Annotated in this window: 52 protein-coding genes; 26 read left to right on the top strand and 26 right to left on the bottom strand. The window is 69.0% G+C overall.

All coding sequences use genetic code 11. The features are described from left to right. Nucleotides 1-168 precede the first annotated feature (168 nt). Nucleotides 169-1596: a CCA tRNA nucleotidyltransferase gene (locus tag HCX50_RS17475; protein ID WP_167635207.1), complete on the top strand. Its 1428-nt coding sequence runs from the start codon at nt 169-171 to the stop codon at nt 1594-1596. Between the two features lie 93 nt (nt 1597-1689). Here the strand turns inward: HCX50_RS17475 and treZ are convergent, their stop codons facing one another. The 5 genes from treZ to HCX50_RS17450 form a co-directional block, all read right to left on the bottom strand. Next, nucleotides 1690-3444 (bottom strand): malto-oligosyltrehalose trehalohydrolase, encoded by a 1755-nt coding sequence (treZ, locus tag HCX50_RS17470; RefSeq protein WP_167635206.1) that lies wholly within the window; start codon nt 3442-3444, stop codon nt 1690-1692. Between the two features lie 13 nt (nt 3445-3457). Next, complete coding sequence (gene treY, locus HCX50_RS17465; protein ID WP_167635205.1) at nt 3458-5806, bottom strand: malto-oligosyltrehalose synthase; 2349 nt, start codon at nt 5804-5806, stop codon at nt 3458-3460. Further along, entirely contained in the window at nt 5803-7980 is a 2178-nt protein-coding gene (glgX, locus tag HCX50_RS17460; RefSeq protein WP_167635204.1) for a glycogen debranching protein GlgX, read from the bottom strand. Before glgX ends, treY begins: the two co-directional genes overlap by 4 nt. Next, nucleotides 7977-8264, bottom strand: coding sequence for a hypothetical protein (locus HCX50_RS17455; RefSeq protein WP_091027910.1), 288 nt, complete (start codon nt 8262-8264; stop codon nt 7977-7979). The genes glgX and HCX50_RS17455 overlap by 4 nt, the downstream gene beginning before the upstream one ends. A 128-nt stretch (nt 8265-8392) precedes the next feature. Continuing rightward, nucleotides 8393-8962 (bottom strand): dihydrofolate reductase family protein, encoded by a 570-nt coding sequence (locus tag HCX50_RS17450; protein ID WP_167635203.1) that lies wholly within the window; start codon nt 8960-8962, stop codon nt 8393-8395. Nucleotides 8963-9031: 69 nt separating this feature from the next. On the opposite strand from HCX50_RS17450, the gene HCX50_RS17445 reads away from it, so the two are divergent. The 4 genes from HCX50_RS17445 to HCX50_RS17430 all read left to right on the top strand — a co-directional run bounded on the left by HCX50_RS17445 (nt 9032) and on the right by HCX50_RS17430 (nt 13124). Further along, a complete protein-coding gene (locus HCX50_RS17445; RefSeq protein ID WP_167635202.1) occupies nt 9032-9598 on the top strand; it encodes a TetR/AcrR family transcriptional regulator in 567 nt (188 codons plus the stop codon). A gap of 76 nt (nt 9599-9674) precedes the next feature. Continuing rightward, complete coding sequence (locus HCX50_RS17440; protein WP_091027899.1) at nt 9675-11006, top strand: GAF domain-containing protein; 1332 nt, start codon at nt 9675-9677, stop codon at nt 11004-11006. A gap of 104 nt (nt 11007-11110) precedes the next feature. Next, a complete protein-coding gene (gene exaC, locus HCX50_RS17435; protein WP_167635201.1) occupies nt 11111-12661 on the top strand; it encodes an acetaldehyde dehydrogenase ExaC in 1551 nt (516 codons plus the stop codon). A gap of 61 nt (nt 12662-12722) precedes the next feature. Beyond that, a complete protein-coding gene (locus HCX50_RS17430; RefSeq protein ID WP_167635200.1) occupies nt 12723-13124 on the top strand; it encodes a DUF779 domain-containing protein in 402 nt (133 codons plus the stop codon). Between the two features lie 14 nt (nt 13125-13138). Here HCX50_RS17430 and HCX50_RS17425 read toward each other — a convergent pair whose 3' ends face one another. The 6 genes from HCX50_RS17425 to HCX50_RS17400 are packed head-to-tail and all read right to left on the bottom strand — an operon-like array spanning nt 13139 to nt 18772. Continuing rightward, entirely contained in the window at nt 13139-13894 is a 756-nt protein-coding gene (locus tag HCX50_RS17425) for an ABC transporter ATP-binding protein (RefSeq protein ID WP_167635199.1), read from the bottom strand. Next, on the bottom strand, nt 13891-14688 hold the full coding sequence (locus HCX50_RS17420; protein WP_167635198.1) for an ABC transporter ATP-binding protein: 798 nt from the start codon (nt 14686-14688) through the stop codon (nt 13891-13893). Before HCX50_RS17420 ends, HCX50_RS17425 begins: the two co-directional genes overlap by 4 nt. After that, entirely contained in the window at nt 14685-15545 is an 861-nt protein-coding gene (locus tag HCX50_RS17415; RefSeq protein WP_205829347.1) for an ABC transporter permease, read from the bottom strand. Before HCX50_RS17415 ends, HCX50_RS17420 begins: the two co-directional genes overlap by 4 nt. Further along, on the bottom strand, nt 15542-16504 hold the full coding sequence (locus HCX50_RS17410; protein WP_167635197.1) for an ABC transporter permease: 963 nt from the start codon (nt 16502-16504) through the stop codon (nt 15542-15544). The genes HCX50_RS17415 and HCX50_RS17410 overlap by 4 nt, the downstream gene beginning before the upstream one ends. Before the next feature lie 50 nt (nt 16505-16554). After that, nucleotides 16555-18048, bottom strand: coding sequence for an ABC transporter substrate-binding protein (locus HCX50_RS17405; RefSeq protein WP_167635196.1), 1494 nt, complete (start codon nt 18046-18048; stop codon nt 16555-16557). Between the two features lie 28 nt (nt 18049-18076). Then, on the bottom strand, nt 18077-18772 hold the full coding sequence (locus HCX50_RS17400; protein ID WP_167635195.1) for a DUF1684 domain-containing protein: 696 nt from the start codon (nt 18770-18772) through the stop codon (nt 18077-18079). Nucleotides 18773-19363: 591 nt separating this feature from the next. Here HCX50_RS17400 and HCX50_RS17395 point away from each other — a divergent pair. Continuing rightward, nucleotides 19364-19591 (top strand): hypothetical protein, encoded by a 228-nt coding sequence (locus HCX50_RS17395; RefSeq protein WP_140403278.1) that lies wholly within the window; start codon nt 19364-19366, stop codon nt 19589-19591. A gap of 221 nt (nt 19592-19812) precedes the next feature. Then, nucleotides 19813-20145: a hypothetical protein gene (locus tag HCX50_RS17390; RefSeq protein WP_091027859.1), complete on the top strand. Its 333-nt coding sequence runs from the start codon at nt 19813-19815 to the stop codon at nt 20143-20145. A 44-nt stretch (nt 20146-20189) separates the two neighbouring features. On the opposite strand, the gene HCX50_RS17385 is transcribed toward HCX50_RS17390, so the two are convergent. Next, nucleotides 20190-20846 (bottom strand): TetR/AcrR family transcriptional regulator, encoded by a 657-nt coding sequence (locus HCX50_RS17385; protein WP_167635194.1) that lies wholly within the window; start codon nt 20844-20846, stop codon nt 20190-20192. 64 nt (nt 20847-20910) lie between these two features. Between HCX50_RS17385 and HCX50_RS17380 the strand changes: the two genes are divergently transcribed. Further along, nucleotides 20911-22224, top strand: coding sequence for a glycosyltransferase (locus HCX50_RS17380; RefSeq protein WP_167635193.1), 1314 nt, complete (start codon nt 20911-20913; stop codon nt 22222-22224). A gap of 224 nt (nt 22225-22448) precedes the next feature. Here HCX50_RS17380 and HCX50_RS17375 read toward each other — a convergent pair whose 3' ends face one another. After that, nucleotides 22449-23552, bottom strand: a complete 1104-nt coding sequence (locus HCX50_RS17375) for a hypothetical protein (RefSeq protein WP_091027848.1) — start codon at nt 23550-23552, stop codon at nt 22449-22451. After that, nucleotides 23549-24517, bottom strand: coding sequence for a hypothetical protein (locus tag HCX50_RS17370; RefSeq protein WP_167635192.1), 969 nt, complete (start codon nt 24515-24517; stop codon nt 23549-23551). The genes HCX50_RS17375 and HCX50_RS17370 overlap by 4 nt, the downstream gene beginning before the upstream one ends. 33 nt (nt 24518-24550) lie before the next feature. On the opposite strand from HCX50_RS17370, the gene HCX50_RS17365 reads away from it, so the two are divergent. Further along, nucleotides 24551-25150, top strand: coding sequence for a GNAT family N-acetyltransferase (locus HCX50_RS17365; RefSeq protein ID WP_337750074.1), 600 nt, complete (start codon nt 24551-24553; stop codon nt 25148-25150). 49 nt (nt 25151-25199) lie between these two features. Here the strand turns inward: HCX50_RS17365 and HCX50_RS17360 are convergent, their stop codons facing one another. Beyond that, nucleotides 25200-27551, bottom strand: coding sequence for an arylsulfatase (locus HCX50_RS17360; RefSeq protein ID WP_167635190.1), 2352 nt, complete (start codon nt 27549-27551; stop codon nt 25200-25202). A 137-nt stretch (nt 27552-27688) separates the two neighbouring features. Between HCX50_RS17360 and HCX50_RS17355 the strand changes: the two genes are divergently transcribed. Further along, nucleotides 27689-28045: a hypothetical protein gene (locus tag HCX50_RS17355; RefSeq protein WP_231481877.1), complete on the top strand. Its 357-nt coding sequence runs from the start codon at nt 27689-27691 to the stop codon at nt 28043-28045. Between the two features lie 145 nt (nt 28046-28190). Here the strand turns inward: HCX50_RS17355 and HCX50_RS17350 are convergent, their stop codons facing one another. Further along, nucleotides 28191-28778, bottom strand: coding sequence for an Lrp/AsnC family transcriptional regulator (locus tag HCX50_RS17350; RefSeq protein WP_237682566.1), 588 nt, complete (start codon nt 28776-28778; stop codon nt 28191-28193). Nucleotides 28779-28928: 150 nt separating this feature from the next. Here HCX50_RS17350 and HCX50_RS17345 point away from each other — a divergent pair, with 150 nt between their 5' ends. Genes HCX50_RS17345 through HCX50_RS17325 form a run of 5 tightly spaced genes read left to right on the top strand, consistent with a single transcriptional unit; the run spans nt 28929 to nt 34143 of the window. Beyond that, the gene (locus HCX50_RS17345; protein ID WP_167635189.1) at nt 28929-30512 is read left to right on the top strand and encodes an ABC transporter substrate-binding protein; all 1584 of its coding nucleotides are present in this window, start codon (nt 28929-28931) and stop codon (nt 30510-30512) included. Nucleotides 30513-30523: 11 nt separating this feature from the next. Next, nucleotides 30524-31585, top strand: a complete 1062-nt coding sequence (locus HCX50_RS17340; RefSeq protein WP_091027833.1) for an ABC transporter permease — start codon at nt 30524-30526, stop codon at nt 31583-31585. Next, on the top strand, nt 31582-32493 hold the full coding sequence (locus tag HCX50_RS17335) for an ABC transporter permease (RefSeq protein WP_091027829.1): 912 nt from the start codon (nt 31582-31584) through the stop codon (nt 32491-32493). The genes HCX50_RS17340 and HCX50_RS17335 overlap by 4 nt, the downstream gene beginning before the upstream one ends. Next, entirely contained in the window at nt 32490-33311 is an 822-nt protein-coding gene (locus HCX50_RS17330) for an ABC transporter ATP-binding protein (protein ID WP_167635188.1), read from the top strand. Before HCX50_RS17335 ends, HCX50_RS17330 begins: the two co-directional genes overlap by 4 nt. After that, complete coding sequence (locus tag HCX50_RS17325) at nt 33304-34143, top strand: ABC transporter ATP-binding protein (RefSeq protein ID WP_167635187.1); 840 nt, start codon at nt 33304-33306, stop codon at nt 34141-34143. The genes HCX50_RS17330 and HCX50_RS17325 overlap by 8 nt, the downstream gene beginning before the upstream one ends. 180 nt (nt 34144-34323) lie before the next feature. Here HCX50_RS17325 and HCX50_RS17320 read toward each other — a convergent pair whose 3' ends face one another. Then, a complete protein-coding gene (locus HCX50_RS17320) occupies nt 34324-35028 on the bottom strand; it encodes a hypothetical protein (RefSeq protein ID WP_237682565.1) in 705 nt (234 codons plus the stop codon). 227 nt (nt 35029-35255) lie between these two features. On the opposite strand from HCX50_RS17320, the gene rpsF reads away from it, so the two are divergent. The 5 genes from rpsF (at nt 35256) to HCX50_RS17295 (ending at nt 37825) form a co-directional block, all read left to right on the top strand. Beyond that, nucleotides 35256-35624 (top strand): 30S ribosomal protein S6, encoded by a 369-nt coding sequence (gene rpsF, locus HCX50_RS17315; protein ID WP_029264265.1) that lies wholly within the window; start codon nt 35256-35258, stop codon nt 35622-35624. Between the two features lie 5 nt (nt 35625-35629). Next, nucleotides 35630-36151: a single-stranded DNA-binding protein gene (locus HCX50_RS17310; protein WP_091027809.1), complete on the top strand. Its 522-nt coding sequence runs from the start codon at nt 35630-35632 to the stop codon at nt 36149-36151. A 68-nt stretch (nt 36152-36219) separates the two neighbouring features. Further along, complete coding sequence (gene rpsR, locus HCX50_RS17305; protein WP_017829850.1) at nt 36220-36474, top strand: 30S ribosomal protein S18; 255 nt, start codon at nt 36220-36222, stop codon at nt 36472-36474. A gap of 11 nt (nt 36475-36485) precedes the next feature. Next, nucleotides 36486-36938, top strand: coding sequence for a 50S ribosomal protein L9 (gene rplI, locus HCX50_RS17300; RefSeq protein WP_029264267.1), 453 nt, complete (start codon nt 36486-36488; stop codon nt 36936-36938). Nucleotides 36939-37093: 155 nt separating this feature from the next. Then, nucleotides 37094-37825 (top strand): GntR family transcriptional regulator, encoded by a 732-nt coding sequence (locus HCX50_RS17295; RefSeq protein ID WP_167635185.1) that lies wholly within the window; start codon nt 37094-37096, stop codon nt 37823-37825. A 73-nt stretch (nt 37826-37898) separates the two neighbouring features. Here the strand turns inward: HCX50_RS17295 and kynU are convergent, their stop codons facing one another. From kynU to HCX50_RS17250, 9 genes are read right to left on the bottom strand one after another with little or no spacing between them, the layout of a single operon-like run. Continuing rightward, a complete protein-coding gene (kynU, locus tag HCX50_RS17290; RefSeq protein ID WP_167635184.1) occupies nt 37899-39173 on the bottom strand; it encodes a kynureninase in 1275 nt (424 codons plus the stop codon). Between the two features lie 22 nt (nt 39174-39195). Then, entirely contained in the window at nt 39196-40188 is a 993-nt protein-coding gene (locus HCX50_RS17285; RefSeq protein ID WP_167635183.1) for an amidohydrolase family protein, read from the bottom strand. A 6-nt stretch (nt 40189-40194) separates the two neighbouring features. After that, nucleotides 40195-40719, bottom strand: coding sequence for a 3-hydroxyanthranilate 3,4-dioxygenase (locus HCX50_RS17280; RefSeq protein WP_167635182.1), 525 nt, complete (start codon nt 40717-40719; stop codon nt 40195-40197). After that, on the bottom strand, nt 40716-41201 hold the full coding sequence (locus tag HCX50_RS17275) for a RidA family protein (RefSeq protein ID WP_167635181.1): 486 nt from the start codon (nt 41199-41201) through the stop codon (nt 40716-40718). The genes HCX50_RS17280 and HCX50_RS17275 overlap by 4 nt, the downstream gene beginning before the upstream one ends. After that, nucleotides 41198-42004: a fumarylacetoacetate hydrolase family protein gene (locus HCX50_RS17270; protein WP_167635180.1), complete on the bottom strand. Its 807-nt coding sequence runs from the start codon at nt 42002-42004 to the stop codon at nt 41198-41200. The genes HCX50_RS17275 and HCX50_RS17270 overlap by 4 nt, the downstream gene beginning before the upstream one ends. After that, nucleotides 42001-43035, bottom strand: coding sequence for a 4-hydroxy-2-oxovalerate aldolase (gene dmpG, locus HCX50_RS17265; RefSeq protein ID WP_167635179.1), 1035 nt, complete (start codon nt 43033-43035; stop codon nt 42001-42003). The genes HCX50_RS17270 and dmpG overlap by 4 nt, the downstream gene beginning before the upstream one ends. After that, a complete protein-coding gene (locus HCX50_RS17260) occupies nt 43032-43970 on the bottom strand; it encodes an acetaldehyde dehydrogenase (acetylating) (RefSeq protein ID WP_167635178.1) in 939 nt (312 codons plus the stop codon). The genes dmpG and HCX50_RS17260 overlap by 4 nt, the downstream gene beginning before the upstream one ends. Continuing rightward, on the bottom strand, nt 43967-44809 hold the full coding sequence (locus HCX50_RS17255; protein WP_337750057.1) for a 2-keto-4-pentenoate hydratase: 843 nt from the start codon (nt 44807-44809) through the stop codon (nt 43967-43969). The genes HCX50_RS17260 and HCX50_RS17255 overlap by 4 nt, the downstream gene beginning before the upstream one ends. Further along, nucleotides 44806-46314: a 2-hydroxymuconic semialdehyde dehydrogenase gene (locus HCX50_RS17250; RefSeq protein ID WP_215069042.1), complete on the bottom strand. Its 1509-nt coding sequence runs from the start codon at nt 46312-46314 to the stop codon at nt 44806-44808. Before HCX50_RS17250 ends, HCX50_RS17255 begins: the two co-directional genes overlap by 4 nt. Nucleotides 46315-46397: 83 nt before the next feature. Between HCX50_RS17250 and HCX50_RS17245 the strand changes: the two genes are divergently transcribed. The 6 genes from HCX50_RS17245 to HCX50_RS17220 all read left to right on the top strand — a co-directional run. Next, nucleotides 46398-47366, top strand: coding sequence for a LysR substrate-binding domain-containing protein (locus HCX50_RS17245; protein ID WP_167635177.1), 969 nt, complete (start codon nt 46398-46400; stop codon nt 47364-47366). 123 nt (nt 47367-47489) lie between these two features. Further along, nucleotides 47490-49103 (top strand): LVIVD repeat-containing protein, encoded by a 1614-nt coding sequence (locus HCX50_RS17240; RefSeq protein ID WP_167635176.1) that lies wholly within the window; start codon nt 47490-47492, stop codon nt 49101-49103. Nucleotides 49104-49209: 106 nt separating this feature from the next. Beyond that, nucleotides 49210-50700, top strand: coding sequence for a DHA2 family efflux MFS transporter permease subunit (locus HCX50_RS17235; protein WP_167635175.1), 1491 nt, complete (start codon nt 49210-49212; stop codon nt 50698-50700). Between the two features lie 56 nt (nt 50701-50756). Beyond that, complete coding sequence (locus tag HCX50_RS17230; RefSeq protein ID WP_167635174.1) at nt 50757-51881, top strand: ABC transporter ATP-binding protein; 1125 nt, start codon at nt 50757-50759, stop codon at nt 51879-51881. A gap of 57 nt (nt 51882-51938) precedes the next feature. Then, a complete protein-coding gene (locus HCX50_RS17225) occupies nt 51939-53099 on the top strand; it encodes an ABC transporter substrate-binding protein (protein WP_136042488.1) in 1161 nt (386 codons plus the stop codon). Nucleotides 53100-53101: 2 nt separating this feature from the next. Further along, a partial coding sequence (locus HCX50_RS17220; protein WP_167635173.1) for an ABC transporter permease occupies nt 53102-54968 on the top strand: 1867 nt, incomplete at its 3' end.

The following is a 54968-nucleotide window of genomic DNA, read 5'->3' as shown; positions in this document are numbered from 1 at the left end:
GGTCATGTCAGTCCTTCATGGGGGTGGGGTTCCGTGCTCAGCCGCACGGGGCTCCTCCACCCCATCGGTGTCGGGTGACGGGAGGCTGGCCTTCGGGCGACGGGGAGGTGAACGGTGCGTCCGGTACCTGCCGAAGCCCCACCGGCCCGCCCCGGTACGCTGGAAACCATGCTCAACATGGCTGACGGCCTCGCCCGTCTCGGTGCGCTCGCCGAGAACCCGGTCGTCCGCACCCTCGCGACGGCGTTCGCGAATGCCGGTTTCGACCTGGCCGTGGTCGGTGGACCGGTGCGCGATGCGCTGCTGGGTCGGGCGACGCACGACCTCGACTTCACGACGAACGCCGCGCCTGACGACATCCTGGCCATCGTCACGCCGATCTCGACCGCGCAGTGGGACATCGGTCGCGCATTCGGCACGATCGGTGCGCGCGTGCAGGGCGAGCAGGTCGAGATCACGACCTATCGCGCCGACAGCTATGACGGCGTGACCCGCAAGCCCACGGTCGAGTTCGGCGACACGATCGACGGCGACCTCGTGCGCCGCGACTTCACCGTCAACTCCATGGCGCTGCAGGTGCCCGCCGTGAAGCTGGTCGATCCGACCGGTGGCGTGGAAGACCTCATCGCCGGCATCCTGCGCACCCCGGCCGACCCGCGGATCTCGTTCGGCGACGACCCGCTGCGGATGCTGCGTGCTGCCCGCTTCAGCGCCCAGCTCGGGTTCCGCGTCGAGGAGGCCACGGCCGAGGCGATCGCCGAACTGCGCGAGACCCTCAAGATCGTGAGCCCGGAGCGCATCCAGTCCGAGGTCGTGCGCCTCATGCAGACCGACGATCCGGTGCGCGGCATCCGCGTGCTGGTCGACACCGGTCTGATCGATGAGTTCCTCCCCGAGGTCACCGAACTGCGCCTCGAGGTCGACGAGCACCACCACCACAAAGACGTCTACGAGCACTCCCTCACCGTGCTCAGCCAGGCGATCGAGCTCGAGCACTCCCGGCATCCGGGCGCCGCCCCCGATGTGCCGCTACGCCTCGCCGCGCTGCTGCACGACATCGGCAAGCCGCGCACGCGCAAGCTCGAGCCCGGTGGCGTGGTGACGTTCCACCACCACGACGTCGTCGGCTCGCGCATGGCTCGCAAGCGCCTGCAGTCCCTGCGGTTCGATACCGACACGACCGATGCCGTCTCCACGCTGATCGAGCTGCATCTGCGCTTCTTCGGTTACGCCGAGGGCACCTGGACGGATGCCGCAGTGCGGCGGTACGTGCGCGACGCGGGTGACCTGCTGGAGCGCCTGCACATCCTCACCCGCGCCGATGTCACCACGCGCAACAAGCGCAAGGCCGGACGCCTGGCGAGCGCGTACGACGACATCGAGTCGCGCATCGCGGCGCTGCGCGAGCAGGAGGAGCTCGACTCCATCCGTCCGGAGATCGACGGCAACCGCATCCAGCAGGTGCTCGGCATCGCGCCGGGCCGCGAGGTGGGCGAGGCGTACCGGTTCCTGCTCGATCTGCGGTTGGACGAGGGCGTGCTGGGTCCCGAGGTCGTGGAGCAGCGGCTGCGCGAGTGGTGGGCCGCGCGTAGCTGAACCCCGGGGTCAGCGCAGTTCGGGGACGATGATCTCGACCTCGTCGGACACGAGCTCGAAGTCCTTCGGGTTCGGCGACCTGTCGTGCCGGGGCTAATCGGAGGCGCGGGCGATCACCGCGGCGGTGTTCGGCGAAAGGGCGACCGTCCCACTCTCGTGCACGGAGTCGCCCGTCGACAACAGCACCTCGTACCCCGGCGCGACCTCGAACGTCGCCGGCTCGGCCGAGAGGTTCACCAGCACCGAGAGCCCGCCCCGATCGATGCGGTACACCCGGTGCTCGGGGCGCCCGTCCGTGTCGCGAACCTCGACCCGCGTCCTCCTCGCATCCGGATCGGTGAGCTCGCCGCGCTCACGCCGCAGTCGGGCGAGGTCGCGGTACAGCCTGAGAAGACGGTCGTGCACCGGGTCGTCGAGCTCGCTCCAGTCGAGGTGCGACCGCCGGAAGGTGTCGGGGTCCTGCGGGTCGGGCACGGCATCCGGGTCCCACCCCATCCGCGCGAATTCCGCGGTGCGTCCCTCGGCAACGGCCCGACCGAGCTCGGCCTCGGGGTGCGAGGTGAAGAACTGCCACGGGGTGGACGCGCCCCACTCCTCTCCCATGAACAGCATCGGCGTTCCCGGCGAGGTCAGCGTCAGTACGGCGGCCACCGCGAGCCGGTCGGGCGAGAGCGTGGCCGAGAGCCTGTCGCCCGCCGCACGGTTCCCGATCTGGTCGTGGTCCTGCGCGAACGTCACCAGGCGCCAGTCGGGCACCTCCGGCGGGATCGGCGATCCGTGCGGGCGCCCGCGGAACGACGAGTACGTGCCGTCGTGGAAGAACCCGTGTTCCGTCACCTTGGCGAGAGCGTCGTGCGCGGCGAAGTCGGCGTAGTAGCCGGTCGTCTCGCCGGTGAGGGCGACGTGCACGGCATGGTGCCAGTCGTCGGACCACTGCGCGGTGAGCCCGTGGCCACCGGCCTCACGCGGAAGGATCATCACGGGATCGTTGAGGTCGGACTCCGCGATGAGGCTGAGCGGCCGGTTCAGCTGTGCGGAGAGGGCATCGACCCGCGTCGCCAACTCCCGGAGGATGTGGACCGGCTGCCGGTCCCGCAGGGCGTGCACGGCATCGAGCCGCAGCCCGTCGACATGGAAGTCGCGCAACCACATCAGCGCGTTGTCGATGATGTATTCCCGCACGGGCGGCTCGTCGAGGTTCACCGAGTCGCCCCAGGCGGTGCCGTCGCCCTCGCGCAGGTAGGGCCCGAACTTCGGCAGGTGGTTCCCGCTGGGCCCGAGGTGGTTGTACACGACGTCCTGGATCACGGCGAGGCCGCGCCCGTGGGCGGCGTCGACGAACCGCTGATACGCGGCCGGGCCGCCGTAGGCCTCGTGCACCGTGTACCAGAGCACCCCGTCGTACCCCCAGTTCCAGTGCCCGTTGAAGGCGTTCACCGGCAGGAGCTCGACGTGCGTCACGCCGAGGTCGACGAGATGATCCAGTCGCTCCGTGAGCGCGTCGAGCGTGCCCTCGGGGGTGAACGTGCCGATGTGGAGCTCGTAGATCAGGCCGCCTGCGAGCTGTCGGCCCGTCCAGGAGACGTCGTTCCACGCGTGGGCCACGGTGTCGAAGACCGCCGACGGGCCGTGCACGCCCTCCGGCTGCCGCCGCGAGCGGGGGTCGGGCCGCAGCTCCTCCTCGTCGTCGATCACGAAGCCGTACCGCCCGCCGTCGCCGAGGGTGACGTCGCGGCGCCACCACCCCTCGGCCGCCGGGCGGAGGTCACTTTCGTCGACCGTCGTGCCGTCGCTGTCGATCCGCCGCAGCCGCATCCGATTCGCGCGCGGCGCCCACACCTCGATCACCGGGGCTCCGTCTTCACCGTGCGAGCTCGATCAGCGCGACCGGGTAGGTGTCGAGCAGCTCGGCGAGTCGCACCGGGCCCGGCGCGATCCGGCGTCCGGTCAGCACATCTGTGCCGGGGATGTCGGGCCGCATCATCACGGTGTCGCCCCACCCACCGCGGGCCGCCAGGCCGACCGGAAGACGGGTCGCCACGGCGGTGATGCCGCCGCGATGGACGGCGACGGCGTGCTCCGCCGCGGGTCCCTCGACCACCGCCGGACGGTAGACGGTGAAGAGCTCGGGGTTGTCGCGCCGCAGTCGCAGCGCACGCGAGACGACGAGCAGCTTGGCCCGGCCCGAGTCGTCGATGGGCGGAAGGATGCCGCGGGCGACGTCGGCGTCGAGCTCCTCGAGCATCCGCGCGCGCAGGGCGAAGTCCACGGGACGACGATTGTCGGGATCCACGAGCGACAGATCCCACAGCTCGCTGCCCTGGTACACGTCGGGAACGCCCGGCCCGGTGAGCTGCAGCAGCGTGGCTGACAGCGAGTTCGAGCGCCCCGCATCGACGATCTCGCTGACGAAGCGGTCGAGGACTGCCGCGGCATCGCCCTCGACGGCGCGGGCGATCCGGCCCAGTCCCTCTTCGAATGCCGCATCCGGCTGCTGCCAGGTCGTCGCCTCCGCGGCTTCCCGCGCGGCCTTCGTGGCATAGGCGAGAAGGCGATCGGTCGAGATCGGCCATGCACCCACGGTCGCCTGCCAGATCAGCGCATCGAGAGGACCGTGACCGGTCGTCGCGATCGCCCGCAGCTCGTCCAGCACCGCCGCCCAGCGCTCGGGCATCTCGGACAGCACGCTCAGCCGCGCGCGCACATCCGCGGAGCGCTTCGTGTCATGCGTCGACAGCGTGGTCATCGACGCCGGCCACGCGGCGAGCCGCGCCCGCTGCGCCTCGTGGAACTCTCCCACCGTGAGAGCGGGGATCGACGGGTCGCCGCCCACCTCGGTCAGGGTGCCCAGGCGGGTGCAGCGGTAGAAGGCGGTGTCCTCCACGCCCTTGGCCATGACCGCTCCACTCACCTGCGGGAAGCGCTGGGCCACCTCGAGGCGAGGGTCGGCGAGAAGCGGCTCCAGCTCGGCGAACGTGGCGGCGAGGTCGGGCCGTCGGCGTCGTGCCTCGGTGAAGGCATGCTCCAGATGCTCGCGTCCCTCCGGCAGGTAGGAGCGGTACACGGGGAAGCAGGCCAGCAGCTCGACCAGTCCGTCCTCCGCCCGCACGATCCCGTGGGGAAGGGTGCGCACCAGTCGCCGCACCTCCGATCCGAGGAGCTCTTCCGCCACCAGGCGCTTGGTGTCGTGGATCAGGTCGGTCCATGACTGCGCCGGCGGCAGACCCGTCTCGGCGCGCAGGCGCTCGTCGAGACGGTCGAGCTGGTCGACGCCATCCCGGTCCACCAGCACGCGGTCGAACTCGACGAGCGCGTCGTACCCGGTCGTGCCGTCGGTGCGCCACCAGGCGGGCAGCACCTCGCCCGGCTCGAGGATCTTCTCGACGACGGTGTATGCCCTTCCCGTCGCATCCGCCAGCTGCTCCAGGTAGCCACCGGGATCGGCGAGGCCGTCCGGGTGGTCGACGCGCAGCCCGTCGGCGAGACCCTCCCGGATCCAGCGGACGATCTCGCGATGCGACTCGGCGAAGACGTCAGGCAGCTCGACGCGGATGCCGGCGAGCTCGGACACCGCGAAGAAGCGGCGGTAGGTGAGGTCGGTGTTCTGGTCGCGCCAGAACCGCAGCTCGTAGTGCTGCGCGTCGAGCAGTGCGGGCAGGTCATCGGCCAGCGTCGAGGTGCCGGGAGCGAGCGGGAGCACGTGCTCGAAGTAGGTGAGCACGCCGTCCGGCGCATCGGGGGCGAAGGTCGCATCGACGACGAGCTCGCCGTCTGCGATCGCCTGCTCGGGGGAGGAGCCGAGCACCGGCAGGATCACGCGTCCGCCGCCGGCGGCCCAGTCGATGTCGAAGGCAGCGGCCCGGCGCGTTCCCTTCCCGAGCCGCAGCACCTCCCACCACCACGGGTTCTGCCGCGGCACCGCGACACCGACGTGGTTGGGCACGATATCGACGAGGATGCCGAGGTCGGCTGCGCGCGCGGCGGCGGCGAACCGGACGAGGCCCTCCTCGCCGCCTCGGTCGGAGTCGACGCGCGAGTGGTCGACGACGTCGTACCCGTGGTTCGATCCGCGCACGGCGGCGAGCAGCGGCGAGAGGTACGCCCACGAGACGCCGAGGTCGGCGAGATAGCCGGTCACCGCCGCGGCTTCCCCGAGAGGAAAGTGCTCGCTGATCTGCAGCCGGTACGTCGACAGCGGTCTTCTCGTCACGATGTGGCCTGCTCGTTCTGGATCCGGAGGGAGGCATCGACCGAATCGTCGATCTGCGGCGGTGCCGCGTCGGCCTCCTGCAGCACGAGCATCGCCTTGCCTTCCAGAAGTACCGTATCGCCGGGCCGAACGGCAGTCGCCTCGTGGAGCGCGCCGGCCGTATCGACCACGGCGTCCCACTGGTCTCCGTAGCCCTCATCGGGCACCGCGACATCGACCGGATCGTCGCCGCTGTTGAAGTACAGGACGAAGTTCACGTCGGTGACAGGCCGTCCACGGCTGTCGTTCTCACGGATCCCTCGACCGTTCAGGAACACGCCGACGCAGCGTCCGAATCCCGAGTCCCAGTCCTCCGGCGCCATCGGACCGCCGTCGGGTCGCAGCCACACGACGTCGGGGATGCGCTCGGCATCCTCGGCGCGCACCGGACGCCCGTCGAAGAAGCGGCTCCGACGGAAGGTCGGATGCTCGCGCCGCAGCCGTGAGATCGCCGCCGTGAACTCGACGAGCGGCAGGTCGGCGTTCTTCCAATCGACCCAGGCGATCTCGTTGTCCTGCGCATAGACGTTGTTGTTGCCGCCCTGGGTGCGCCCCAGCTCGTCGCCGTGGGCGAGCATGGGAACGCCCTGCGAGAGCAGCACCGTCGCGAGGAGGTTGCGCTGCTGGCGCGCTCGCCGCCGGTTGATCTCGAGGTCGTCGGTCGGTCCCTCCGCGCCCATGTTGTCGGAGCGGTTGTGGGATTCGCCGTCGGCATTGTCCTCGCCGTTGGCCTCGTTGTGCTTCTCGGCATAGGAGACGAGGTCGCGCAGCGTGAAGCCGTCGTGCGCGGTGACGAAGTTGATGGAGGCCACCGGCCGCCGCCCCGAGTGCTCGTACAGGTCGGCCGAGCCGGTGATCCGCGAGGCGAACTCGCCGAGGGCCTGCGGCTCCCCGCGCCAGAAGTCGCGCACGGTGTCGCGGTACCGGCCGTTCCACTCCGACCACTGCGGCGGGAAGTTCCCCACCTGATAGCCGCCGGGGCCCACGTCCCACGGCTCGGCGATGAGCTTCACCTGCGACACCACCGGGTCCTGCTGCACGAGCTCGAAGAAGGCGGCGAGCCGGTCGACGTCGTAGAACTCCCGGGCCAGGGCGGAGGCGAGGTCGAAGCGGAATCCGTCGACGTGCATCTCGGTCACCCAGTACCGCAGCGAGTCCATCAGGAGCTGCAGCGCGTGCGGGTTGCCGGCGTTGAGGCTGTTCCCCGTCCCGGTGTAGTCGGTGTAGTAGCGGCGGTCCTCCTCGAGCCGGTAGTACGCCTCGTTGTCGATCCCTCGCATCGAGAGCGTCGGGCCGAGGTGGTTTCCCTCGGCGGTGTGGTTGTACACGACGTCGAGGATGACCTCGATCCCGGCTTCGTGCAGCGTGCGCACCATCGCCCGGAACTCCTGCACCTGCTCGCCGCGCTCTCCCGTCGAGGCATAGGCGTTGTGCGGGGCGAAGAAGCCGAGGGTGTTGTAGCCCCAGTAGTTGGAGAGGCCTCTGTCTTCCAGCACGGAGTCGTCGACGAACTGATGCACGGGCATGAGCTCGAGCGCGGTGATGCCGAGCCGCTGCAGATGCTCGATGACCGACGGATGCGCCACGCCCGCGTAGGTGCCGCGCAGCTCTTCCGGGATGTCCGGATGCAGCTGCGTGAGGCCCTTCACGTGAGCCTCGTAGATCACCGTCTCGGCGTACAGCGTGTGCAGCGGCCGGTCGCCGGCCCACTCGAAGAACGGGTTGACCACGACGCCCTTGACCATCGCATCGGCCGAGTCGTCGTCATTGCGGGATTCGGGGTCACCGAAGTCGTAGCCGAACAGCGACTGCCCCCAGTCCATCCGCCCGGCGACGGCCTTGGCGTAGGGGTCGAGGAGGAGTTTGTGCGGGTTGAACCGCCGGCCCTGCTCGGGCTCGTGCGGACCGTGCACCCGGTAGCCGTACAGCTGCCCCGGCTGCACCGTGGGCAGGTAGCCGTGCCAGACATAGGCGTCGACCTCGGTCAAGGCGATGCGCTCCTCGTTGCCGTCTTCGTCGAAGAGGCACAGCTCCACGCTCTCGGCGCCCTCGCTGAACAGGGCGAAGTTGGTGCCCTGCCCATCGAAGGTCGCCCCCAGCGGGTACGCCGAACCGGGCCAGATCTCGCGGCTCATCCGGCGAGAGGGCGCTGTCGCGACCGGGCGGCGCGTTCGTCGAGCAGCCGCACGGCACGATCGAATTCGTGCACCTGCGCGACCTCTTCGGCCTGTGCGTACGGATGGCCGAGGTAGCAGACGAAGACCGGAGGTACGGCTTCGATGTAGCCGATCGGCCCGTCGTGCGACACGACGTAGCGGTCGAAGCCCACTCGGTCGTACTTCGGGGAGACGACGGCCTGGATGTCGGCCTGCTCTTCGCGCCGTGCGGAGCCAGTGGGGATGGGGGTGCGGACGTTCATGGCGCCTCCTGACTCGTGGTGTGCTCACACGCTAAGGGGGTACGGCCGGCGGGGAAATGATCTTGCCAGGAGGGGCTCGAGGGGGTATGCGTTCTCGCGGGGGCCGCCCGAGGCCCCCGCGAGAATCGTCATCGGCCGAGCCGCCGTTCCAGCTCGGTGACGACGACGCCGGACTCGTACGCCGTCGTCTCGACCGTGTAGAACCGCTCGGGACGGTACGCACGCTCGCCGAACAGCGGGATGCCCGACCCGAACAATAGGGGCTGTCGCTTGAGCACGAGCCGATCGATCTCGTCGGCGAGCGACGCGGCGAGAGCTCCGCCTCCACAGAGCCAGATGTCGGCGCCGTCCTCCTGCTTCAGTCGCCGTACCACCTCGATCGGATCCTCGGCCGTGACCTCGAGGTTCTCGGCCTCCGCGGTCTTCGTGCGGCTGAACACGATCTGGCGGAGGTGGGAGTAGGGGCTGGGGAGGCCTCCCACCCGATAGGTGTTCCAGCCCATCAGCACCGTGTCGAACACGTCGCGCTTCTGGGTGATGCCGAGCGCGTCGGCAGCAACCGTGGGCAGCGTGTCGGCGAAGCGGGCGTTGATGCCGTCCATGTGGTCGCCCTCGATGAGGAAGGCATCGAATTCGCCGTCCGGACCGGCGATGTAGCCGTCGAGGGTCACGGCGGCGTAGTACACGAGTTCTCGCATGGTTCTCCAATCACTACAGATGTCGCAGTTACAGTACAACAGGCGTAGTGATTGCGCTAGTGTCGTGTCATGGTCAAGAACGACTCGCGGCGACGGACGATCGCGGATGCCGGACTCACGGTCCTCGCCCGAGAGGGTTCGCGGGGGCTCACCCATCGCGCGGTCGACAGCGCCGCACAGGTTCCCACCGGCACGACCTCGAACTACTTCCGCAGTCGGGATGCGCTGCTCGAGGGCCTCGTCGCGCGGATCGGGGAGCGCCTCGCACCCACGCCCGAAGATCTGGAGCGCCGCGCGACGACCGCTCCCGGCCCCGCCCTGTTCGCCGACTACATCCGCGACATCGTGCGTCGGCTGACCGAGGATCGGGATGTGACCCTCGCGTTGTTCGAACTGAGGCTCGAAGGAGGGCGGCGACCCGAGGTCGCGGCGGTCCTCGGCGCCTGGCAGCGGGCCGGCTTCGACGGCGACGTCGCCTTCAACACCGCGGCCGGCCTCCCCGGTGGGCGCCGCGAGATCGCCCTGTTCCACTACGCCATCGACGGTCTGCTGCTCGACAGGCTGACCACGCCGATCGACCCGGAGACGTCCACCGACGAGGTGATCGACGACCTGGTCGCCGGGCTCATCCGCTGACGCGACGGGGTGTTCCCTCGGGCGCGCGCTGCTCGTACACTGAGGCAACGCACCTCTTCGACGATCGGAGACCGCTGTGTCTGCGCCGTGGCAGGTATCCCGCGAGTCACTTCCGGCGACATCGCGACTGATCGTCGAGCGTGCGCATGAGGAGCTGCTGGCCGGCAACCTCGAAGACCGGCGGCTGCAGGAGGTGCGGCCCCTCGTGCGCGAGTCGTGGGAGCGGTCGTGGCGGCGCAGGGTCGGACCCGAGGCTGCTCCGCCGCTGGAACTCGTCAGCGACGAGCTCGAGGAGTATCGCCTCGCTCACCCGCTGGCATCGGCCATGGACATGATCCGTGCGCTGCTGCTGCCGGGCGAGACCGAGGACACCGGCGTGATCATCGCGGTGGGCGACCAGGCCGGACGACTGCTGTGGATCGAGGGCGACGACCAGCTGCGCACGCTCACCGATGACATGGGCTTCGTCGCCGGGGCGAACTGGTCGGAGGATGCGGTCGGCACGAGCGCGCCCGGCACCGCGCTCGCTCTCGGGCAGTCGGTACAGATCCGCGGCGCCGAGCACTACAACCGGCTCGTGCATCCGTGGTCCTGCACGGCCGCGCCCGTGCGCGACCCGGAGACCAAGCGGGTGCTGGGCGTGATCGACATCACCGGCGGCCCCGAGGTCGTCTCGCCGCAGGCTCGGCTGCTGGTCGATGCGACCGCCCGTGCCGTGGAATCGGAGCTGATGGTCGCGCGGCTGCGGGAACGGAGCGAGGCCCCCCGGAACAGGCCGACGACCTCGAAGCCGCGCACCCCCGTGACCGCCCGGGCGACGCTGCATGTGCTCGGACGGGACCGCGCGCGGTTGGAGACGGAGTCGGCGCACGACGAATCGATGATCGAGCTCAGCGCGCGGCACGCCGCCATCCTGCTGATGCTCGCCGTGCATCGGCAGGGTCTCTCTGCCGAGCGGCTGTGCGAACTCGTCTACGGCTCCGGCGTCTCGCCCGACACGCTGCGGCCCGAGATGGTGCGCCTTCGCAAGGTGCTCGAGCGCACGGCTCCCGACCTGGTTCCGGAGTCGCGTCCGTACCGGCTGCCCGTCGCCCTCGACACGGATGCGCACGACGTGCTCTCGCTGCTCGACCGAGGCGCGCACCGCGTGGCGCTCACCGCCTATCGCGGACCCGTGCTGCCCGAGTCGACGTCGCCCGGGGTCGAGGACTTCCGCGAATCGGTGCGCGCGGCGCTGCACGAGGCCATGCTGTCGGAGGCCAGCCTCGACGTGCTGCTCGCCTACGCCGAGATCCCGGAGGGGCAGGCCGATGCCGAGGCCCTGCGCCTCGCCCTCGAGATGCTTCCGGCGCGATCGCCGAAGCGCGCGGGAGTGGTCGCACGGATCGAGCGCCTCGCCGCCGAGTGAGGCCGCAATATATTGCAACGTTGCGCATCTGCGTGCAACCTCACGCGACCTACCTTCGAAGCACAGTCGCGAACCGAAGCGCGGCTCCGTCGAAGGAGACCCCCATGAGCATCGTCGAAGAAGACGTGTCCCTCGCCTACGCCGCTCCCGGGCAGCCGGGTGCCGTCGCGAACTATCGCCCGCAGTACGGCCACTACATCGGCGGCGAGTTCGTCGCACCCGTGAAGGGCCAGTACTTCGAGAACATCAGCCCCGTCAACGGCAAGCCCTTCACCGAGGTCGGCCGCGGCACCGCAGAAGACATCGATCGTGCGGTCGAGGTCGCCTGGAAGGCCTTCGCGAGCTGGGGCAAGACGAGTCCGGCCGAGCGCTCGGTGATCCTCAACCGCATCGCCGATCGGATCGAGCAGCACCTCGAAGAGATCGCGGTCGCCGAGACCTGGGAGAACGGCAAGCCTGTGCGCGAGACGCTCGCCGCCGACATCCCGCTGGCCGTCGACCACTTCCGCTACTTCGCCGGGGTTCTCCGCGCGCAGGAGGGCGGCATCAGCCAGCTGGATGAGAACACCGTGGCGTATCACTTCCACGAGCCGCTCGGTGTGGTCGGCCAGATCATCCCGTGGAACTTCCCGATCCTGATGGCCGTGTGGAAGCTGGCGCCGGCGCTCGCCGCAGGCAACTGCGTCGTGATCAAACCGGCCGAGCAGACACCGGCATCCCTGCTCTTCTTGTTCGACATCATCGGCGACCTGCTGCCCGCCGGCGTCGTGAACATCGTCAACGGGTTCGGCATCGAGGCGGGCGCTCCGCTCGCGCAGCACAAGCGCATCCGCAAGGTGGCCTTCACGGGGGAGACCACGACCGGGCGGCTCATCATGCAGTACGCCTCGCAGAACCTGATCCCGGTGACGCTGGAGCTCGGAGGCAAGAGCCCGAATGTGTTCTTCGAGGATGTCGCCCGCTCGACCAGCGACCCGTTCTACGACAAGGCGCTCGAAGGCTTCACGATGTTCGCGCTCAACCAGGGCGAGGTCTGCACCTGCCCGTCGCGCGCACTGATCCAGCGGTCGATCTACGACGGCTTCCTCGCCGACGGGCTGGAGCGGGTCGGCAAGGTCGTGCAGGGGAACCCGCTGGACCCGGCGACCATGATCGGCGCACAGGCATCGAACGACCAGCTGGAGAAGATCCTCAGCTACATCGACATCGGCAAGCAGGGCGGGGCGCGGCTGCTGGCCGGCGGTGAGCGCGTGGATCTCGGCGGCGATCTGAGTGAAGGTTTCTACGTGGCCCCGACCGTGTTCGAGGGCACGAACGACATGCGCATCTTCCAGGAGGAGATCTTCGGCCCCGTGCTGTCGGTCACTTCTTTCGACGGTTTCGACGACGCGATCTCGATCGCCAACGACACCCTCTACGGTCTCGGCGCGGGAGTGTGGAGCCGCAGCGGCGATACCGCGTACCGCGCGGGCCGTGCGATCGAGGCCGGACGCGTGTGGACGAACACCTACCACCAGTACCCGGCGCACGCGGCGTTCGGCGGATACAAGCAGTCGGGAGTCGGGCGCGAGAACCACAAGATGATGCTCGACCACTACCAGCAGACGAAGAACCTCCTCGTCTCGTACGCGGAAGGCCCGATGGGCTTCTTCTGAGCTCGATTCCGGGCGGGCGCTGCGGCGTCCGCCCGGATCCATTCCCCGAGAGGCATGAATCATGGTCAGCATCGGCACCTACCAGCGCGTCGACGTGACGGATGCTGCGGCATCCCTCGTCCGCGATCTGACCGCGCAGCACGGGCCGCTCATGTTCCATCAGTCCGGCGGCTGCTGCGACGGGTCATCGCCCATGTGCTATCCGGTCGGGATGTTCATCACCGGCCCGGGCGACGTGCTGCTCGGCGCACTCGATGCCGGGCTCGAGGCGCCCGTCGAGGTCTACATGTCGGAGTCGCAGTTCGAGTACTGGAAGTACACGCACCTGACCATCGACGTCGTACCCGGTCGCGGAGCCGGCTTCTCGGTCGAGGGTCCGACCGGGATGCGGTTCCTGATCCGCTCGCGGATGCTGAACGACGCGGAGCTGGCGTACTTCGGGTTGGCGTCGTCGGGGACCTGACGGGCGGAGGGGCATCAGCGCGGCAGTCGCGGAACCGCGTCGACCAGCGCCCGCGTGTACGGGTCCTGGGGATCGTGGAGCACATCCGCCGTCGCACCCTGCTCGACGACGCGACCGTTCTGCAGCACGACCGTCCGGTCGCAGGCCGCGGCGATCGCGGTGAGGTCGTGCGACACCATCACGAGCGAGAGACCGTTCTCGCGGCGCAGCCGGTCGAGCAGCTCGAGCACCTGCACCCGCGTCGTGACATCGAGCGCACTCACCGGCTCGTCGGCCAGAAGCACCCGCGGGCGCGACACCACGGCCCGCGCGATCGCGATGCGCTGACGCTGACCGCCGGAGAACTCGTGCGGGTACCGGCGCGCGGTGTCGGCGGGAAGCCCGACCGAATCGAGCGCCTCGGCGATGCGGCGCTGGGCGTCGGCACCGGATGCCAAGCCCAGTGACCGGAGCGGTTCGCCGATGATCCGGTCGATCCGCTGGCGGGGGTCGAGCGACGAATACGGATCCTGGAAGACGGGCTGCACACTCGCGCGGAACCGCCGCATCTGCGCGCGGTCACGCAGCGACAGGGGAGCGCCGTCGAACAGCACCTGGCCGTCGCGCGGAGCGGCGAGGCCGAGCATCAGTCGCAGGATCGTGGACTTGCCCGCACCCGACTCGCCCACGAGACCGAGCGAGTCGCCGTCAGAGAGGCTCACCGAGATGTCGTCCAGCACCCGGCGGGAACCGTAAGCGAAGCCGGCGCCGTGCAGTTCGAGGATCGTCATCGCGTGCCCTCCCCGGCGTCGAGGTACGCGTCGAGGGCGCGGGCACTGTCGACCAGCATCCGCGTGTACGGCTCGGCCGGCTCCTGCAGCACCTGGGCCACCGGCCCTGCCTCGACGACACTTCCGTCGCGCAGCACCACGATGCGCTCGACCATGCGCGAGACCACGGCCAGGTCGTGGCTGATGAACAGGAGCGCCATGCCCCGTTCGGCGATCAGCCGCTCGAGGAGCGTGAGCACGCCGTCCTGCACCGTCACGTCGAGCGCCGTCGTCGGCTCGTCGGCGATGAGGAGCTGCGGTTTGGCGGCGAGGGCGATGGCGATCGCCACGCGCTGACGCTGACCACCCGACAGCTCGTGCGGGTAGGCGCGCGCGAACCGCGGTTCCGACAGGGCCACCTCGTCGAGGGCGGCATCGACGGCTGAACGCAGCTCAGTACCGCGAAGCCCGAGATGGCGGCGCAGCGGTTCGGCGACCTGCCGGCCGACCCGCATCAGCGGATCGAGAGCGGTGAGCGGCTCCTGGAAGACGATCTGCGCCACCGGTCCGCGCAATGGGCGGAGATCGGCATCCCGAGCGTCGACGACCTGCTGCCCCTCGAGCAGCACGGAACCCGAGGCGACGAGGGCATCCGGCAGCAGACCGGTGACCGCCAACGAGGTCAGAGACTTGCCCGAACCGGACTCTCCGATGAGCCCCAGGCGTTCGCCGGCCCCGAGTGAGAACGACACGTCGCGCACGAGCACCCCGGACGAGGAGCGGACCGTGAGGCCGGTGACATCGAGAAGGCTCATCGGCTCCTCCTGCGGGTCGGGTCGGCGAGGTCGCGCAGACCGTCGGCGAGGAAGTTCACACCGAGCACGAGCGCGATGATCGCGACACCGGGAGCGATCGCGCCGACGGGGGCCGTGAGCACGGTGCCCTGCGCCTCCTGCAGCATCCGCCCCCACGAGGCGTTGGGCGGCGGTGCGCCGAGGCCCAGGTACGACAGGCTCGCCTCCGCGAGCACGGCAGCGCCGAACTGCAGCGCGAGGCTCACGGCCAGAGTCGGCGCGATGTTCGGCAGGACGTGCTGGAACACGATTCCGATCACGCTCGTGCCGCTCGTGCGCGCCGCGGTGACGAACTGCTCCTGCAGCACGCGACGCGCGAGGATGCGGGTGAGACGGGCGATCACCGCCGACATCGCGAGCCCGATCGCGAGCACCGCCGACCACAACGACGCACCCTGGACGGCGACGACCAGCATCGCGAGCAGCAGCACGGGGAAGGCGATCACCACGTCGAGTCCGGCCGAGAGCGTGTCATCGACCCAGGGCCGGGCGAAGGCGGCGAGGAGGCCGATGATCGTGCCGAGGACAGCCGCGATCGCGACCGAGCAGGTGCCGACGATGAGGGCGATCCGCGCGCCCCACATCAGCTGCGAGAGCAGGTCGCGACCGAGTCGGTCGGTTCCGAGCAGGTGCAGCGCGCTCGGTCCTTCGAGACGGCCGCCGCTGGTGTCGGCGAGCGGATACGGAAGCCAGAACAGGGAGACCAGGGCCATGAGCACGATGAGGCCCGTGAGCACGATCCCGATGACGAGGGTCGCCTTCGGACGCCGGCGCACGGGCACGGATCCGGTGATCAGCTGTTCGGCGACGCGACTCATCGGTTCCCCGAGACGCTCGTGCGCAGGCGCGGGTCGATCAGGCGCTGCACGATGTCGGCGGCGAATCCGACGAGCAGCACGAAGAGGGTGCTGACGACGAGAACGCCCTGGATGACCTGGAAGTCGTGCTGCTCGATGGCCGACAGCAGCAGGCTGCCGAGCCCGGGAAGGGTGAACACGCTCTCGACGACGACCGCGCCGAGCAGCGTCGTCGACAGCTCGATGCCGAGGATCGCGACGACGGGCACCGCGCCGTTGCGCACACCATGATGCAGCAGCGCCTCACCCATGCCGGAGCCTCCGGCGCGAGCGGTGCGCAGATAGTCGCTGCCGAGCACGTCGAGCGTGGCCGAGCGGACGTACCGGCTGAGGGAGGCGCTCATCACGATCACGATCGTGGTGATCGGCAGGGCGAGCGATCGCAGCGCGTCGGCGGGGTCTTCCCAGTCGTCACGCGGGAAGCCGCCGGAGGGCAGGACGCCGAGCCCGAGCGCGAACACCCAGACGAGCACGACGCCGACCCAGAACACCGGGACGGCGACGCCGAGCTGCGCGAACCCCGAGAGCACGATGCCGTACCAGCGGTCGGACTTCACTGCCGCGGTGATGCCGATCACGAGCGAGACCAGCAGGGCGATCGTGAAGGCGATGAGCGTGAGCGGAATGGTCACGGCGAGGCGGTCGGCGATGTCGGGTCCGACGGGACGTGAGCTCAGGAACGACTCACCGAGGTCGAAGCGGAGCAGCTGCCCCGCCCACGTCGTGAACTGCTGCAGCAGGGGCTGGTCGGAGCCGACCTGCTCGCGGGCCGCGGCGATCTGCTCGGGGGTCGCGTTCACCGAGAGCAGCGCGTTGGCCGGGTCGCCGGGAAGCAGGCGCAGCAGCACGAAGATCGCGACCATGGCGACGATGAGCGACACCACGAGGAACGCGAGGCGGCGCAGCAGGTAGGCGAGCATGTGTTCTCAGGATGACGAGGGGATGCCGACGCGCGGCATCCCCTCGCACGTCAGGACTTGACGATGTCGTAGGCGAAGAACTGCGAGTTCAGGCCGTTGACCGGGTACCCGCTGAGGTCACTCGAGGCGACCACGATCTGCGGGTACAGGTACAACCATACGCTCGCGGCATCCGCGGCGATCTTCTCGTTGACCTGCTTCAGCAGGGCTGTCTGCTCGTCGGTCGTGGTGGCCTGTTCGGCATCGGCGACCCACTTCTGCACCTCGGCATCGTTGTAGCCCCAGTAGAAGTCGGGGTTGCCGTACCAGACCACATCGCGGTCGTTCACGTGCTCCTGGAGGGTGGCCTCGAAGTCCTGCTCCTTGAAGACCTTCGTGTACCACTCGTCGGCGCTGATCGTGTTGATCTCGACCGTGATGCCGACCTCGGCGAGCTGCGACTGCAGGAACTCCGCGACGGCGGGGTGCGGGTCGTAGCTCGGGGTGTCGAGGGTGAACGTGAAGCCGTCGGCGTAGCCGGCCTGCGCGAGCAGGTCCTTCGAGAGCTCCACGTCGTAAGGGTTCACCGAGGTGAGGTCTTCGTACCAGGGGTCGGTCGGGGGAACCATCGAGCCGATCAGCGTGCCGTAGTCGCCCCAGATCGATTCGAGCAGCTTCTTCGTGTCGATCGCGGAGTAGATCGCCTTGCGCACGAGGGCGTCGTCGAAGGGGGCGACGCGGTCGTTGAACGCGAGCAGCTCCTTCGTGGTCGAGGTGCCCTCGCTGATCACGTACTCGTCGTTGTCGAACTGCGCGAGCGAGTCGGGGCTCTGCACGCTGGTGATCACGTCGATCTCACCCGTGAGCAGCGCGTTGTTCTCGGCCGTCGCGTCGGTGAAGTACGTGTAGACGACCTCGCCGTTCTTGGCGGGCTCGCCCCAGTAGTCGTCCCAGCGATCGAGGGTGAGGGTCGAGCCCTTCTTCCACTCGTCGAGCGTGTACGGACCGGTGCCGTCTTCGGCGCTGGTGATGTCGCCGGCCTCGTCGTTCACGATCCAGACGTAGCTGAGGTTGTAGAGGAACGAGATCGACCGCTGCGACAGCGTGAACACGACGGTCGAGTCGTCGGGGGTGGCGATATCGGCGATCACGCCGAAGCTCGACTTGCGCGCCGACACGGAGTCTTCGGCGGTGACGGCCTCGACGCTCGACTTCACGTCGGCGGAGGTGAGTGGGTCGCCCGAGTGGAAGGTCACGTCGTCGCGCAGCGTGATCGTGTAGGTCAGACCGTCGTCGGACACCTGGGCGTCTTCGGCGAGCAAGGGTTCGACCTCACCGTCGTCCGTCAGCCGGTACAGGCCCTCGTAGACGTTGCCGGTCAGCGCCTCGGTCACGCCCTGGCCGCCACCCTGGGTGTTGCTGAGGTTGGTGGGCTCGTACAGCGAGCCGATGAAGACGGTGGCGTCTTCGCTCGAGGCGTCGTCGGTCGTGCCCGACGCGCAGCCGGCCACGAGGGCGAGCGTGGCGACGGCGCCGAGCGCGCCGAGGATGCGAGTTCTTCTCATGACTACTCCAGGGTGAGAGTGCGCGGTGTCAGACCGCGTAGATGTCGAAGCCGTCGCGGAAGACGACGTTCTTCTCGCCTGCTCGGATAGGCAGGGGGAAGCGGTTGGATGCCGGCGGCAGCGGGCAGTTGTACTGGGCGCTGAAGCCGCAGGGCGGCACGAACGCGCGGTTGAAGTCGAGGGTGACGGAGCCCTCGTCGTCGCGCAGCTGGACGAACAGGAAGCGACCGGATCCGTAGGTCTCCGAGCCGTTGGTCTCGTCGCCGAAGACGAGCAGCAGCGTGCCGCCGTCGTCGAACGCGGCGAGGTCGTACTCGCGGCCGTTCAGCTCGAGGCGGATGTCGCCGGGGACGACGAGGTCGCGGGTGCCGCCGTTGTCGCGGATGTGCTCGAATGAGACCCGGCGATCACCGGAGACGGGGGTGAAGTGGCCCTCGAGCACCCACGCCGGGTCGTACTCGTACGTGTCGATGCGGTCGAACGCGCGGATGGCGGGGGCGTCGGCATCCCAGACGCGCAGGCCGTGTTCCGCCTGGCCGGTCTCGATGTCCGTGCGCTGGAGCGGCGTCACGGTCTGGGTGGGGGATGCGGCACGCTGCGCGGCATCCAGGTCGGGGCGCTCGCCGGTCCAGCGCGTCTCGACCAGGGCGAGGTTGCCGGTGGCAGACGTGACGGAGGCGCGGCGCTCGGCCTGCCACTGTGTGTGCTCTTCGCGTTCAGACATCACTCTCAATTCTCCGGCATGCAGAACGGGGTGGGGCCGGACCCGTCACTCGGGGTAACGAGGTCCCGCGCTCAGCCACGGGTTCGTCATTGCGGTCGGCGGCGAGGCAGGGCGATTGCCGCGTCCCGTGACAGATCGCCCTAGACGTTCGTCTGTCGGCCGAAGAGGGACAGACGTCTAACTAGTTAGCAGGTAACGTTATAGCTCATGATTCCATGAGCTTGGAGCCTCACTCGACACGGAAGAGCACTATGCATATTCGGAGAACACTCGGGACGGGGCCGCGACAGCCGTTGCTCTGCTGGTGGCGCTAGGGGTTGCTGCTCCTGCGCAGGCGGTTGAGATCGCCCCGACTCAGGTCGTCTCAGTCGCGTCACCGACAACGGCTTCTCCCTCGGTTCCGGCAAGAGATCTGGGACCATGCTGGGCGCAAGCTGGCAGGGTCGTAGGTGGAGGGGTTGTGGTGATTGGGACTACCGTTACAGCACCATGGCTGTCCCCTGCAGCTCTGGCCGCATACCTCGGGCAGATGGCCCAGGAGCATATGTCTGATGGGTACTTCACATGCTGACGATGGAGAGGAATGAAACCGTGAGCACAGAACGTAAGCCCGTTCGCGGGCAGTCCTTTGGTCGTGCGCTGGCCGGCTGGACCTTCGTTTTCCTCGCCGCGTGCATGGCGTTTGGTGCAGCCGCTACCGCAGTCGATGAGGGATGGCGGATCTTCTTGTTCATCGATGGCGTCGTACTGGTTTTGGGACTTGTCGTTCTCATGTCGATGTGGATCCTTCGCCGACGTCGCGCGGTAGCGCAGGCGTAATGCCCTCTGGGCCCGCCCAGCAGGCGGCTCGCCCGACAAAGGGGGGCGCCTCCGCCTTCATCTGGAGGTGCCGGGGTGGGTCTGATGTGAGGACAGATCTGGTGAACGACGCCCGCGCGACCCTCGCGCTGTGACGGGGCTGTCGAGTCCCCCGGAGTGACGCACTCGGATGCTCACGCGAACGGGAGTCTCGTACTCTGACACGAACCGTGAGGAGAGAAATGGACGACCAGCGCCGCAACCGGAGCCTGCCGGGCGACCACGTCATGTGGTTCCACGTCTTCGTGTCGGTGGTGGCTGCGCTGTTCATCTTCATGAGGATTCTCGAGATCGCTGGGTGCACGGCTCGCTGCGACTATCCCGCAATAGGCTCGTCCACTCACGCGTTCTGGTGGACGGATCTCTCGCTCTTCATCGTCGCCGCAGGCTCCTACGGTTACTTCAGGTCTCGAATCCGAAGGTCCTGGATCATCCCGACGAGTGGCGTCGCCCTCACGCTGATCGCGTTCGTCGTCGCCAACATGGCGCTGAGCGCCGCGTTGGGCCAGTTGTAGGGCGAGAGGCAGCGAAGGCAGACGTCACGGGTGGTCGGGGTCCTCTAGTCAGCGGGAGACAGCCTCGTCGCCGTGATCTCCGCATCGACCGCCGCGCGCAGCCACGCGGCGTAGCGGTCGGTGGTCCACCCGGACTGCGCGACGAGCTGCTGGTAGCTCTCGGGGGAGAGCAGGAACGACAGGGCGTCGGCTGTCGTCGCCTCATCGATGCCGGGGGTGGCGATGCCGCGCCGTCGCAGCTCCGAGACCAACATGCGGTAGTCCGCGCCGCGACGCTCCAGGATGCGGTGCAGGGCGGCGTCGACGACCGGGTCGGAGAGTGCGGCACCGAGCAGCACCGTCCACAGCCCGTGACCTCGCGCGTTCGCAGTGGTGATCTGGGTCAGCACCACATCGAGGAAGGCCTCGTCCGGCAGCTCGAGCAAGCCGGCGGCGACCTCGGTGTCGGCGAGGGAATCCGCGCCCTCCGATCCCGAGAACGTGGTCTCGAATGCGGCGATCAGCAGCTCGGCCTTCGCGGCCGTCGTCTTCACGGTCTCGGCGGACACTCCTGCCTCCCGGGCGATCGCGGCGATCGTGGTCGCCTGATACCCCTGCGTCGCGAACAGGCGGGCGGATGCGGCGACGATGCGCGAGCGGGTCTCCTGCGCCTGGCGGGCGCGCAGTTCCGATCGATAGGCGCGGGGAGCGGCCTCAACCATTGACTTTCCTAACGGGGTGATGAATACTACGACGGTACATCCGATCTTAGGGAAAGAATCCGCCATGTCCCGCTACCTCATCATCTGCACGCCCGCGCACGGCCATGTCGTGCCCTTGCTGCAGATCGCTCGCCACCTCCTCTCCCGCGGCCACGACGTGAGCTTCCTCACGAGCGGCCGCTATGCCGAACGTGTGCAGGCCGCCGGTGCGCGCTTCCTCCCGCTGCCCGTCGACGCCGATGTCGACCTCGACGACGCCGATGGCGCGTTCCCCGAGCGTCGGGGGCTCACCGGTCCCGCAGCCCTGCGGTTCGACATGAGCAACCTCTTCGTCCGCCCCGGCGCCGCGCAGCTCGCCGCGATCCGCGCCGAACTCGAAGCCCGCCCCGTCGACGCCGTCCTCACCGAGCCGCTCTTCGTCGGCGGGGCGCTCCTGCAGCTGCTGCCCGCGGACGAGAGGCCGCCCGTCGTCGTGCTCGGCATCTTCCCGCTCGGGGCGCGCAGCGCCGACACGGCGCCGTTCGGGCTCGGTGTCACCCCGATGCCCGGCCCCCTCGGCCGCTTGCGCAACGCCGCCCTCCGCACGGTCGCCGAGCGCGCGATCTTCGGTGGAGTCCAGAAGGAGGCCGACGCGATGGCGCGGCGCGAGGTCGGCCGCGACCTCGGCGGCTTCGTGCTCGACTGGGCGGGCCGTGCCGACGCCTACGTGCAGTTCACCGTGCCCGAGTTCGAGTACCCGCGCCCCGACCTTCCCGCCACCGTGCACTTCGCGGGACCGCTGCCGCCGTCGCCGTCCGACCCCGTCCTGCCGGAGTGGTGGTCCGAGCTCGACGGTTCACGGCCGATCGTGCACGTCACCCAGGGGACCATCGCCAACTCCGACTTCGGGCAGCTCGTGCAGCCGACGATCGCCGCGCTCGCCGCATCCGATGCCCTGGTCGTGGTGTCGACGGGTGGACGCCCGGTCGATGCGCTGGCCGGAAAGCTGCCCGACAACGTGCGCGTCGCCGAGTACCTTCCGTACGACCGTCTGCTGCCCCTCGTCGATGTGCTGGTCACCAACGGCGGCTACGGCGGCGTGCAGCAGGCGCTCGCGCACGGGGTTCCGCTCGTGGTCGCCGGGCAAACCGAGGACAAGGTCGAGGTCTGCGCGCGAGTCGGGTGGTCGGGCGCCGGGGTGAATCTGCGCACCAGCACCGCGACGCCGGCGCAGGTCGCGCGCGCCGTGGAGCGCGTGCGGTCGGACTCCTCCTATCGCGCGAACGCCGAGCGGATCGGTGCGGCCATGCGCGATGCCGACGCGTGGCTGTCGCTCGACCGGTCCCTCGACGAGCTCGCGGGTCGGTGGGCGCGGGTTCGGGGCGGCGCCCGGAGCTGACCCCGTCGGCAGAAAGCGCATTCCGGCGCATGGATGCAACGCGTTGCAACCCCATCCGGTATACCATTCGGGTATACGCCCAGAGGTGTCAGTCCCCAGCTGACCATGGGCGGGGCGGCTCAGCCGCCATGCGGAGGGAGAGTCGATCTTCTTTCGATCCCGAGGGGGGATGGGGTGGGAGTTCGGTCCCCAGCCGACACCCACCCCCACACTCGGACTCCGCCTCAGTTCATGCGACTCAGGAACCAGAACGCGGCGAACGCGATCACGACGATCAGCGGCAGCCACGTGCCGCCGCGCTTCAGTCGTCGTCCCTGCGGTGCGACGCCCGGCGGCGGCGTGAGCAGGCCCGCCGGCGCAGCGAACGGCAGCGCCTGGCCCGGAACCGCTGCGGATGCCGTGGCGCCCGGGTTCTCGGCGACCAGGCGCTCGTCGCGCCACCGCGCCCACTGATCGAACTTCGTCAGCAGCGCGCCGACCGTGCCGAACAGCCAGGCCCAGGTCGCCGGATCGAGGGTCGACACCTTGCGCTGCGTGTACAGGAAGAGCCAGTCGTCGACGATCTCGACGTCGAGCTGCGCCGCGTTGTCGATGAACCGCGCCATGATGTCGGGCGTGAACAGGTAGAGCGCATCGCGTTCGTAGCCGGCCGGGCAGTACAGGGTGAAGTGCTGGTCGAAGTCGCCCTCGAGCGACAGGCGCTGTTCCTTGTGGAATGAGGCGGGCAGGTTCGAGCCGAAGCCGTTGTTGCCCTTCGCGTCGAGCACGATGTTCGGCAGCGGCACGTCGAGCTTCACGGCCACGTAGCCCCAGCGGTAGGTGGTCGAGTTCTTGCCCGACTGCACCGTGTACTGGTAGTTGCCGAACTCCACGAAGCGCGGCCTCGTGCCCCGGAGCAGGTCTGTCGACTGCCGCGACCGGCCGAGGCTGAAGATCATGCCGGGCAGGGGAGGGTCGGCCACCTTCGGCTCGTACGACATGCCGTTCGCCTGCGCGAACCGATGCAGCCGGTACCGCGTGGTCTGCGCGTTGCGCACACCCATCCAGATCATGACGCCCGCGGCCGCCAGCAGCAGGACGATCAGTACCAGCGGGATAGCCATCGCAGACGGGCTTCCGCCGAGCGACGCGATGCTCACGATCACACTGACCATGACCGGGATCAGCACGACCGCGGCGATCGCGACGGCGATGATGCCGATGACGGTGGATGCCGACGTCCGCGACGACGGACGCGAACGCAGCTCCGCGGCGAAGGCGCGCACGGCGGCTGCGTCGACCGGGTCGCTGAGCGGTCGCGCGTCGAAGGGCGTCTGCGGCGGACTCACCGGTTCACCATGTCGGCGTCCCACGTGAGGTCGGCGCCCTCCGGAATCGCGAAGGCCTCGAGCCGCTCGTCGGCGCAGAGCGTGTCGATCAGCGCGGGGGAGCCGGCCACGATCGTCGAGTCGAAGTCGACCTCGCTCACCATCACCCAGGCGTGATCCTCGGGCCACAGCAGGCTCGGGCTCTGGGGCGGCCGGGGGAACCCGCGCTCTTCGGCGATGCGATCGCGCCACGGAACCTGTCGGGCCCACTCCGGGTCGGCGAAGGCGCGCGGCGGCGCCGAGAACAGCACGTGATCGCGCATCGGGAGCCGGAGGCGCGGCCCCTCGGAGATCTCGCGCGAGAGGATGCCCTCCTGCCAGGTGGGCTTGCGGAAGACGTTGTTGAACGGATCGTGCGTGCTGCGATCGAGCATCGCCTGATGGTTCGGGTCGTCCGTGAAGGCCAGGGAACCGCCGGACGGGGTGATGCCGTAGAAGCCGAACAGATCGCCGCGGCCCTCCCAGAGCGCGGCGAAACCGGCATCCGGCGTCTGGGTGTGACCGACGAGGTGCGTCGCGATGGCCGCCAGGTGCTCGGGGGCGAGCTCGCCTTCCAGTGGGGCGGAGAACTCGCGACCGTCCGGAGCGATCCGCGTGCGCCAGTCCTCATCGGTCGGTGTCCGCACGATCCGGTGCCACTGTGCGAGCGGGTGCAGGGTCGTGTCGAAGGCGGCGGCCGTCTGCGCCCAGGTGGCAGGCTCGTCGACGAACTGCCCGCGCAGCGCCTGCTGCTCCGACTCGGGTAGCCGGTCCCACTGGTCCGAGGTCGGCACCGCACGGTCCGGCAGCGAGCGGACGATCGCCGGATGCAGGATCCGCGCATAGGCGGCGAAACCGCGCGGGACCACCGAATGCATCGTCTCGAGGTCCGTGTCGAGTCGCTCGCGCACCCAGGCTCCCGCCGAGGGATCAGACATCCACTCCATGCGACCACGCTACCCGGCCGTAGGGTGAGACCCGTGTCCCCGACAGCCGCGCCTTCGCCCCGTGCGTTCGCCCCCGAGTATCCGATCCGCACCGAACGACTGATCCTGCGTCCGATCGCTCCCGGCGACGCCACCGCGATGCACGTGTACAAGTCCGACGTGGATGCCGTGCGCTACGTGCCCTATGGGCCGCTGGAGCACGCGGACATCGAGCGGCGCATCGCCACGATCTGGTCGAACACGCGCTTCGACAACGAGGGCGACGCCGTGAGCCTCGCCGTCGAAGAGCGCGAGACCGGCGAACTCGTGGGTGACGTGGTGCTGTTCTGGCGGAGCGAGAAGGATCGAGCAGGCGAGGTCGGCTACATCTTCGACCCTCGTGTCGTCGGACGCGGCTACGCGACCGAAGCCGTGCAGGCGCTGCTCACGCTCGGCTTCGACGGACTCGGCCTGCACCGGATCGCGGCACGGATCGATGCACGCAACACCGCATCCGCGCGGGTCGTCGAACGGCTCGGCTTCCGACTCGAAGCGCGGTTCGTCGAGAGCGAGTGGTTCAAGGACGAGTGGGCGACCCTGCTCGTCTACGCGCTCCTCGAAGACGAATGGCGCGGGCGTGACGGCGGGAAATGACGAGACGGCGTGCGATCGGTGATCGCACGCCGTCTCGGGTCGCCTTCGGCTACTGCTTGAGCATGGCGACCGCGAGCTTGTGCTCGTCGTCGATCAAGTGGGAGTGGTCGTCATCACCGAGGTCGATGCGCACCCACTCGATCGTGCCCGTGAATCCGTTGCCGGTCGCGGCGTAGTCGGGCGACACCGGCGAAGCCAGGTCGTTGCCGATGTCGACCGTCTCGTCGAACGTGAACTGGAACGGGATCGTCTTCTGCACGCGACCCTCACCGATCTTCTCGTCACCGGCGTAGAGGGTGACGGTGCCGCCTTTGGCGAGCCCGCCGCCGTCGTACGCGAAGTGGGCGCGCACCTCTTGTTCGCCGGTCGGGACCGGGGAGTCGGAGCGCACGATGTCGACGTCGATACCGAGCAGGTTGTACGCGAAGGCGAGATTGCCGTCCTTCGCATAGAACGACCAGCCTCCGTAGGCGCCGCCCTGGGCGATGAGCACGCCGTCGGCACCCGCATCCGGCACCGAGACCTGCGCGGTGACGGTCCACGACTTGTTCTTGATGTTGATCGTCGAGTTCTCGCTCATGCGCTTCATGCCCGGGTAGAACTTCTGCGAGTCGCCGGTGATGAGCTGCGGGCGCCCGGCGATGTCGGGATTCATCCGCTCGGCGGACCGGATGTCGAGCGGGAGCACGTTGAAGCGTGCGGCCTGGATGAGGAACAGGCGCTGCAGGTGCGCGAGGCGCTCGGGCTCTGCGGCGGCGAGATCGTTCGACTGGGTCCAGTCCTCCTCGACGTTGTAGAGCTCCCACACGTCGTCATCGAGGCCGTGTGACGAGGCCAGCCAGGGGTCCTTGTGCTTCGCCACGGCCGTCCACCCCTTGTGGTAGATCGCGCGGTTGCCGAGCATCTCGAAGTACTGCGTCTCGTGCTGCTCCGCCGCATCGGCATCCGAGAACGTGTAGTTCATCGGCGTGCCCTCGTAGGGACGCTGGGTCACACCGTTGACGGTCGTCGGCTCCGGGATCCCCGCTGCGGCGAGGACGGTCGGGGCGACGTCGATCACGTGGCTGAACTGGTTGCGGATGCCGCCCTTCTCCACGCCGCCGTTCGGCCAGCTGACGATCGTGCCGTTGCGGGTGCCGCCCCAGTGGCTGGCGACCTGCTTCGTCCACTGATACGGAGTGTCCATGGCGTGCGCCCAGCCGACCGCGTAGTGGTTGTACGAGCTCGGCGTGCCGATGTCATCGATGTGGTCGGCGACGTACTGCTCGGTCTCGATCTCGTTCATGTGGTTGATCGTGAAGCTCTCGTTGGTCGTGCCGTGCATTGAACCCTCGGCGCTCGCGCCGTTGTCGCCGATGATCACGTAGACGAGGGTGTCGTCGAGGATGCCGAGCTCTTCGTATGCGTCGAGCAGGCGTCCGACATGATGGTCGGCGTAGGCGAGGAACCCGGCGTAGACCTCCATCTGTCGGGCCAGGGCGGGTTTGATCAGGTCGCTCATCTCGTCCCAGGCGGGGATGCCGGGGCTGCGCTCAGTGAGCACGGCGTCGGGCGGGATGACGCCGAGTTCGAGCTGACGGGCGAAGGTCTCCTTGCGGATGTCGTCCCAGCCCTGATCGAACTGGCCCTTGTACTTATCGGCCCACTCCGCGGGGACGTGGTGCGGAGCGTGCGTGGCACCCGGGGCGAAGTAGGTGAAGAACGGCACCTCGGGGGCGAGCGACTTCTGCTCACGCACCCAGGCGATCGCCTTGTCGGTCATGTCGCCCATGAAGTGGTAGCCGTCCTCGGGCGTGCCCCACGGTTCGATGGGCGTCGTGTTCTCGTAGATGGCCGGGTACCACTGGTTCGTCTCGCCGCCGAGGAAGCCGTAGAAGTACTCGAAGCCGTTGCCGGGCGTCGGCCAGCCGTCGAACGGTCCGATCGCGCTGGCCTGCCAGACCGGCACCTCGTGGCACTTGCCGAACTGCGAGGTGTTGTAGCCGTTGAGCTTGAGCGTCTCCGCCAGCGGCGCGCAGCTGTTGGGCCGCAGCGAGTTGTATCCCGGTGCCGAGGTCGCGATCTCGGTGATTCCGCCCATGCCGACGGTGTGGTGGTTGCGGCCACTGAGCAGGGCGGCTCGAGTGGGCGAGCACAGGGCGGTCGTGTGGAATCGCGTGTACTTGAGTCCCGCGGCCGCGACGCGCTCGAAGGTCGGGGTCTGCACGGGGCCGCCGAACGCGCTCGATGCGCCGAAGCCGGTGTCGTCGATGAGCACGACCAGCACGTTCGGTGCTCCCGCGGGCGGTCGCACCGGGGTGATCGGAGGGAACGCGGTGTCCGGATCGGTCGCGTCGTAGGTGACCGTGCCGGTGTACGCCAGGTCGGGGATCGGAAGGCTGGAACGCTGCAGATCGGACATGAAGCTCCTACGGCTCTCGGCGACGGGGCACACGTCGCCTCTTGCGGCACAGCCTAAGGACGGCGGGGAGGAGCCCGGCGGCCGGATCACCCGGTGCGGGTGACCGGTGGCCGACGGCATCCCGCATAATCGAGGGTGTGACTGCGACAGCAACCCTCCCCTCCCTCGACGGCCGCCGCTTCCGGATGGTCTCGTCCACGACTTCTGCGGTCGACCCCGAATCCCCGAGCATCTTCGAGTACTTCGAGCGCGACGGCGCGATCTGGGGCGGGTACGAGGGCGACACGGTCACGTTCGGCAAGTTCGTCGGCACGCGCACCGCTGACACGATCTGGGTGTCGTTCGTGCACGTGCTCAAGGCCGACGGCACCGTGGTGACCGGCGATGGCGAGAGCGAGCTCGAGCTCACCGACGACGGCGGCATCCGCCTGGTCGAGCACTACGAGATGCACGGACTCCCGCAGCTCAGCGTGTGCGAGGAGATCGCTGCCTGACGCAGCGCCCCCGTGCGCCGAGGGGGCTGGACCCGTGCGCTGAGGGGCGGTCCCATCCGCTGAGGGGTCAAGAAACGCCCAATCACAGCGTGGGGATGCGGCGTGTCCTGACCCCTCAGCGAAGAGCGGCAGCGGGGAGCGCGGCTCAGCGCGGCGGCAGTGCGTCCCGACCGGCGGTGGCCGGCGTCCAGCGCGTCATCCCGAGCGGGATCTCGGTGCTGCGCTCGGGCAGATCGGCCGGCAGCAGGTAGGGCCGGCGGATCACCTCGTCGAGCACGACGACGCTGACCACGGTGCGCACCTCCGGGAGCTGCGCGATGACCCCGGTGGAGAACTCGTGCACGCCGCTCACGTCGACCGCGCGGATGAGCAGCATCGCGTCGTGCTCGCCGGTGGTGATGGCGCACCACTCGACATCGGGCATCTCGAGCACGCGCTCGCGGAACGACGCCCAGGCCTGCGGCATCACCGTGACGAACACCAGCGCGCCGATCGAGAGTCCGGCCTTGGCCTGATCGACCCGGGCGCTGAAGCCCGTGATGACCCCGTCGTGCACCAGCGACTCGACCCGCGTGTACGCACTCGCGCGGGAGATGCCGACCTTGTCGGCGAGAGCGGCGATCGAGACGCGACCGTTATCACGCAGCACATCGAGGATTCTGTATGCCGTCTCGTCCAATGGGGCGGCACTTCGTCCAGAATGCTTCGACTGATCCGCATCCTTGCTGGACATATTGCTCCTCACGACCGACGTTCTGGACAGAGCGTGCTGGGACCACCCACACTCGCTGGACACATCGTCGCATATGATGCGAATCTGAACCCCGGTCGTCCACATCGGTGGCGACTCACCCGAATGTACTCCTCGCCCCTGGAGGTCCTCATGTCGTCACGCCGTATTACGCCGGTCATCGCGCTCGGAGCGGTCGCGATCTTCGCGCTCGCCGGATGCTCGGGAGGGAACTCGGCAGGCAATGGCGACTCCGCCGGCTCCGACTCGCTCGTCATCGACACCGCGTTCTCGATCGAGACGGCCGACCCGGGTCACACCTACGACCCGACCGGCAACATGATCGCGAAGGCGCTGTACGAGACCCTCGTCGACTTCGAAGGCTCCGACGTCTCGACCCCGGTGCCCGGCCTCGCCTCGTGGGAGCAGAACGACGAAGCGACCGAGTTCACCTTCACGCTCGAGGGCGACCGCGTCTTCTCCGACGGCTCGCCGATCGAGGCGAAGGACGTCGTCTTCTCGCTCCAGCGCATCCAGGGCATGGCCGACGCCAAGCCGAACTTCCTGCTCGGCGGCCTCACCATCACCGAGGTCGACGACAAGACGATCCAGATCACGTCGGAGACCCCGCTGCTGCAGCTGCCCGCGATCCTCGCGAACCCGGCGCTCGGCATCGTCAACTCCGACGTCGTGATCGAGAACGGCGGCACGATCGACGGCACCGACTCGGCGCAGAAGTTCCTCGACGGCGAGTCCGCGGGTTCCGGTCCCTTCGTCCTCGACACCCTCGACCTCAGCTCGCAGGTCGTGCTGACGAAGAGCGATGAGTACAACGGCGACGAGGAGGCGGCGTTCAAACGCGTCGTCGTCCGCAACGTCTCCGAGAGCGCCACGCAGCTCGCCAACCTCAAGGGCGGCGACTCGATGGTCGCGATGGACCTCAACGGCGACCAGGTCGCTGGCCTCGGCGACGGTGTCACGGTCGACTCGGTTCCCTCCGGGCAGACCATCTTCCTGCTGCTGAACCAGTCCGAGGCCGTGGCCGGTGAACTGGCGAACGTGAAGATGTCCGAGGCGATCCGCTACGCGCTCGACTACGACGCGCTGCTGGAGCTGGCCGGTGCCGGCTCCGTGCAGGCGACCGGCGTCATCCCGCCCGGATTCGAAGGCGCCCTGGAGTCCGGCGTGGATCAGGACCTCGACAAGGCCGAGGCGGCACTCGCCGAGGCCGGTTACACGGGCCAGACCCTCCAGCTGAAGTTCCCGAACGACTACCCGGTCGGCGGCGTGGAGTTCACCCCGCTCGCCGAGCGCATCCAGGCGCAGCTCGAGGATGCCGGCATCACGGTGGAGCTTGCCCCCGCGCCCTTCGCGACCGAGCTCGACTCCTACGTCAACGGCACCGAGGGCTTCGGCCTGTGGTTCTGGGGTCCGGACTACGCGGACTCCGCGAACTTCCTGCCCTTCGCGCCCGGACTGAAGGTCGGACTCCGTGCCGGCTGGGCTGCTGAGGCCAACCCCGAGATCGCGGGAATCGCCGCCGGTGCTGCCGCGGCGACCGACCCCGAGCAGCGCACGGCCGCGTTCACCGAGTTCGCCGAGGCGATGCAGGCCGAGGGCCCGTTCGTCCCGCTGATCGTCCCCGGTCGCAACATCTCGTCGGCCGACAGCGTGAGCGGTGCGGTGTACAACTCCGTCTGGGAGATGGACATCGCCGAGATCACGCCCGCCGGCTGAACGGAAATCCCATGACGACAGTGGCGGTGCAGAGGCAGGCGCAGCGGCGCCGATCGCCTCTGGTCGGATACCTGCTGCGGCGGGCGGGAACCTCCCTGCTCCTGCTGGTGGGCGTGACGATCGTGACGTTCGCGCTCACCAACCTGGTGCCCGGAGACCCGGTCTCGGCCGCGCTCGGTGAGGGCGCGTCGCAGAACCCGGCGACGCGTGAGGCGTTCATCCAGGCGAACGGACTCGACCAGCCACTGTTCGTGCAGTACTTCATCTATATGGGGAACCTGCTGCGCGGGGACCTCGGCACGTCGCTGGTGACCGGACAACCGGTCACCAGCGACCTCGCCACCGCGGTGCCCGCGACCATCGAGATCGCGATCGGCGCGATCATCGTCAGCCTCGCGGTCAGCATCGTGCTCGGCACCCTCGCCGCGTACCGTCGCGGCCTCGTCACCGACCAGGTCATCCGGGTCGTGACCCTGGTCGGGCTGAGCGTGCCGACCTTCTGGCTGGCGCTCGTCAGCTTCTACGTCTTCTTCCTCGAGCTGCGCATCGCGCCGGGATCCGGCCGCATCTCGCCGTCGATCACGCCGCCGCCGCGCGTGACCGGCCTCTATACGGTCGACTACCTGTTGAACGGCGATGCGGTCGGCTTCTTCGACGCCCTCGCGCACCTCGCGCTGCCGGTCATGGTGCTCTCGCTCGTGACGATCGGACTGCTCACCCGCTTCATCCGCACCTCGGTGCTCGAGGTCCTCGGCAGCGACTACGTGCGCGCCGCCCGGGCCAAGGGTCTTCCCGCCATGCGCGTGATCCTCGACTACGTGCTCCGCGGCGCCTCGCTGCCGATCCTCACCGTCGTGGGCGTTGCGTTCGGGGCCCTGCTCTCGGGGACGGTTCTCGTCGAGTCGGTGTTCGCCTGGCCGGGGCTCGGCACCTACGCCTACAACTCCGCCGCCAACCTCGACCTGCCCGGCATCATGGGCGTCGGTCTCGTGGTCGGCATGATCTACCTCCTCATCAACTTCATCGTCGACATCCTCTACGGCGTGCTCGACCCGAGAGTGAGGATCGCATGAGCCGCATCGCCGCCGCCACGCCCGCCGGCCGCTTCCGCTTCCGTTGGCCCCGCGCCTGGCGCACCCCGCTCGGCATCATCGGCACCGTCATCGCGGGCGCCTGGGTGATCGTGGCGTTCACCGCGCAGTGGTGGGTGCCGTATCCGCCGAACGCCCAGGTGCTGCCTCGCCTGCAGGCGCCCGGCATCGACACGCTGCTGGGCACCGACGGCAACGGCCGCGACATCTTCTCGCGTCTGATGACGGGTGCGACCGTGAGCCTGCCGCTCGCGCTCATGCTCGTGATCGCCGCGATGATCATCGGTACCGTCATCGGCGCCGTCGCCGGCTACTTCGGCGGCTGGATCGACGAGACGCTGATGCGCATCACCGACCTGTTCATGGCGTTCCCGACCGTGATCCTCGCGATGGTGGTCGCGGCCTCGCTCGGTCCGTCTCTGTTCAACGCGGTGATCGCGGCGATCGTGGTGTCGTGGCCCCAGTACTCCCGCGTCACCCGCAGCATCGTGCTGGGTCTGCGCGGCCAGAACTACGTGATCGCCGGACGACTGCTCGGGCACTCGCCCGCCCGGACGCTGTTCGTCGACATCCTCCCGAACATCGCCGGCCCGGTCCTGGTGCTCGCGACGCTCGACATCGGCGCGGCCATCCTGCTGCTCTCCGGACTCTCCTTCCTCGGCCTCGGCGCCCAGCCGCCGACCGCCGAGTGGGGGTCCATGATCTCGGGTGCGATGCAGAACTTCGACGCCTGGTGGCTCGGGGTCTTCCCGGGTCTCGCGATCCTGACCGTCGTGCTGGCGTTCAACTTCCTCGGTGACGCGATGCGCGACGTGCTCGACCCCACGGCCGAGATCACGCACGAGAAGGCCGCGGAGCACAAGGCATCGGCGACGGGGGTGGCGGCATGACCTCCGTGCAGGGATCCAGCGTGCTCAGCATCCGCGACCTGACCATCGACATCGGCCGCCCGCTCGTCAAGGGCGTCTCGCTCGAACTCGAGGCCGGTCGCATCCACGGTCTCGCCGGCGAATCCGGATCGGGCAAGACGCTGACCTCGCTCGCCGTGCTGGGACTGCTGCCCCGGCAGGCGAAGACGGGCGGATCGATCCTCCTCGGCGGTGAAGAGCTCGTCGGGCTGAAGCGTCGCTCTCTCAACCGGGTCCGCGGCAAGCGCATCGCGATGGTGTTCCAGGACCCGTCGGCGTCGCTGCACCCGCAGCTGCCGGTCGGCCGCCAGCTCACCGACCACATGCGCGTGCACCTCGGGCTCAAGGGTGCGGCGGCACGAGAGCGGGCGATCGAACTGCTCGAGACCGTGCAGGTGCCGAACCCCGCCGAGGCACTCAAGCGCTACCCGCACCAGTTCTCCGGCGGACAGCGGCAGCGCATCGCCATCGCGTGCGCCCTGGCCTGCGACCCCGAGGTGCTGCTGGCCGATGAGCCGACCACGGCCCTCGACGTCACCGTGCAGGCCGGCATCCTGCAGCTGCTGCGCGACCTCGCGGTGCAGCGCAACCTCGCGGTGCTGCTCGTGACGCACGACCTGGGTGTGATGAGCGCGATCGCCGACCGGGTGGCCGTCATGAAGGACGGCCGGGTGGTCGAGCTCGCCGACCGCGAGACGCTGTTCCTCGACCCGCAGCACGACTACACGCGGATGCTGCTTGCGGCCCTGCCGGGGTCGCGCATCGATGAGGCACCGGAGCAGGAGGCCGCAGATGAGTGAGGTCGCAGTCCTCGACGCGCAGGACGTGGTCGTGCGCTACCCGGGCAACCCGCCCGTGATCGCCGTGAACGGGGTGTCGATCCGTGTCGCCGCCGGTGAGACCGTCGCGCTCGTCGGGGAGTCCGGCAGCGGCAAGTCGAGCCTCGCTCGCGCCGTCGTCGGCATCGAGAAGACCGCCGGCGGAACGGTGCTCTTCCGCGATGTGCCCGTCGCGCCGCTCGGCATCCGTCGTCGTCCGACCGCGATGACCGGCATCCAGATGGTGTTCCAGGATCCGGCGACGTCGCTGAACCCCCGCCGCCGTGTGGGCGACCAGATCGCCGACGGCATCGCGACCGCCCGGGCGCGCGGCGCCGAGGGGTCGACCGTCGACGAGTGGCTGGAACGCGTCGGCCTGCCGACGACCGTGAGCACCCGCTTCCCGCACCAGTTCTCGGGTGGGCAGAAGCAGCGCATCGCGATCGCCAGGGCCCTGGCCGCGCGGCCATCGCTCCTCGTCGCCGATGAGCCGATCTCGGCACTCGACGCCTCGACGCAGACGAGTGTGGCAGGCCTGATGCGTGACCTGGTCGCGGAGTCGGGAGCCGGGATGCTGTTCATCTCGCACGACCTCGCCGTGGTGCGCCGCATCGCTGACCGCACGTTCGTGATGTTCGGCGGGCGTGTGCTCGAGTCCGGTCCGACGGATCAGCTCTGGGCGGCGCCGCAGCATCCGTACACGCAGGCGCTGCTCGCGGCGATCCCGGAGCCCGACGGTGCCGGCCGCATCCCCGCCGCCCCCTCGGTCGACGACCGCACGGTGTGGGCCGAGATCCCGCCGGTCATGTACTGAGCGGGCATGTACTGAAACGCGTGACACGAAGGAGATATCCCGACCTGAAGGACCGGATCGGGCACGAGCTCCTTCACAACGCGCGATCTCCTGCATTCCGTGTGACCCGGAGCCTCGCGGAGATCCCCGAACGCACTGCGGGCCGAGGCAGCAGCCCCGGCCCGCAGCATCAGCTCTGGATCAGAGCGGTGCGACGATGTCCTGCTTCACGTCCCACTCGGTGATCTCCATCGAGATCTCGACCGACTGGCCCTCGAGCGAGGCGGTGCTGGTCGACGCGAGGTTGACGTAGTCCGCCGTGACCTCGAAGACGACGTCGACCGTGGTGCCCTGCTGGTCGATCGAGCCGGTCAGGAGGAAGACCTTCTCACCCAGGCGCTCGCCGGTGCCGGTCACCGTGAACTCGCCGGTCATGGCCTCGGCGGCAGCAGCCGGGTCGAGCGACGTGACGTCGGCGGCGGTGGCACTCAGCGCGGCGATGACCGGGTCGCTCGACTTCGGATCGGCGACCTGCCACTCGCTCGTCGCGGACTTCACCCAGACGTCGTCGCCGATGGCGATCAGCGAGCCGGCCGGAGAGATCGACTCGAGGGCCTTCTCCGACGGGTTGAACTTCGCCGTCGACTCGATGCCCATGACGGTGGTCTTCGCGGCGTAGCCCGCGGTGTCCGACATGGCGTCTGCGATGCAGGCACCGAGCGCCGCGCCGTCGACGGTGTCGCCGTCCTTCAGCTCAGGGCAATCCGTCGCCGGAGCCTCGGCCTCCTGCGAAGCACCGCTGCTCGGCTTCGACTCGGCCGGCTTGTCCGATCCGCCCGCCGAGCATCCGGTGAGCAGCACGGCGGCGGCGAGAATCACGCCGACCCCCCATTTGTTGACGCGCATGGCGTCCCCCCTCTGGTCGAGTGCCTGATGACCGTCACCGGGCACGCCCTCCAGCATGCCAAGGGTGGGCGCCGACCCGTGCGGGCGACACGGAGGAATCTCCGCTAGACTGTCGAGGTTGTCTGCTTTCCGGCGTCCATTCGGGATTCCTGGGGCGGGCACGTGCACACACCCTCCTGCTCCCGGGAAAGTCCCGAGAGCCGTTCTAGTCCGAAGGAGGTGGGTAAGTGACGCACCAGTACGAACTCATGGTCATTCTGACTCCCGAGATCGACGAGCGCCAGGTCGCACCTACGCTCGACAAGTTCCTGAAGGTCATCACCAACGATGGTGGCTCGATTGACAAGGTCGACATCTGGGGTAAGCGCCGTCTGGCCTACGAGATCCAGAAGAAGAACGAAGGCATCTACGCCGTCGTCAACTTCACCGCTACCAGCGAGGCCACGCAGGAGCTCGACCGTCAGCTGAAGCTGAACGAGCAGATCATGCGCACCAAGGTCCTCCGCTCGGAAGAGGCTCAGGCGATGGTCGCTTCGGAGGCCAAGCGCTCCGAAGAGAAGGCTGCTCGCAAGGCCGCCAAGGCTGCGAAGGCCTGACGTCCATGGCCGGCGAAACCGTCATCACCGTTGTGGGAAACCTCACGGCCGACCCCGAGCTGCGCTACACGCAGAACGGGCTGCCGGTGGCGAACTTCACCATCGCTTCGACGCCTCGGAACTTCGACCGTGCCGCGAATGAGTGGAAGGACGGCGATGCGCTGTTCCTCCGTGCATCCGTCTGGCGCGAGTTCGCCGAGCACGTGGCGGGTTCGCTGACGAAGGGTATGCGCGTCATCGCGCAGGGCCGTCTGCGTCAGCGCTCCTACCAGGACCGCGAGGGCAACCAGCGCACCGCGATCGAGCTGGAGGTCGACGAGATCGGCCCCTCGCTCCGGTACGCGACCGCGCAGGTCACCCGTGCGGCTTCGACCGGTGGTGCCGGCGGTGCCGGTGGTGCCGGCGGCGGACAGGCTCGTCCCGCGCAGCAGCAGGTGTCGGAGGAGCCGTGGTCGACCCCCGGTTCCTCGACGAGCGCAGATGCCTGGAGCACTCCGGGCAGCTTCGGCGACGACACCCCGTTCTGAACAACTTCTGGATCCGGCCGCCGAGCTCGTCTCGGAAACCGGCATCCGCTCATCACTAAGGAAAAACAATGGCTGGAAAGTCGAGCGGCGACCGCCGCAAGCCGCGGAAGGGTGGCAAGCCCACCGCTCCCGCGAAGTCCATCCGGGTTGGTGTCATCGATTACAAGGATGTCGCCACCCTTCGCAAGTTCGTCTCGGAGCGCGGCAAGATCCGTGCCCGTCGTATCACCGGTGTCTCGGTGCAGGAGCAGCGTCTGATCGCCACGGCGATCAAGAACGCGCGCGAAATGGCGCTCCTGCCCTACGCTGGCGCCGGCCGGTAAGGGGTATCGAGATGGCAAAGCTGATTCTCACGAACGAGGTCGCCGGGCTGGGTAGTGCCGGTGACGTTGTCGAGGTCAAGAACGGGTACGCCCGGAACTTCCTCATCCCGCAGGGCTTCGCTACGGCGTGGACCCGCGGTGGCGAAAAGCAGGTCGCTTCGATCCAGGCCGCGCGTCAGGCACGCGCGATCCACGATCGTGACGACGCTGTCGCGCTGAAGAACGCTCTCGAGGGCACCAAGGTGCGTCTCGCGGTCAAGGCCGGCAAGGAGGGTCGTCTCTTCGGCTCCGTCAAGACCGACCACGTCGCGGATGCTGTCGCAGCCGCCGGCCTGGGTTCGATCGACAAGCGCAAGGTGCACATCCCGTCGCCCATCAAGGTGACCGGTGACCACGAGGCGACCGTGCGTCTGCACGAAGACGTCACTGCAGTCATCACGCTGCAGGTCGTCGCCGCCAAGTAAGGCATTCCCCGGAACGCCCCCTGTCCTTCGGGACAGGGGGCGTTCTGTGTGTGTGCGCGCTCCCGACATCCGGCACAGGAACGCGCAGACTGCGACGCGGGTGATTCTGGATCCAGAATGCAGAGTTCGGGGCGCTGATCCGATAACCTCGGCCCATGGTGCAATCAGGAAACGCCGCGTCGCCCAAGGAGCGGGCCGAGGCGCTGCAGAAGCTCGCACAGCGGCACGGAGCCGGATACCGGTCGGTCGGCGCGATGGCGTACGACATCATCCGCGATGCGATCCTCGACGGCACACTCCCGCCGGGGATGAAGCTGCGGCAGGAGACGCTGGCCGAGTCCATCGGCATCTCGCGACTGCCTATCCGATCCGCGTTGATCCAGCTCGAGGCCGACGGGCTCGTGATCTTCCACGCCCGCCGCGGTGCGATGGTGCGTGCGCTCTCGGTCGAGGAGGCCACGGAGGTCTACCACCTGCGCACTCTGCTCGAGAAAGAGGCGCTGCGGCTGGCGATGGCCGAGATCACGACCGAGCGTGTGGCCCAGCTCCGCGAGCTCGCGAAGACGGCCGACGACATCTCCGAGGGCGGCGAGTTCGTCGAGGCACGCACCGAGTTCTACGCGACGCTGTACGACGCGGAATCGCGTCCGCTGATGTGGGAGATGATCGAGCAGCTGCGCCTGAAGCTCGGTCGCTATGTGCTCGGCTGGCGCCTGGTCTCGCCCGGCGCTCACGACCATTCGCACAGCGAGCTCATCGACGTGGTAGCCGCGGGCGATGTGGACGAGGCGCTGCGCGTGCTCGAGTCGCACCTGAACCACGTGCGCGACGGCGTGATCGCGCTGCTGGATGCCGCGGCGACCGAGGCCGCGGGCGAGAGCGCCTGACCCGCGACGCGCCACCACGCGATGAGGGGACCGGCGATACGTCGCCGGTCCCCTCCTCGCATGGCGCCGCCGCTCAGGTGACGGTGCCGCGGCGGGCGAAGCGCGGTTCGCGCCAGATCTCGGTGCGCAGCACGTCTTCCAGTACGTCCACCGCATCCCACACGTCGGCGTAGGAGGTGTAGAGCGGCGTGAAGCCGAAGCGGATGAGGTCGGGCGCCCGGAAGTCGCCGATGACCCCGCGCTCGATCAGGGCCTGCATCACCGCGTAACCGTCTTCGTGGCGGAGCGACACCTGGCTGCCGCGGCGAACGGACTCGCGCGGGGTGACCGGCTCGATGCCCCAGTGGGGCGTGAGCCGCGTGTCGACGAGCGACATGAAGAGCTCGGTCAGCCGCAGGCTCTTCTCCCGGAGCAGCTCCATGTCGACGTCGTCCCAGATGTCGAGGCTGGCCTCGAGTCCGGCGACCGACAGCAGCTGCGGCGTGCCGACCCGGAAGCGCTCGATGCCCGGGGCAGGAGCGTAATCGACGGTGAAGTCGAACGGGCGGGCATGGCCGTGCCAGCCGGTCAACGCCGGACGCGCCGCGTCGTGGTGCCGGGCCGCGGCCCAGATGAACGAGGGCGAGCCGGGGCCGCCGTTGAGGTACTTGTAGGTGCAGCCGACCGCGAAGTCGGCATCCGCTCCGTTCAGGTCGATCGGCACGGCACCGGCACTGTGGCACAGGTCCCAGACCACGAGGGCGCCGGCCGCATGCACCTTGCGCGTGACCTCGGCCATGTCGTGCATCCGACCGGTGCGGTAGTCGACCTGGGTGAGCACGACGACGGCAACGTGATCGTCGAGCACGTCGTCGAGGGTGGGGCCGTCGTCGGAGATGAGCCGGCGCTCCAGGGGCGTTCCACCGCCGAGCAGCTCCTGCACCGCCTCCAGCATGTAGAGGTCGGTGGGGAAGTTGCCGCGTTCCGCGACGATCACGCGTCGGCCGGGCCGAAGCCTGACGGCGGCGACCGTCGCCTGGAAGAGGCTCGCCGACGTCGAGTCGCCGAGAACGACCTCGCCGGCATCCGCCCCGATCAGCGGCGCGATGCGGTCGCCGACCGTGCGCGGCTTGGCAAACCAGCCCGCGTCGTTCCAGCTGCGGATGAGCCCCGTGCCCCACTCCTCGGTGATCACCCGCTGCAGGTGCGCGGCGGTGTGCCGCGGCAGCACGCCGAGCGAGTTGCCGTCGAGGTAGATCACGCCGTCGGGCAGCACGAAGCGCTCGCGCATCGGCGCCAGCGGATCGCTCTCGTCGAGGGCGGTGCACGTCGCACGGTCGATGGCCGGGCGGAGGGAGGTGGTGCTCATGAGGGTCCGTTCGAGGTCGGGGTCAGCGGCCGAGGAAACGCAGGGCGTTGTCGCGGCGGATGGCGCTCTTCTGCGCCTCGTCGAGGAAGTCGGCGCGGTCGACGACGCTGCCGACGGGCCGCTCTCCCAGGGGGTAGGGGTAGTCGCTGCCGACCATGACCTGCGAGGTGCCGAGCGTCTCGACCAGCACGCGCAGGGCGATCGGGTCGAACACGACGCTGTCGACGCTGAACCGGTCGAGGTAGGCCGACGGCGGCCGTTCGCTCACACCGATGAGATCGGGCCGCTGCTGCCAGGCGTTCTCGAAGCGGCCCAACCAGAACGCGAAGGATCCGCCGCCGTGTGCGAATGCCAGGCGCAGCGTCGGCGGCACGCGGTCGAAGACGCCGCCCAGGATGAGGGCGATGATCGACAGGTGCGTCTCGGCGGGCATACCGGTGAGCCAGCGCGCCATCCACCGATCGAGCCGGGGCGAGCCCGCCATGTCCCACGGATGCACGAAGACGGGGATGCCCCGATCGGCGCAGTGCTGCAGGAACGTCACGGTGCCCTCGTCGTCGAGGTCGCGGTCGCCGACGTGGTTGCCGATCTCGACCCCCGCATGGCCGGAGGCGATGGCACGGTCGGCCTCGGCGCACGCGGCATCCGGATTCTGCAGGGGCACCTGCGCGAACGGGATCAGCCGGTCGGGGGCGGGTGCGCAGATCTCCAGGGCGAGGTCGTTGAAGATGCGCGCGACCTTGACCGCCTCATCGCCCGACTTGTCGTACGAGAAGAAGACGGGCGTGGGGGAGACGACCTGCATCTCGACGCCGTCGGCATCCATGTCGGCCAGGCGCACCTCGGCATCCCAGCAGTCGTCTCCGATACGCCGGAACTCGGTCTCGCCGAGCATGATCATCGCCTCGCGCTCGGAGTCCACGCGCAGCGTCGGCCAGAGACCCGGCCCGACCTGCGATGACAGGTCGGGCCAGGAACTCGGCACGAAATGGGTGTGGACGTCGATCGTGCCCAAGGGGCTTCAGCCCTTGCCGGGATGGACGGCGCCGCACTCCGGGCAGGTGCGCCCCTCTTCGCTCTCGTAGAAGTCACGGAACACCGGCGGCAGGTCTTCGACGATGTCACGCACCTGCAGCTCGACCTCGTGCACCTTGGCGTTGCAGTTCGGGCAGAACCAGGCGAACTTCTCGAGCGTGCCCTCTTCGCGGATGCGTTCGATCACGATGCCGATGGAGCCCTCTTCGGGGCGCTGCGGCGAGTGGAAGACGTTGCCGGGCAGCAGCCACATCTCGCCCTCGCGGATGTCGATGCGCTGCAGGCCCTCGGGGGTCTGGATGTTCACGTGCATGTTGCCGCGGTACTGGTAGAACCACTCCTCGTACGGATCGAAGTGGAAGTCGGTGCGCTGGTTCGGGCCGCCGACGACCTGCACGATGAAGTCGCCCATCGGCGTCCACGCGGCCTTGTTGTTGACCGGCGGCTTCAGGAGGTGCTCGTTCTCCTTGATCCATGCGGCGAAATCGATGACGGGTGGGATGGTGCTCATTTCTCCTCCTCGAGAGTGGCAGCGGTGGTGCGGCCGACGGTGTTGCGGTCGGTGATGGTTTCGGTTTCGGGGCGGCGCGCGATCGCCTGGATCTCGATGCGCAGGTGCGGATGCGGCAGGGCGTGCACGGCGACCGTGGTGCGGGCCGGGCCCTGCTCGTCGAAGTACTCTGCCCAGACGGCGTTGTAGGCGGCGAAGTCGTTCATGTCGACGAGGAAGGTCGTCGCCTGCACGAGGTCGTCGAGCCCGCAACCGGCGGCGGCGAGCACCTCGCGGATGTTCTCGATGACCGCGCGGGTCTGCACGGCCACGTCGAGGTGGGTGGCCCCGAACTCGTCGGCCTCGGCACCGGCGATGGTGTTGTCGGGGCGCCTGCTCGACGTTCCCGAGACGAAGACCAGGTCGCCCGAGACCTTGACGTGCGGGAAACGACCTCTCGGGGTCGCCTTGCCCTCGACGAGGATGCCGCCTGATCCGGTCATCGTGCTCCCTCCTGCGCGAGGCTGTCGGCCCCGTCGTGCGTGCGGATGCCGACGCGACCGAGCCCGGCAATGGTCGCCTCGACGACGCCGTGGTCGGGGAGCGGAACCGCAGCGGTCGCGGCTCCGGCGAGCAGCACCGTGCCGGCACGCAGCGTGAAGCCGTGGCGGCCCGCGAGTCGTGCCGCCGCGGCGATGGCGCGGCCGGGATCGCCGAGGATCGCGGCGGTCGAGCCGGTGGCGCTCACCCGGCCGTCGACCTCGAGCTGCACCGCCCGGTTGTCGAGCGCGCCCGCCTGTGCGAACGCGGTCCACGGGCCGATCACGTACGCGGCGGCCGAGGTGTTGTCGGCCACGACGTCGGCGAGGCTGAAGCGGAAGTCCCGATACCGGGAGTCGATGATCTCCAGCGCGGGCGCGACCGCGGCGACGACCTCCGACAGCGGGCGACCGGCCTCTGAGCCGTCGATGTCGGCCGCCAGAAGGTACGCGACCTCGGGCTCGATGCGTGGGTGGATGGCGGATCGGCGGTCGAACACCGCGCCGTCGTCGAGGCGCATGGTATCGGTGAGCGTGCCCATGATCACGTCGTACACGCCCATCTGCTGCGCCTTCGCCTGGCTCGTGAAGCCGAGCTTGAGGCCGGCGATGCGCTCGCCGCGGGCGACACGACGGGCGATCAGCGCATGCTGCGTGGCGTAGGCGGTGTCGAGGCCGACGTCTGCGGTCGAGGAGAGCTGGCTGATCGGGCTCGCGGTGCGCTGCGCGGTGTCGAGCGCGGCGGCGAACACGGCGTCGGCGGTCACGAGGTGACCCCCGCGCGGGCGGCGACGAGGTCGAGGGCGACGTCGACGATCATGTCTTCCTGGCCGCCCACCATCCGGCGGCGGCCGAGCTCCACGAGGATGTCGCGGGCATCGATGCCGTGCTTCTCGGCCGCGCGCTCGGCGTGCAGCAGGAAGCTCGAGTACACCCCCGCGTAGCCCAGAGTGAGCGTCTCGCGGTCGACGCGGACGGGGCGGCGCTGCAGTGGACGCACCAGCTCTTCCGCGGCATCCTGCAGCGCGAACAGGTCGCAGCCGTGCTCCCACCCGAGCAGGTCGGCCACCGCGATGAAAGCTTCGATCGGACAGTTGCCCGCCCCGGCGCCCTGCCCTGCGAGAGAGGCATCGACCCGGTACACGCCGTGCTCGACCGCCGTGACGCTGTTGGCCACGCTCAAGGAGAGGTTCTCGTGGGCGTGGATCCCGATCTGCGTGCCGGGGTCGAGCACCTCGCGGTAGGCGTCGACGCGGTCGGCGACATCGCGCATCGTGAGGCGCCCGCCCGAGTCGGTGACGTACACGCAGTGCGCGCCGGCCGCCTCCATGATCTTCGCCTGCTCCGCGAGTCCGCGCGGGTCGTTGAGGTGGCTCATCATCAGGAAGCCCGACACATCCATGCCGTGCTCGCGCGCCCAGGTGATGTGCTGGATCACGACGTCGGCCTCGGTGCAGTGCGTCGCGACGCGCACACTCGCGACACCGAGGTCACGGGCGCGGGCGAGGTCGTCGATCGTGCCGATGCCGGGCAGGATCAGGGTGGTCAAGACGGCGCGGTCGAGCACTTCGGCGGCCGCCTCGATCCACTGCCAGTCGGTGTGTGCGCCCTGCCCGTAGGCGACGCTCGAACCGCCGAGGCCGTCACCGTGCGCGACCTCGATGGCGTCGACACCCGCGGCTTCGAGAGCACGGGCGATGCCCTGCACCTGGTCGGTCGTGTAGCCGTGGCCGATGGCGTGCATGCCGTCGCGGAGGGTGACGTCCTGCACGTACACGCGGGGAGGAGTGGTGGTCATGCGGGAACCCCTGTCCGTTCGGCGACGAGTCGCTCGGCGGTGCGCAGGGCGGCCGAGGTCATGATGTCGAGATTGCCCGCGTACTCCGGAAGATAGTGGCCGGCGCCCGCCACCTCCAGCAGGACGGTGACGCGCGTGCCGCGGAACGGACGATCGAGGGCGGGCACGTAGGCCTCGTCGACCTCGTCGAACTGCACCTGCTGCTTGAGCCGGTAGCCCCCGACGTACGCCTGCACATCGGCGACCATGTCGGCGACCGACGCGCTGACGGCATCGCGGTCCAGCGCGGCGGGGTCTCCCTCGACCAGGCAGAAAACCGTGTCGCGCATGATGAGGGGCGGGTCGGCGGGGTTGAGCACGATGATGGCCTTGCCGTGGTCGGCGCCGCCGATCACCTCCAGTGCGCGGGCGGTGGTCTCGGTGAACTCGTCGATGTTGGCTCTGGTGCCCGGGCCGGCCGACTTCGAGGCGATCGAGGCGACGATCTCGGCGTAGGCCACCGGCGCGACGCGCGACACCGCGGCCACCATCGGCACCGTGGCCTGGCCCCCGCACGTGACCATGTTCACGTTCGTCGCACCGAGGTGCGCCTCGAGGTTCACGACCGGCACGACGTACGGACCGATGGCCGCGGGCGTCAGGTCGACCATCACGCGTCCGGCGTTGCGCACGAGCGCGTCGTTGCGGGCATGGGCTCCGGCCGAGGTGGCGTCGAACACGAGCTCGACGTCGGCGAACTCGGGCATCGCGATGAGTCCGTCCACGCCCTCATGAGTCGTGGCGACACCGAGCCGGCGCGCACGGGCGAGCCCGTCGGACTGCTCGTCGATGCCGGCCATCGCGACCACGTGCAGCGTGGTCGAGAGTCGCTTGACCTTGATGAGCAGGTCGGTGCCGATGTTGCCCGAGCCGATGATGGCGATGCCGACGGTCATGCCGCAGCCCCTTCCGTCGATGTTCCGGATGCGGCGCCGAAGAAGTCGGCACGGACGTCGCCGAGGCCGTCGAGCCGGGCGCGATACACCCCGGCGGTCGCGTCGACCATGGGGCCGAGCGCGCCGGAGAGGATGACCTCGCCCGCCCGCAGCGGCTGCCCGCGTCGAGCGACCTCGCGTGCCAGCCACGCCACCGCGATCACCGGGCTGCCGAGGCACGCGGCGCCCGATCCGGTCGAGACCGGCCGTCCCTCGCGGTCGAGGGTCATGCCGAGCGCGGTCAGGTCGAACCCGTCGAGGCGTCGGGGCGTGGTGCCGAGCACGACCGCCCCGCTGGAGGCGTTGTCGGCGATGGTGTCGGTGATGCGGATGTCCCACCCGGCCACGCGGGAGTCGACGACCTCGATCGCGGGCAGCACGAACTCCGTGGCCCGGATCACGTCGGCGACGTGCGTGGTGGGGGAGTCGAGGTCGCGGCCCAGCACGAAGGCGACCTCGGCCTCGGCCCGCGGCTGCAGGAAGCGCGCGAGGTCGATCGGCTCGCGGTCGGCGAAGATCATGTCGTCCAGCAGTACGCCGTAGTCCGGGCTGTCGACGCCGAGCTGCGTCTGCACGGCCGGCGAGGTGAGGCCGATCTTGCGACCGACGATGCGGCGACCCTCGTCGAGGCGCCGGGCGATGCCGAGCGACTGCACCGCGTACGCGGCATCCTGATCGGTCTCGCCGAGCAGGTCGCGCACCGGTGCGCACGGACGCCCGGATTCGGCCGCCCGCCGCAGCCGCTCATCCGCCGCGCGGACGGCTTCGGCGACGGCATCGGAATCGTGGATGCCGGTCACAGTTGCACGCACACGTTCGTCGGCTCGGTGTAGAACTCCAGCGAGTGGTGTCCGCCCTCGCGGCCGATGCCGGAGAGCCCGACGCCGCCGAAGGGGCTCCGCAGGTCGCGCAGGTACCAGGTGTTGACCCACGACATCCCGGTGCGCATCTGCTGCGCGACGCGGTGTCCGCGGGTGAGGTCGGTGGTCCAGGTGACGGCGGCGAGCCCGTAGTCGGTGTCGTTCGCGAGCGCGATCGCCTCTTCCTCGGTGTCGAAGGGGATCAGGGCGGCGACGGGGCCGAACACCTCTTCGCGCACGGTGCGGTGGCTGTTGTCGAGGCCCGTCCACAGGGTGGGCTCGATCCAGGATCCGCCGTCGAGTCCGTCGCCGAGGGTCGGGATGCCGCCGCCGGCGAGCACGGTCGCGCCCTCCGCGACGGCGAGGTCGAAGTAGGAGCGCACCTTCTCGCGGTGCGCCTGCGAGATGAGCGGACCGGTGGTCGTGGCCGGGTCCTCGGGGCGACCCAGACGCAGGCGGGCGGCGTGCTCGGCGAGACCCGCCGCGACGTCGTCGAAGACCGCACGCTGCACGTAGATGCGCTCGGTGCACAGGCACACCTGTCCGGTGTTGAGATACGTGGAGCGGGCGAGACCGGCGACGGCGGCGTCGAGGTCGGCATCCGCGAACACGAGAGCGGCGTTCTTGCCGCCGAGCTCGAACGAGACGGGGCGCACGCGGGGCGAGACCGCGCGCATGATGGCGGAGCCGGTGGATGACTCCCCGGTGAAGGTCACCCCGTCGATGCCCGGGTGCTTCGTGAGGGCCTCGCCCGCCGAGTCGGCGCCGAAACCGTGCACGACGTTCACGACCCCGGCGGGGACGCCCGCTTCGGCGAGGATCTCGGCGAGCAGGGTGGCCGACGACGGCGTCTCCTCCGAGGGCTTGATGACGACCGTGTTGCCGGTGGCGAGGGCCGGAGCCAGCTTCCACGTGAGCAGCAGCAGCGGCAGGTTCCACGGCACGATCACGGCGACGACCCCGAGCGGCTTGCGCACCGCGTAGTTCAGGGCGCGGCGTCCGTCGGGCAGCTCGGTAAGGAACGAGTCGAGACCCGCTGACGAGACGGTGTCGGCGAAGGAGCGGAAGTTCGCGGCGGCGCGTGCCACATCGAGGTCGCGGGCGAGGGCCTCGGGCTTGCCGGTGTCGCCGACCTCGGCCGCGACGAGCTGGTCGGCGCGGCGGTCGATCGCGTCGGCCACCCCGCGCAGCAGGCGGGCGCGCTCGGCGACGGTCATCCGTCCCCAGGGGCCGTCGAACGCGGCGCGAGCGGCAGCCACGGCGCGGTCGACCTGCTCGGTGCCGGCCTCGTGCACCTCGGCGATGACCGAGCCGTCGACCGGGCTGATCTTCTGGAACGTGGCGATCCCCTCCACGCGCTCGCCGGCGATCATGTTGTGGATCGCGCGCGGCGCCCGCCCCGGCTCGGCGGCACGGAGGGGAGGCGTCATCGTCTCGGAAGGCATGGGCTCAGGCTAGGAAGGTTCGAGGGATGCCGACAAATACTCTCTTGATGCACTGCCATGCCCATACGGCTATAGTCCCGATCATGGTCACCGATCGACTGCTCGACGGACGGGTCAAGATCCGCCACCTCGTCCTCATCACCGCCATCGCCGACGAAGGCACCCTGGTGCGCGCCGCCGAGTCGCTGCACATCACCCAGCCCGTCGTCACCCGCGGCCTCCGCGAGGTCGAAGACGTCTTGGGCGTGCCGCTGTTCGAGCGGCTGCCGCGCGGGGTCAGACCCACGCAGTACGGACACTCGTTCATCGAACGCGCCCGCTCGGTACTCGCCGAACTGCGCGCTGCGGGCGAGGAGGTGCGGCTGCTGCAGGCCGGCCAGCTCGGCACCGTCACGGTCGGCACGCACCTCGCCGGCTCGAACCTGCTGTTGCCGCGGGCCATCGCCGGGCTCAAGGCCGAGCATCCGCGGCTGACCGTGGTGGTGCGCGAGGGCACGCCCGACACGCTGCAGCAGCTGCTGCTCTCGGGCGACCTCGACCTCACGGTCGGGCGGCTGTCACCGACGGTGCCGGTGCGGCTCGAGCAGGAACGGCTGCACCAGGAGCCGATCCGCCTGGTCGCGCGAGCAGGGCATCCTGTGCTCGGCGGCATCAAGGCCAACTCGCTCGCCGAGTTGATCTCGTATCCGTGGATCTTCCCCGTCGCGCAGACCGCGCTGCGCGCCGAGCTCGAGGCCGTCTTCTTCCATGAGGGACTGCCGCTGCCGCCCGATCGGGTCGAGTGCACGTCGATGCTGACGCTGCGCACACTGCTCATCTCGACCGACGTGATCGCGGCCCTGCCGATGTTCATCGCCGTCGACGACCGCGAGCTGCGGATCCTGCCCACGCCGTTGAGTTCCATCCGCCGTTCGGTGGGCGTGACGGTGCCGAAGGATCGGGCGCCGTCGCCCGCGGCATCCGCTCTGCTCACCCACCTGCGCGAAGAGGGTGCGCGCCTCGCCGAGCTCGAGCGCGAGTACGCGCAGACGGAGCCGCGCTTCGCCGGCTGATATGTCTGAATGGTCATAGCTCTGACCCGTATGGATATTGGACAGCATCGCTCCCGCAGGGTGAACCTGATGAGACGACACGACGTCGTGACGATCTCACCCGATTCAGCCAATGGAGGCGACATGGCCGGCTCTCCCTACGTGCCCGATGCGAAGAAGTACCGCCCGGAGGACTTTCAGCGCGTCGAGGGTGAACCGGCCGACCCGGACCCCTCGACCTGGGGCATGCAGCCCGACGGCACATTCCTGCCGCCGGAGCACACGCCGTCAGTTCCGCGTGACGTGTTCGTCGACTGGCCGGGTCAGCTCGACTACCGCGACCCTGAGACTTATTCCCTCAACGCGACCGCCGAGGCGTTCTACCCGATCGTGGTGAACACCAGCCACTCGTGGCAGTGCATCTACGACTGGGACGGCCGCCGGCTCATGCTGCACTACGGCGGCGGCAACCACTGGAAGCTGTACGACATCACCGACCCGCGCGACCTCACCATCGTCGACGAGGAGCAGTGGGGGTGGGACGACCCTCGTCCGCAGTTCGGCGCCACCACGGTGCAGTGGAACCAGAAGCTCGGCAAGCACATCGCCATCCAGGCGAGCGAGACCCCGCGGTACTTCCTCAAGGGACGTGTCGCCAACAAGTGGATCGACGACACCGTCGAGGGGCAGCTCAAGGAGTGGGAGGGCCTGCGCGGCTTCCGCACCTGGGAGATGAACGGTCCGAGCCCGCGCGACTGGACGCTCATCACCGAGGTCTCGACCGATCCGAACCACGGACCGGACGAGATCCAGGAGGGCAATGGGGTGCTCGACCTGCCGGTCTACTACGGCGACAAGTACCTCTTCGTGGCCACCGCGCCCGACAACACGTTCACCAACCAGCCGTACAAGACCACGCTGTGGACGGCGGGGCACGCGGCCTACGACGTCTCCGACCCGGCGAAGCCCGAACTGCTCTCGAACTGGTGGGTGCCCGGCTCCCGTGCCGGCGAAGAAGCGGATTCCGAGTACCTCGCGGACAACGCGCGCTGGAACAACAAGACCTCGTGGTTCGGCTCGCGCATGGGCATCTTCCTGCCGCGCTCGGTCGAGTCCGGCGCGAAGTACGGCTACGCGGCGCAGGGCGGTCAGGGCTTCTTCGTGCTCGACGTGTCCGACCCCGCCAACATCCACCACGTCGGCTGGTGCGACCTGCCGGTCAGCGTCGCGGGCACCGAGGGCGACAACGTCGACACGACCCAGGTCGAGGAGACCGGATACGTCTACGTCTCGGGCTACCCGATGAACACCGACTGCTACGAACCGGCCAAGGAGATCTACCAGGTCGACGTGTCCGACCCCACGAACCCGCGGGTCGTGCGCACCCTGCCGCGGCCGACCCCGCCGGCCGAGGCCGCGTTCACCGACTGGGCGCAGCGCCGCGGATCGTTCGGTCCCAAGCGCTCGGGCTACTTCACCAACACGGGCACCCCGCACGGTGGAGTCGTCCCCTACGCGTTCTACGCCGCGGGACTGCAGATCTTCGACGTGCGCGACCCGGAGAACCCGAAGGTCGGCGCGTACTTCGTGCCGCCGATGGGCCTCAAGGACGACGATGACCTCGCCGCCCCCGTGCACGGCATCTTCGTCGAGTGGGATCGCAACGTGATCTGGCTCTTCGCCAACCACGGCATCTACGCGGTCTCGACCCCGCTGCTGGGTGAGGTCGTCACCGGCATCCCCACCACCGACGGCTGAGGCCGCCCCGGAACTTCGGCGTCCGTCCTGCACATCAGGGGCGTGCAGGACGGACACCGGACCACGTTCCCGCAGCATCCACGACGATCCCTCCCGAAAGAGATCCATGAACCAGAACGTCCGACCGTGGCCGGCCCTGTGGGCGCTGTGCATCGGCTTCTTCATGATCCTCGTCGACACGACGATCGTGGCGATCGCCAATCCGGTCATCCTCGCGGCGTTCGACGCCGACCTGACCACGGTCATCTGGGTCACCAGCGCCTACCTGCTCGCCTATGCGGTCCCGCTGCTGGTGACCGGCCGGCTCGGTGACCGGTTCGGCCCCAAGCGGGTCTATCTCGTGGGCCTCGTGGTGTTCACCCTCGCCTCGCTGGCGTGCGGGCTGGCCGACAGCATCGGGATGCTGATCGCTGCGCGGGCCGTGCAGGGTTTCGGTGCCGCGCTGATGACGCCGCAGACCATGGCGATCATCGCCCGGGTCTTCCCGCCGCGCGGTCGCGGTCAGGCGATGGGGGCGTGGGGCGCGGTCGGCGGACTGGCGACACTCGTCGGACCCATCCTCGGCGGCGTGCTCACCGACACGGTCGGCTGGGAGTGGATCTTCTTCGTCAACGTCCCGGTCGGCATCGTCGCCTTCGTGATCGCCTGGCGTCTGGTGCCCGATCTCGAGGGGCACCCGCATCGCTTCGACTGGCTCGGCGTCGCCCTCTCCGGACTCGGCCTCTTCCTGCTGGTGTTCGGCATCCAGGAGGGCGAGGTCTACGACTGGGGTGTGATCCTCGGTCCGATCACGGTGTGGGGACTGATCGTCACCGGCGCCGTGCTGCTGGTGCTCTTCGTGCTGTGGCAGCGCTTCAATCGCGCCGAGCCGCTCATGCCGCTCGCTCTCTTCCGCGACCGCAACTTCTCGGTCGCGAACGCCACGATCTTCCTCGTCGGGGTCGGCATCACGGCGATGCCGGTGCCGCTCGCCTTCTACTTCCAGGTCGCCCGCGGCCTCGACCCCACACTCGCGGCGCTCATGCTCGCGCCGATGGCGGTGGTCTCGGGAGTGCTCGGGCCGTTCGTCGGCAAGCTGAGCGACCGGATCGGCCCGCGCTGGGTGACCTTCGCGGCCTTCGTCATCTCGGCTGTGGCCATGGCCTGGTACGCGGCGACCATGACCCTCGACGCGCCCTTCTGGCTGCTGCTGCTGCCGTCCGCGCTGCTGGGGGTGGGCGTCTCCGGGATGTTCGGCCCGCTCGCCTCGACGGCCACGCGGAACCTGCCGCACACGCAGGCGGGCGCCGGCTCCGGGGTCTATTCGACGACCAGGCAGATGGGGTCGGTGATCGGATCGGCGTTGCTGGCCGTGCTGATGAACGTGACGCTCGCCGCACACATCACCGGCTTCGTGCCCGGCGCGATCCACCCGGGGACCGAGCTGTCGGCTGAGGACGGCGGTGGACTCGCGGCGGCCATGTCGCAGTCGCTGCTGCTTTCGGCCATCGCCTTCGCGGTGTGCGCGATCGTCGTGGTGTTCTTCGAGAAGCCGCGGCCCTGGGGTGCACCGGCCGCCCCGCAGACGGTGAGCTCGGTCGTGAGAGAGGGACGATGATGACGGCACTCGCAGTGGATCCAACATCCAGAACCAGGAAGCAGGAGAAGGCTCCGATGACCGAGAGATCCGGAGGCGGCAGACTCGTCGTCGATGCCCTGAAGAAGGACTACGAGCTCGACGGCGCCGCCGTCCCCGTGGTCAAGGACGTCACCTTCACGATCGAGCCGGGGACGTTCTACTCCCTCCTCGGCCCGTCGGGATGCGGCAAGACGACCACGCTGCGCTGTGTCGCCGGGCTCGAGCGGAGCAACGGCGGCGTCATCTCGCTCGACGGCAACGTGCTCTCGACCGGCACCGAGCACGTGTCGCCCGACAAGCGCGACATCGGCATGGTGTTCCAGAACTACGCGATCTGGCCGCACATGACGGTCTTCGCCAATGCGATCTTCCCGCTGCAGGTCGCGGGTTCCAAGCTGCCGAAGCAGGAGGCGCGCAAACGGGCGATGGAGGCACTCGAGCTGGTGCAGCTCGACCATCTCGCACAGCGTCCGGCCACCGCGCTGTCGGGCGGTCAGCAGCAGCGACTCGCGCTCGCTCGCGCCCTCGCTCATCGCCCGCGGCTGCTGCTGCTCGACGAGCCGCTGTCGAACCTCGACGCCAAGCTGCGCGACACCATGCGCAACGAGCTGCGGAGCCTGCAGCGCACCCTCGGCATCAGTGCCCTCTACGTGACGCATGACCAGTCCGAAGCGCTGTCGATGTCCGACCGCGTGGCCGTCATGAACGGCGGCCGCATCGTGCAGGAGGCCACGCCCCGCGAACTCTACGACCAGCCGGCCGACCGCTTCGTGGCGAACTTCGTCGGCCGCGCGAACATGATCCCCGCCGTGGTGATCGAGCGCGACGGTGCCGGCGACGCGGTGGTCGAGGCGCTCGGCACCCGGCTGCAGACGCCCGTGCCCGACGGCGTCTCCACGGGCGACGAGGTCACGCTGACCTTCCGCCCGGAGACCGTGCGCTGGCACGAGACCGACGTCGAGCGCCCCAATGTGCTCCCCGTGCGCATCGTGCGGGTGGAGTTCCTCGGCGAGATCGTCGAGTACGAGGCCGAGGTGCTCACCGAGGGCGAGCCCGTCGCCACGATCGTCGGCCGCGGTGCACCGCTGGCGACACCCCCCGAGGGCGGCAGGGTCTTCCTCGAACTGGTCCCGCACGCCTGCCGCGTGCTGGGCGCATGATCCATCCCGCACCACACCCGCAATCACACACCTGATGTCAGAGAGGACATTCAGATCATGAAGAGAACACTGGGAGCTGTCGCCGTCACGGCGACGTTCGCGCTCGCCCTGACCGGCTGCGGCACGCAGAGCGAGGCCGCCTCCGGCGACAGCGCGCTCAAGGGCGATGCCGCCTCGGCCGTCTGCGACGCCGTCGAGGTCGGCGCGATCACCCGCTGCGAGAACTTCTACGACGACTACTGGCCCGAGATCGACAAGCAGCTCGACGCCCTCTACGAGGAGGCGAAGAAGGCCGACGACGGCACCCTGGTCATCTGGGACTGGTACGAGCTGTCGCCGGATGTGATCGCACAGTTCAACGAGCGCTTCCCCGACATCAAGGTCGAGACCCGCGGCCTCACCTACAACCTGTCGTCGGCGATCATCTCGGCCAAGGCCACGGGGTCGCGCAACACCGACGTCGTGTCCGGCTCGATCACCTCGATGGCCGCGATGTACGACGAGGGCTTCTGGGAGAAGGTCGACTGGGCAAGCTTCGGCGTGCCCGAGGAGTACCTCACCATCGGGGCGCCCGAGCTCATGCCGGACAGCATCAACGGCACTCTCATCCAGTACAACACCGAGAAGGTGGATGCCGTTCCGGAGACGCTCGACGGGCTGCTCGCCCCCGAGTACAAGGACAAGGTGTCGGTCGCCGGGTACAACGCGGTCGTCTTCGCCGGCTACGGCATGGCCGAGGGCGAAGACAAGATGGTCGACCTGATCGACGAGCTGATGTCGTCGGGCAACCTGAAGCTGCTGGAGGACCAGGGTGCTCCGCTGTCGAGCGGTGACGTGCCCATCGCGCTGAACCAGACGCTGTTCAACCCGAACCCGGCGCTGCAGGTCTCGCCGTTCGAGCACGCAGGGGTCTGGGCGCAGTTCTCCGGAGTCAACTCCGACGGGAAGAACAAGCCGGGAGCGGCGCTGTGGACGCTGTGGAACGCGTTCGACCCCGACTGGATCAGCCTCCGCATGACGGACGAGCGCTTCGCCAGCACCCAGGTGCCGTTCGCCGGGCTCCCCGCCGAGACGTTCGCCGAGTCCACCGGACTCATGAAGACGAACTCCGACGCACTGCTGCTCGGCCTCGAAAGCGGCGCCGAGACCGAGACGCAGGCCACTCGTGATGACTGGCAGGCCATGATCAACGCCGCCGACAAGGCGCTGAACGGATAACCATGTTCAAGGCAGGACGGACCACGGGGCGAAAGCGCCCCACCTCGATGACGATCGCGATGGTCGTCTCGGGTGCGGTCATCTTCATCCTTCTCGCGGTACCGCTGATCGTTCAGGTGATCACCGCGTTCCGTGGTCCGTTCCTGCCCTTCGGCGTCTCATCGGCCCAGTGGGGTGTCGAGAACTTCGTCACCCTGTGGCAGCTGCGCGAGGACTTCTGGGGCGTGCTCGGTGCGACCGGCGCCTTCGTCGGCGGCTCCACACTGCTCACGCTGCTGATGGCGTTCGGCCTCGCCTGGATCACCGTGCGCACGGATGCTCCGTGGCGTCGGCTCATCTCGGTGCTCGTGATCGTGCCGTACATCATCCCGCCGATCGTGAAGGCGCAGGCCTACCTGCTGATGCTGTCGCCCGAATCGGGCGTGCTCAACCAGATGCTGCGGCTGCTGCCCTTCGCGAGCGACGTGCCGATCGATCCGTACGCGTTCCCGACCATGATCTTCATCCAGGCGCTCACGAACGTCACGTTCCCGTACCTGATGATCGTGCCGATCCTGACGAACATGGACGGCTCGCTCGAGGAGTCGGCGCGGGTGTCGGGGGCTTCCTGGCCGCAGACCCTGCGCCGCGTGACCCTGCCGATGCTCTGGCCCGGCCTCCTCGGAGTGACCGTGCTCACCTTCATCCTCGGCCTCGGCAGTCTCGAGGTGCCGCTGCTGTTCGGTCAGGAGTCGGGGCGCGACATCTTCGCCCTCAAACTCTGGACGCTCATCAGCTCCAACGCGGGCGAACTGCCGCAGTACGGACTGGCCGCCGCGTGGGGGCTCGTGTTCCTCGTGATCACGACCATCGCGTTCGCCATCTATCTGCGGGCGACGCGCAACGCCGAGCGCAGAGCCTCGGTGTCGGGCAAGGGCTTCCGGCCCTCGACCATGCGGATGGGGCCGTGGAAGATCCCGGTCATGGTGCTGGTCGCCGTGTTCGTGCTGCTCACCGGCATCCTTCCGCTGCTCGCCCTGCTGTGGGCGGCGATCACGCCGTACCCCGTGGCATTCTCGATCGACGCGCTGCTCGGCAACACCGACTTCGGGGCGTTCGGCATGGTGCTCGCCGACCCGGAGTTCTGGGTGTCGCTCGGACGCACGGTCATCATCGCGGGCGGCAGCGCCACGATCGCCGTGGTCTTCGCCACCGTGCTCGCCTACGGCATCGCGCGCAGCAAGAAGACCTGGTGGGTGAAGGCGATGGACCTGTTCGCGTCGTCGTCGGTCGCGATCCCCGCGACCATCGCCGGCTTCGCGATGTTCCTCACCTTCATGGTGATCAACCCGTACATCCCGATCGCCGGCACGCTGCTGGCGCTCGTCATCGCGTACTCGTACCGGGTGTCGATCGCCTACCGCTCGTCGTACAGTGCCACGCTGCAGATCCGCCCGGAGCTGGAGGAGGCCGCGCTCACCAGCGGAGCGAGTCGGTTCGAGGGGTTCCGCCGCATCATCGCGCCGCTGCTGATGCCCACCGTGATGGCGGTGTGGATCCAGATGTTCATCCTCGGCACCAACGAGTTCACGCTCCCGGCGTTCCTCGCGACCCCGTCGTCGCGTCCGCTGTCGATGTACATCTACGCGATGATCAACCCGCGATCCGCACAGCTGTACGCGCCGGATCAGGGTGCCGCGATGGCGCTGATCTTCACGCTGATGGTGTTCGCGATCGGCTACGGCCTGCAGTGGGCGCTGTCCCGCCGGGCGATCGGTCGGGCGCGGAAGCCCGTCGCCGCCGGTCTCCCCGACCTCGCCGCCCCTCCGGTCCCCGCCGCCGATTCCGCGACGGGGACCGGGGAGTGCGGGATGAGGACGGGGCGGGGGC

The sequence above is a fragment of the Microbacterium sp. B19(2022) genome (genome assembly GCF_012030385.1).
In the GTDB taxonomy this organism is placed as follows: Bacteria; Actinomycetota; Actinomycetes; order Actinomycetales; family Microbacteriaceae; genus Microbacterium; species Microbacterium oxydans_B.
The sequence above is the reverse complement of the archived record's forward strand: the minus strand, read 5'-3'. Positions and strand labels throughout refer to the sequence as shown.

Excerpts from the sequence above, each read along its gene's own strand:
- HCX50_RS17380 (WP_167635193.1), top strand. The coding sequence starts at position 20,911 with ATGTCCCGCTACCTCATCATCTGCACGCCCGCGCACGGCCATGTCGTG.
- HCX50_RS17335 (WP_091027829.1), top strand. The coding sequence starts at position 31,582 with ATGAGCCGCATCGCCGCCGCCACGCCCGCCGGCCGCTTCCGCTTCCGT.
- HCX50_RS17475 (WP_167635207.1), top strand. The coding sequence starts at position 169 with ATGCTCAACATGGCTGACGGCCTCGCCCGTCTCGGTGCGCTCGCCGAG.
- HCX50_RS17415 (WP_205829347.1), bottom strand. The coding sequence starts at position 15,545 with ATGAGTCGCGTCGCCGAACAGCTGATCACCGGATCCGTGCCCGTGCGC.
- HCX50_RS17235 (WP_167635175.1), top strand. The coding sequence starts at position 49,210 with ATGAACCAGAACGTCCGACCGTGGCCGGCCCTGTGGGCGCTGTGCATC.
- rpsR (WP_017829850.1), top strand. The coding sequence starts at position 36,220 with ATGGCTGGAAAGTCGAGCGGCGACCGCCGCAAGCCGCGGAAGGGTGGC.
- HCX50_RS17230 (WP_167635174.1), top strand. The coding sequence starts at position 50,757 with ATGACCGAGAGATCCGGAGGCGGCAGACTCGTCGTCGATGCCCTGAAG.
- HCX50_RS17245 (WP_167635177.1), top strand. The coding sequence starts at position 46,398 with ATGGTCACCGATCGACTGCTCGACGGACGGGTCAAGATCCGCCACCTC.
- HCX50_RS17405 (WP_167635196.1), bottom strand. The coding sequence starts at position 18,048 with ATGAGAAGAACTCGCATCCTCGGCGCGCTCGGCGCCGTCGCCACGCTC.
- dmpG (WP_167635179.1), bottom strand. The coding sequence starts at position 43,035 with ATGACCACCACTCCTCCCCGCGTGTACGTGCAGGACGTCACCCTCCGC.
- HCX50_RS17250 (WP_215069042.1), bottom strand. The coding sequence starts at position 46,314 with ATGCCTTCCGAGACGATGACGCCTCCCCTCCGTGCCGCCGAGCCGGGG.
- HCX50_RS17370 (WP_167635192.1), bottom strand. The coding sequence starts at position 24,517 with ATGGAGTGGATGTCTGATCCCTCGGCGGGAGCCTGGGTGCGCGAGCGA.
- HCX50_RS17260 (WP_167635178.1), bottom strand. The coding sequence starts at position 43,970 with ATGACCGTCGGCATCGCCATCATCGGCTCGGGCAACATCGGCACCGAC.
- HCX50_RS17450 (WP_167635203.1), bottom strand. The coding sequence starts at position 8,962 with ATGCGAGAACTCGTGTACTACGCCGCCGTGACCCTCGACGGCTACATC.
- HCX50_RS17410 (WP_167635197.1), bottom strand. The coding sequence starts at position 16,504 with ATGCTCGCCTACCTGCTGCGCCGCCTCGCGTTCCTCGTGGTGTCGCTC.
- HCX50_RS17360 (WP_167635190.1), bottom strand. The coding sequence starts at position 27,551 with ATGTCCGATCTGCAGCGTTCCAGCCTTCCGATCCCCGACCTGGCGTAC.
- exaC (WP_167635201.1), top strand. The coding sequence starts at position 11,111 with ATGAGCATCGTCGAAGAAGACGTGTCCCTCGCCTACGCCGCTCCCGGG.
- HCX50_RS17295 (WP_167635185.1), top strand. The coding sequence starts at position 37,094 with ATGGTGCAATCAGGAAACGCCGCGTCGCCCAAGGAGCGGGCCGAGGCG.
- HCX50_RS17420 (WP_167635198.1), bottom strand. The coding sequence starts at position 14,688 with ATGAGCCTTCTCGATGTCACCGGCCTCACGGTCCGCTCCTCGTCCGGG.
- HCX50_RS17425 (WP_167635199.1), bottom strand. The coding sequence starts at position 13,894 with ATGACGATCCTCGAACTGCACGGCGCCGGCTTCGCTTACGGTTCCCGC.
- HCX50_RS17445 (WP_167635202.1), top strand. The coding sequence starts at position 9,032 with ATGGTCAAGAACGACTCGCGGCGACGGACGATCGCGGATGCCGGACTC.
- rplI (WP_029264267.1), top strand. The coding sequence starts at position 36,486 with ATGGCAAAGCTGATTCTCACGAACGAGGTCGCCGGGCTGGGTAGTGCC.
- HCX50_RS17310 (WP_091027809.1), top strand. The coding sequence starts at position 35,630 with ATGGCCGGCGAAACCGTCATCACCGTTGTGGGAAACCTCACGGCCGAC.
- HCX50_RS17430 (WP_167635200.1), top strand. The coding sequence starts at position 12,723 with ATGGTCAGCATCGGCACCTACCAGCGCGTCGACGTGACGGATGCTGCG.
- HCX50_RS17345 (WP_167635189.1), top strand. The coding sequence starts at position 28,929 with ATGTCGTCACGCCGTATTACGCCGGTCATCGCGCTCGGAGCGGTCGCG.
- HCX50_RS17350 (WP_237682566.1), bottom strand. The coding sequence starts at position 28,778 with ATGTCCAGCAAGGATGCGGATCAGTCGAAGCATTCTGGACGAAGTGCC.
- glgX (WP_167635204.1), bottom strand. The coding sequence starts at position 7,980 with ATGAGCCGCGAGATCTGGCCCGGTTCGGCGTACCCGCTGGGGGCGACC.
- HCX50_RS17340 (WP_091027833.1), top strand. The coding sequence starts at position 30,524 with ATGACGACAGTGGCGGTGCAGAGGCAGGCGCAGCGGCGCCGATCGCCT.
- HCX50_RS17240 (WP_167635176.1), top strand. The coding sequence starts at position 47,490 with ATGGCCGGCTCTCCCTACGTGCCCGATGCGAAGAAGTACCGCCCGGAG.
- HCX50_RS17275 (WP_167635181.1), bottom strand. The coding sequence starts at position 41,201 with ATGACCGGATCAGGCGGCATCCTCGTCGAGGGCAAGGCGACCCCGAGA.
- HCX50_RS17325 (WP_167635187.1), top strand. The coding sequence starts at position 33,304 with ATGAGTGAGGTCGCAGTCCTCGACGCGCAGGACGTGGTCGTGCGCTAC.
- HCX50_RS17280 (WP_167635182.1), bottom strand. The coding sequence starts at position 40,719 with ATGAGCACCATCCCACCCGTCATCGATTTCGCCGCATGGATCAAGGAG.
- HCX50_RS17390 (WP_091027859.1), top strand. The coding sequence starts at position 19,813 with ATGGACGACCAGCGCCGCAACCGGAGCCTGCCGGGCGACCACGTCATG.
- HCX50_RS17330 (WP_167635188.1), top strand. The coding sequence starts at position 32,490 with ATGACCTCCGTGCAGGGATCCAGCGTGCTCAGCATCCGCGACCTGACC.
- HCX50_RS17320 (WP_237682565.1), bottom strand. The coding sequence starts at position 35,028 with ATGCGCGTCAACAAATGGGGGGTCGGCGTGATTCTCGCCGCCGCCGTG.
- HCX50_RS17400 (WP_167635195.1), bottom strand. The coding sequence starts at position 18,772 with ATGTCTGAACGCGAAGAGCACACACAGTGGCAGGCCGAGCGCCGCGCC.
- HCX50_RS17385 (WP_167635194.1), bottom strand. The coding sequence starts at position 20,846 with ATGGTTGAGGCCGCTCCCCGCGCCTATCGATCGGAACTGCGCGCCCGC.
- HCX50_RS17225 (WP_136042488.1), top strand. The coding sequence starts at position 51,939 with ATGAAGAGAACACTGGGAGCTGTCGCCGTCACGGCGACGTTCGCGCTC.
- HCX50_RS17455 (WP_091027910.1), bottom strand. The coding sequence starts at position 8,264 with ATGAACGTCCGCACCCCCATCCCCACTGGCTCCGCACGGCGCGAAGAG.
- kynU (WP_167635184.1), bottom strand. The coding sequence starts at position 39,173 with ATGAGCACCACCTCCCTCCGCCCGGCCATCGACCGTGCGACGTGCACC.